Origin of the sequence: Hydrogenophaga taeniospiralis CCUG 15921, assembly GCF_001592305.1 — a bacterium.
In the GTDB taxonomy this organism is placed as follows: Bacteria; Pseudomonadota; Gammaproteobacteria; order Burkholderiales; family Burkholderiaceae_C; genus Hydrogenophaga; species Hydrogenophaga taeniospiralis.
In genome coordinates this window covers 1-57671 of record NZ_BCWR01000012.1, presented here as the reverse complement: position 1 = coordinate 57671, position 57671 = coordinate 1, and the positions used below count along the sequence as shown (strand labels likewise).

General features: G+C 66.3%; 43 protein-coding genes and 3 tRNA genes (1 of these 46 running past the window's edge). 23 read left to right on the top strand and 23 right to left on the bottom strand.

Annotated elements, in window-relative coordinates; all coding sequences use genetic code 11:
- The 6 genes from HTA01S_RS15820 to HTA01S_RS15795 all read right to left on the bottom strand — a co-directional run.
- Positions 1–274, bottom strand: the beginning of a protein-coding gene (locus HTA01S_RS15820) for a 50S ribosomal protein L25/general stress protein Ctc (protein WP_068173601.1). It extends 350 nt beyond the left edge of the window; only the first 274 of its 624 coding nucleotides appear in the window; its start codon is at positions 272–274; its stop codon lies beyond the left edge, outside the window.
- Positions 275–375: 101 nt separating this feature from the next.
- On the bottom strand, positions 376–1350 hold the full coding sequence (locus HTA01S_RS15815) for a ribose-phosphate pyrophosphokinase (protein WP_068173800.1): 975 nt from the start codon (positions 1348–1350) through the stop codon (positions 376–378).
- 103 nt (positions 1351–1453) lie between these two features.
- Positions 1454–1530 (bottom strand) — tRNA-Gln (locus HTA01S_RS15810).
- Positions 1531–1622: 92 nt separating this feature from the next.
- Complete coding sequence (ispE, locus tag HTA01S_RS15805) at positions 1623–2504, bottom strand: 4-(cytidine 5'-diphospho)-2-C-methyl-D-erythritol kinase (RefSeq protein ID WP_157572144.1); 882 nt, start codon at positions 2502–2504, stop codon at positions 1623–1625.
- Positions 2505–2527: 23 nt separating this feature from the next.
- On the bottom strand, positions 2528–2986 hold the full coding sequence (locus tag HTA01S_RS15800) for a lipoprotein insertase outer membrane protein LolB (RefSeq protein WP_068173597.1): 459 nt from the start codon (positions 2984–2986) through the stop codon (positions 2528–2530).
- A gap of 41 nt (positions 2987–3027) precedes the next feature.
- On the bottom strand, positions 3028–4662 hold the full coding sequence (locus tag HTA01S_RS15795) for a tetratricopeptide repeat protein (RefSeq protein WP_245638101.1): 1635 nt from the start codon (positions 4660–4662) through the stop codon (positions 3028–3030).
- 296 nt (positions 4663–4958) lie between these two features.
- On the opposite strand from HTA01S_RS15795, the gene mutM reads away from it, so the two are divergent.
- The 3 genes from mutM to mutY all read left to right on the top strand — a co-directional run bounded on the left by mutM (position 4959) and on the right by mutY (position 8930).
- Entirely contained in the window at positions 4959–5774 is an 816-nt protein-coding gene (mutM, locus tag HTA01S_RS15790; RefSeq protein ID WP_068173799.1) for a bifunctional DNA-formamidopyrimidine glycosylase/DNA-(apurinic or apyrimidinic site) lyase, read from the top strand.
- A gap of 46 nt (positions 5775–5820) precedes the next feature.
- Positions 5821–7764, top strand: a complete 1944-nt coding sequence (locus HTA01S_RS15785) for a dynamin family protein (protein ID WP_068173594.1) — start codon at positions 5821–5823, stop codon at positions 7762–7764.
- Between the two features lie 62 nt (positions 7765–7826).
- On the top strand, positions 7827–8930 hold the full coding sequence (mutY, locus tag HTA01S_RS15780; RefSeq protein WP_068173798.1) for an A/G-specific adenine glycosylase: 1104 nt from the start codon (positions 7827–7829) through the stop codon (positions 8928–8930).
- A gap of 24 nt (positions 8931–8954) precedes the next feature.
- Here mutY and rapZ read toward each other — a convergent pair whose 3' ends face one another.
- The 3 genes from rapZ to HTA01S_RS15765 are packed head-to-tail and all read right to left on the bottom strand — an operon-like array spanning position 8955 to position 12514.
- Complete coding sequence (gene rapZ / locus HTA01S_RS15775; RefSeq protein ID WP_068173592.1) at positions 8955–9881, bottom strand: RNase adapter RapZ; 927 nt, start codon at positions 9879–9881, stop codon at positions 8955–8957.
- Positions 9882–9894: 13 nt separating this feature from the next.
- Positions 9895–11538, bottom strand: a complete 1644-nt coding sequence (recN, locus tag HTA01S_RS15770) for a DNA repair protein RecN (protein WP_068173591.1) — start codon at positions 11536–11538, stop codon at positions 9895–9897.
- A 58-nt stretch (positions 11539–11596) separates the two neighbouring features.
- Positions 11597–12514, bottom strand: coding sequence for an NAD kinase (locus tag HTA01S_RS15765; protein ID WP_068173588.1), 918 nt, complete (start codon positions 12512–12514; stop codon positions 11597–11599).
- A gap of 97 nt (positions 12515–12611) precedes the next feature.
- On the opposite strand from HTA01S_RS15765, the gene hrcA reads away from it, so the two are divergent.
- From hrcA to greB, 4 genes are all read left to right on the top strand, one after another.
- Positions 12612–13631 (top strand): heat-inducible transcriptional repressor HrcA, encoded by a 1020-nt coding sequence (hrcA, locus tag HTA01S_RS15760; protein ID WP_068173586.1) that lies wholly within the window; start codon positions 12612–12614, stop codon positions 13629–13631.
- 48 nt (positions 13632–13679) lie between these two features.
- A tRNA-Ile gene (locus tag HTA01S_RS15755) sits at positions 13680–13756 on the top strand.
- A 29-nt stretch (positions 13757–13785) separates the two neighbouring features.
- Positions 13786–13862: transfer RNA gene (locus HTA01S_RS15750), tRNA-Arg, on the top strand.
- Between the two features lie 59 nt (positions 13863–13921).
- Positions 13922–14485: a transcription elongation factor GreB gene (gene greB / locus HTA01S_RS15745; protein WP_068173797.1), complete on the top strand. Its 564-nt coding sequence runs from the start codon at positions 13922–13924 to the stop codon at positions 14483–14485.
- On the opposite strand, the gene HTA01S_RS15740 is transcribed toward greB, so the two are convergent.
- The 4 genes from HTA01S_RS15740 to HTA01S_RS15725 form a co-directional block, all read right to left on the bottom strand.
- On the bottom strand, positions 14486–16735 hold the full coding sequence (locus HTA01S_RS15740; protein ID WP_068173584.1) for a RelA/SpoT family protein: 2250 nt from the start codon (positions 16733–16735) through the stop codon (positions 14486–14488). It lies immediately after the preceding gene.
- Between the two features lie 93 nt (positions 16736–16828).
- The gene (gene nadB / locus HTA01S_RS15735; RefSeq protein ID WP_068173582.1) at positions 16829–18433 is read right to left on the bottom strand and encodes an L-aspartate oxidase; all 1605 of its coding nucleotides are present in this window, start codon (positions 18431–18433) and stop codon (positions 16829–16831) included.
- A 68-nt stretch (positions 18434–18501) separates the two neighbouring features.
- Entirely contained in the window at positions 18502–19353 is an 852-nt protein-coding gene (locus tag HTA01S_RS15730) for a segregation and condensation protein A (protein WP_068173579.1), read from the bottom strand.
- 29 nt (positions 19354–19382) lie between these two features.
- Positions 19383–19595: a DUF3460 family protein gene (locus HTA01S_RS15725; RefSeq protein ID WP_068173577.1), complete on the bottom strand. Its 213-nt coding sequence runs from the start codon at positions 19593–19595 to the stop codon at positions 19383–19385.
- 197 nt (positions 19596–19792) lie between these two features.
- On the opposite strand from HTA01S_RS15725, the gene hyfB reads away from it, so the two are divergent.
- From hyfB to HTA01S_RS15680, 9 genes are all read left to right on the top strand, one after another.
- A complete protein-coding gene (hyfB, locus tag HTA01S_RS15720; RefSeq protein WP_068173796.1) occupies positions 19793–21817 on the top strand; it encodes a hydrogenase 4 subunit B in 2025 nt (674 codons plus the stop codon).
- The gene (locus tag HTA01S_RS15715; protein WP_068173574.1) at positions 21814–22764 is read left to right on the top strand and encodes a respiratory chain complex I subunit 1 family protein; all 951 of its coding nucleotides are present in this window, start codon (positions 21814–21816) and stop codon (positions 22762–22764) included. The genes hyfB and HTA01S_RS15715 overlap by 4 nt, the downstream gene beginning before the upstream one ends.
- Positions 22761–23420 (top strand): formate hydrogenlyase, encoded by a 660-nt coding sequence (locus HTA01S_RS15710; RefSeq protein WP_068173572.1) that lies wholly within the window; start codon positions 22761–22763, stop codon positions 23418–23420. Before HTA01S_RS15715 ends, HTA01S_RS15710 begins: the two co-directional genes overlap by 4 nt.
- A 3-nt stretch (positions 23421–23423) precedes the next feature.
- Positions 23424–24878 (top strand): hydrogenase 4 subunit F, encoded by a 1455-nt coding sequence (locus tag HTA01S_RS15705; RefSeq protein ID WP_068173570.1) that lies wholly within the window; start codon positions 23424–23426, stop codon positions 24876–24878.
- Positions 24879–24882: 4 nt separating this feature from the next.
- On the top strand, positions 24883–26460 hold the full coding sequence (locus tag HTA01S_RS15700) for a hydrogenase large subunit (protein WP_068173568.1): 1578 nt from the start codon (positions 24883–24885) through the stop codon (positions 26458–26460).
- Positions 26457–26975: an NADH-quinone oxidoreductase subunit B family protein gene (locus HTA01S_RS15695; protein ID WP_157572134.1), complete on the top strand. Its 519-nt coding sequence runs from the start codon at positions 26457–26459 to the stop codon at positions 26973–26975. Before HTA01S_RS15700 ends, HTA01S_RS15695 begins: the two co-directional genes overlap by 4 nt.
- Before the next feature lie 357 nt (positions 26976–27332).
- A complete protein-coding gene (locus HTA01S_RS15690; protein WP_068173567.1) occupies positions 27333–28295 on the top strand; it encodes a DNA adenine methylase in 963 nt (320 codons plus the stop codon).
- Between the two features lie 26 nt (positions 28296–28321).
- Positions 28322–30403 (top strand): ATP-binding protein, encoded by a 2082-nt coding sequence (locus tag HTA01S_RS15685; RefSeq protein ID WP_068173565.1) that lies wholly within the window; start codon positions 28322–28324, stop codon positions 30401–30403.
- Positions 30404–30419: 16 nt separating this feature from the next.
- On the top strand, positions 30420–31769 hold the full coding sequence (locus HTA01S_RS15680) for a hypothetical protein (RefSeq protein WP_068173563.1): 1350 nt from the start codon (positions 30420–30422) through the stop codon (positions 31767–31769).
- Positions 31770–32036: 267 nt separating this feature from the next.
- Here HTA01S_RS15680 and HTA01S_RS15675 read toward each other — a convergent pair whose 3' ends face one another.
- The 7 genes from HTA01S_RS15675 to metG all read right to left on the bottom strand — a co-directional run bounded on the left by HTA01S_RS15675 (position 32037) and on the right by metG (position 41832).
- Positions 32037–32786: an NADH-quinone oxidoreductase subunit B family protein gene (locus tag HTA01S_RS15675; protein ID WP_068173794.1), complete on the bottom strand. Its 750-nt coding sequence runs from the start codon at positions 32784–32786 to the stop codon at positions 32037–32039.
- Between the two features lie 8 nt (positions 32787–32794).
- Complete coding sequence (locus HTA01S_RS15670) at positions 32795–34306, bottom strand: hydrogenase large subunit (RefSeq protein ID WP_169804786.1); 1512 nt, start codon at positions 34304–34306, stop codon at positions 32795–32797.
- A 4-nt stretch (positions 34307–34310) separates the two neighbouring features.
- Positions 34311–35747 (bottom strand): complex I subunit 5 family protein, encoded by a 1437-nt coding sequence (locus HTA01S_RS15665; protein WP_068173560.1) that lies wholly within the window; start codon positions 35745–35747, stop codon positions 34311–34313.
- Positions 35748–35809: 62 nt separating this feature from the next.
- Positions 35810–36418: a hypothetical protein gene (locus HTA01S_RS15660; RefSeq protein WP_068173558.1), complete on the bottom strand. Its 609-nt coding sequence runs from the start codon at positions 36416–36418 to the stop codon at positions 35810–35812.
- Positions 36415–37344 (bottom strand): respiratory chain complex I subunit 1 family protein, encoded by a 930-nt coding sequence (locus tag HTA01S_RS15655; protein ID WP_068173556.1) that lies wholly within the window; start codon positions 37342–37344, stop codon positions 36415–36417. The genes HTA01S_RS15660 and HTA01S_RS15655 overlap by 4 nt, the downstream gene beginning before the upstream one ends.
- Positions 37341–39347: a proton-conducting transporter transmembrane domain-containing protein gene (locus HTA01S_RS15650; RefSeq protein WP_068173554.1), complete on the bottom strand. Its 2007-nt coding sequence runs from the start codon at positions 39345–39347 to the stop codon at positions 37341–37343. The genes HTA01S_RS15655 and HTA01S_RS15650 overlap by 4 nt, the downstream gene beginning before the upstream one ends.
- A 430-nt stretch (positions 39348–39777) precedes the next feature.
- Positions 39778–41832, bottom strand: a complete 2055-nt coding sequence (gene metG, locus HTA01S_RS15645; RefSeq protein ID WP_068173552.1) for a methionine--tRNA ligase — start codon at positions 41830–41832, stop codon at positions 39778–39780.
- 189 nt (positions 41833–42021) lie between these two features.
- Between metG and apbC the strand changes: the two genes are divergently transcribed.
- The 6 genes from apbC (at position 42022) to HTA01S_RS15615 (ending at position 51825) form a co-directional block, all read left to right on the top strand.
- Entirely contained in the window at positions 42022–43113 is a 1092-nt protein-coding gene (gene apbC, locus HTA01S_RS15640; RefSeq protein ID WP_068173550.1) for an iron-sulfur cluster carrier protein ApbC, read from the top strand.
- A gap of 365 nt (positions 43114–43478) precedes the next feature.
- A complete protein-coding gene (locus HTA01S_RS15635) occupies positions 43479–45422 on the top strand; it encodes a TonB-dependent receptor plug domain-containing protein (protein ID WP_068173549.1) in 1944 nt (647 codons plus the stop codon).
- Positions 45422–45994 carry a YfiR family protein gene (locus HTA01S_RS15630; RefSeq protein ID WP_068173547.1) on the top strand — a complete coding sequence of 191 codons (573 nt, stop codon included), beginning with the start codon at positions 45422–45424 and terminating at the stop codon, positions 45992–45994. Before HTA01S_RS15635 ends, HTA01S_RS15630 begins: the two co-directional genes overlap by 1 nt.
- Positions 45994–47880 (top strand): ATP-binding protein, encoded by a 1887-nt coding sequence (locus tag HTA01S_RS15625; RefSeq protein ID WP_068173545.1) that lies wholly within the window; start codon positions 45994–45996, stop codon positions 47878–47880. The genes HTA01S_RS15630 and HTA01S_RS15625 overlap by 1 nt, the downstream gene beginning before the upstream one ends.
- Positions 47877–48263 carry a response regulator gene (locus HTA01S_RS15620; RefSeq protein WP_068173542.1) on the top strand — a complete coding sequence of 129 codons (387 nt, stop codon included), beginning with the start codon at positions 47877–47879 and terminating at the stop codon, positions 48261–48263. The genes HTA01S_RS15625 and HTA01S_RS15620 overlap by 4 nt, the downstream gene beginning before the upstream one ends.
- Positions 48256–51825: a response regulator gene (locus HTA01S_RS15615; protein ID WP_068173540.1), complete on the top strand. Its 3570-nt coding sequence runs from the start codon at positions 48256–48258 to the stop codon at positions 51823–51825. Before HTA01S_RS15620 ends, HTA01S_RS15615 begins: the two co-directional genes overlap by 8 nt.
- On the opposite strand, the gene HTA01S_RS15610 is transcribed toward HTA01S_RS15615, so the two are convergent.
- The 3 genes from HTA01S_RS15610 to HTA01S_RS15600 all read right to left on the bottom strand — a co-directional run bounded on the left by HTA01S_RS15610 (position 51819) and on the right by HTA01S_RS15600 (position 56417).
- On the bottom strand, positions 51819–52949 hold the full coding sequence (locus HTA01S_RS15610; RefSeq protein WP_068173538.1) for an ABC transporter substrate-binding protein: 1131 nt from the start codon (positions 52947–52949) through the stop codon (positions 51819–51821). The genes HTA01S_RS15615 and HTA01S_RS15610 overlap by 7 nt on opposite strands.
- A 131-nt stretch (positions 52950–53080) precedes the next feature.
- Positions 53081–54673 (bottom strand): benzoate-CoA ligase family protein, encoded by a 1593-nt coding sequence (locus HTA01S_RS15605; RefSeq protein ID WP_068173536.1) that lies wholly within the window; start codon positions 54671–54673, stop codon positions 53081–53083.
- 166 nt (positions 54674–54839) lie between these two features.
- Positions 54840–56417, bottom strand: a complete 1578-nt coding sequence (locus HTA01S_RS15600) for a 3,4-dehydroadipyl-CoA semialdehyde dehydrogenase (protein WP_068173533.1) — start codon at positions 56415–56417, stop codon at positions 54840–54842.
- 149 nt (positions 56418–56566) lie between these two features.
- Between HTA01S_RS15600 and HTA01S_RS15595 the strand changes: the two genes are divergently transcribed.
- The gene (locus tag HTA01S_RS15595; protein WP_068173531.1) at positions 56567–57511 is read left to right on the top strand and encodes a helix-turn-helix transcriptional regulator; all 945 of its coding nucleotides are present in this window, start codon (positions 56567–56569) and stop codon (positions 57509–57511) included.
- Positions 57512–57671: the final 160 nt, after the last annotated feature.

The following is a 57671-nucleotide window of genomic DNA, read 5'->3' as shown; positions in this document are numbered from 1 at the left end:
GCTGGAAGTCCACGTGCAGCACCTGGGGCTTGTAGGGGTGGTACTGCACATCGCGCAGCAGCACTTTCTGCACTTGACCACCGAGTTCCATGTCGAGAATGGAGGCGTGGAACGCTTCCTTCTTCAAGGCATGCCACAGGGCGTTGTGATCGAGTTCGATCGTGGCGGCGGGTGCTTCACCGCCAAAAACGATACCGGGCGCGCGACCGGTGTTGCGCAGACGGCGGCTCGCACCCGTACCCTGCTTGGCGCGCTCAAAAGCGACAAATTGCATAACGTTCTCCAATGGAGGGGTTCCGCGACCAGAACGCCTCTGTTTCAAAAGAGCCACCCCCACCATGGAGGTCGCCCACTTTTTGCTGCCTTCAGCGCCTCTTAGAAGAGGTTGTCCTGATCGGCAAACAAACTCATGACCGACTCACCCGAGGCGATGCGCGCGATGGTTTCGGCCATCAGCGGCGCCACGGAGAGCTGGCGGATCTTGGAGCAGGCCTGGGCGGCCTGCGACAGCGGAATGGTGTTGGTCACCACCACCTCGTCCAGGGCGGTGCCCTTGGCGATGCGCTCGATGGCCGGACCCGAGAAGATCGGGTGGGTACAGTACGAGTACACGTGCTTGGCGCCGCGCTCCTTGAGCACTTCGGCGGCTTTGACCAGCGTGCCGGCGGTGTCGATCATGTCGTCCATGATCACGCAGTTGCGCCCGTCGATGTCGCCGATCACATGCATGACTTCCGACACGTTGGCCTTGGGCCGGCGCTTGTCGATGATGGCCATGTCGCAGTTGAGCTGCTTGGCCAGGGCACGCGCACGCACCACACCGCCCACGTCGGGTGAAACCACCAGCAGGTCGGAATAATTCTTTTGACGCAGATCGCCCAGCAGCACGGGCGAGGCGTAGATGTTGTCCACCGGGATATCGAAAAAGCCCTGGATCTGGTCGGCGTGCAGGTCCATGGTCAGCACGCGGTTCACGCCCACGGCCTGCAGCATGTTGGCCACCACCTTGGCACTGATGGGCACGCGGCTCGAACGCGGACGGCGGTCCTGGCGGGCATAACCGAAGTAGGGGATGACGGCCGAAATGCTCACGGCCGACGCACGCTTGAGCGCGTCAACCATGATGATGAGTTCCATCAGGTTTTCGTTGGTCGGGGCGCAGGTGGACTGGATCACGAACACGTGGCGAGCACGCACGTTCTGGGTGATTTCCACCGTGACTTCACCATCCGAGAAGCGGCCCACGTTGGCCGCGCCAAGTTGCGTGCCCAGATTCTGGGCGATCTCGGACGCCAATACAGGATTGGCGTTGCCGGTGAAAATCATGAAATCCGGGGGTTGAACTTGCATGGTGTTCCCAGCTGGATCGGCGGTCATCGGGGTCGGGCGGCACATGGCCGGGTGCTTGGCCATGCGGCATCAAGCCGCTGTGTGGTGTGTTGCAGAAAAACGGTGGCAGGGGAGGAAGGATTCGAACCTTCGCATGCTGGAATCAAAATCCAGTGCCTTAACCAACTTGGCGACTCCCCTACGCAGGACGCCTGTTTGACCGTGAGGCCGGACAGGCGACCAAATGTGTCGCAGGCTGCGCATCAACTGCCTGGGCTGCGTGCCGGCCGATTCTAATCGGTGCACCAGTCGAGCAATGGATGTGCATCCATGTTGCTGCATTCTCGAACCGTCCAGCCGCTGGGGGCGTCCGACAGGTCTTGCGACTGCAGCATTTGCGCAAATACAGCGGTGCCCGAGCCGGTCATGCGTCCCTGCAATCCATGGCCTTGAAGCCACCGAATGCAATGCCCCACATCGGGGCATAACGCCTGCGCCACGGGTTGCAGGTCGTTGTGCCCAAAATCCAGAAGACTCTGGATCTCACACGTCAACCGCTCACACGAATCGTTTGCAGCAAAGCCTTGGATTGTAGCAGTCTTTGTGTCCCGTTTCAAATCTGGCGAACTGAAAATGCGTTGTGTTGATGCCCCCCCCGGTGGTTTGACCACCACAAACCGGGCGGGCGGCAACGACAGCGGGCTCAGCTGTTCACCCACGCCTTCGACCCAGGCGTTGCGCCCGTCCAGGAAAAAAGGCACATCGGCACCGAGTTGCAAGCCAATGGCGGCGAGCTGAGCACGGTTCAGGCCCAGCCCCCAAAGCCGGTTGAGTGCCAGCAGGCAGGTGGCGGCGTCGGAAGAGCCTCCACCCAGGCCGGCCTCGGCCGGCAGGCGTTTCTCCAGTCCGATGTGCACGCCTTGTGTGCAGCCGGTGGCCTGTTGCAGGGCGCGAGCGGCGCGCACGCAGAGGTCTTCGGCGGGCAGAGGCGCGCCAGGTGTCAGGTCTTCGCGGCTGACGCCTGCATCGCGCCGCCACTCGAAGTGCAGACGGTCACACCAGTCGATCAGCATGAAGACCGACTGCAGCAGGTGGTAGCCGTCGGGTCGCCGCCCGGTGATGTGCAGGAACAGGTTGAGTTTGGCGGGGGCGGGAACGTCGTACAGCCGCAGCAGCGGCGTCCGGGACAAGGAAACGCTCATGGCTCGAAGACGATGCGCAGTTCGGCGGTGGGAGGAGGGCTGGTGCGCCGCGCAGTGATGCGGCCTTCGGCATGGCGAGCCAGGTCGACCTGCCAGCCGCTGGCGCTGCCGGCCTGGCCTTGCAGCCATTCGAACAAGGCGCCCACCGGCAGTGTGGTGCCGCCGAGCTCGGTGGTGAGTTCGTCCAGGCTGCTGCGCTGGGTGATCTGTCCACCCTGACGCAGCTCGGCCCCTTGAGGAGACCAGAGCACCGTGGCCAGCGTGGTGCCCAGCGGCGACGTGAGCTGGAGTTCACCGGTTTGCGCCGAACCCCGCAAGTCGAACCCCGCCGAGAAGGACTGTGGTGGATCGTTGTCGACCCGTAGTGCCAGCCGGCCGTTCCAGGCCGCCTCGCCGGGCGCCGCGGCTCTGGGTGTGGCGCAGGCGGTCAGCCATGCGGTGAGCAGCAGGACCATCCATCGCCCTGCGAGCACCAACGCTGGATGCGCTGCGCGCCTCATGGGTTGACGCGCAGTCGCTTGAGGGTTTCCTGCAGGGTCTCGTTGTCTCTGGCCAGCAGCAGACCTTCACGCCAGATTTTCAGCGCCTGTTCGCGCTGGCCCTGACTCCAGAGCACCTCGCCCAGATGGGCCGCGATTTCCGCGTCGGGGCGTTTGCCGTACGCGGCCTGAAGGATTTGCAGCGAGCGCTGGACATTGCCCAACCGGAACTCGACCCAGCCCAGGCTGTCCTGGATATAGGCATCGGTGGGTGCGAGTTCGACCGCTTTTTCGATCAATTGCTTGGCTTCGGGCAGGCGCAGTTTGCGGTCGGCCAGCGAATACCCCAGGGCGTTGTAGGCGTGGTGGTAGTCCGGCTTGGTCGCCATCAACTCACGCAGCAACTGCTCCATGACCTCGGGTTTGCCAGCCTTTTCAGCCATCATGGCCTGGTCGTACAGCAGCTCCACATCCTGTGGAAAACGCTTCACGGCTTCTCCGTACACCTCATAGGCCTGCTCCCAGGCCTTGAAGTCGCGCAGCAGTTGGCCTTCGGCCACCAGCTTGAGGCGCGCGTCTTCCGGCCGCCGCTCGGGCTGGTTGCGCAGCAGTGCTCGGGCCTGGGCCATCTGTCCCTGGCGGGCCAGCAGCGAGGCACGGCGCATCTGCGCGGCCATGATGTCGTCCGCGTTCTCGATGCGGTCCAGCCAGGCATTGGCGGCGGCGAAGTCGTTCCGCTTTTCGGCGATCTGGGCCATCAACAGATAGGCCTGGGTGAGGCCACGGGCCGAGCGCTCGTCGTTCGCCTGGCGTGCCAGGCCCATGTACTTTTCCAGCGACGCGGTGGCCTGAGGCAGTGCGTCGTCCTGTATTTGCAGGGTGGCCAGCAGCAGCCAGGGTTCGGGCAACTCGGGCTGGCGACCGGTGAGCAGGTTCAGCTGGTCGCGCGCTTCGGCGTTGCGCTGGAGGTCCAGCAGGATGCGCGCGTAGGTCAGCGAAACCGCGGGTCCGTTGGGCTCGGCGGGTGCAGCCACACGCAGGTGATCTCGCACCAGGGCCTCGGCCTCTGGTTGACCCAGTTCGAACAGTTCGAGCGCCAGCAGCGCGGGAAAGGGCGATGCCGGGTCGGCCGCATGTCCTTTCTGTGCCGACGCAAGGGCCTGGGGTTTTTGATCGAGCGCGAGTTCCATGCGACCCAATGTGGTCCATGCGGCGGCGGCATGCGCGCGCTGCTTGAGCGACGGACCCAGCGCTTCGCGAACCACGGTCAGCGCCTGGGATTTGTCGGCAACCCTGGCATAGGCCTGGGGAATCGCGTTGATGGCGTCGTTGCGCTCGGTCGGGCTGCTCTGCGCCAGGATGTCGCGCAAGACCGGGCCGGTTTCAGTGACCTGGTTGAGCGCCAGCAGGATCTGCCACACAAACCGGTTGGCTTCGACATCCTTGGGCAGATCCTTGGCCCAGGTGCGGGCAGCGGTCAGGGCGGCTTCGCCGGAGCGGGCCTGCAGGGCCACTTCGACCGCTCGGCGGTAGAGTTGGGCGTTGCGCTGCTGGCGCGCCGCATCCAGTATCAGGGAATAGCCCGCGCCGGGTTCCCCTGCAAGGACATTGAGTTCTCCGAGCAGCAATTGGTAGAACTGCGGCGCGTTCAAGGTGGAGTTGACCACCGGTTCAGACGGCTCCTCGGCGCCGACCACTGGTACGGGTTGCGGTGGGCTTTGTGCCCATGTGCCCAGACCTGAGCCGAGGAGGGCCGCCGCCAGCAACCACCGCGCTGGCCTGGCATGGGGCCGCAGCGGGAGTGCCGGATCCATGTGACTGGGAGCCTGGTTGACGCTGTGGTGCAGGGTATTCATTGGGTCATGATAATGGAAGGGTTCAGGGCGCCTTCTGTGTGATTCCTGTAACCCGCCCGGTGTTCCGGTCCCTCCAGAAAAAGCGCCTGCCCATGCCCGAACTTCCAGAAGTTGAAGTGACCCGCCGCAGTTTTGCCGACCGCATCGCGGGCGCGCAGGTGCGGAGCCTGCATCTGGGCAAGCCCCTGCGCTGGCCGCTGGGATGCGAGCCGTCCGAGTTGCAGGGACGCACGGTGCTGCAAGTGGCGCGGCGCGGCAAATACCTTCTGGTGCACCTGGACCGTGGGGTGCTGTTGTTGCACCTGGGCATGTCGGGCAGCCTGCTGTTCGCTCCTCGCCTGCCGCCGCCTGGGGTGCACGACCATTTCGAACTGGACACCAGCCGGGGATGTTTGCGTCTGCACGACCCCCGCCGGTTTGGCGCCGTGGTGTACGTGGCGTCGCTGGACGACCCGCGTGCGCGCAAGTTGCTGGCGGGACTGGGGCAGGAGCCGCTGGAGGCGGGCTTTGAACCGCTGTCCTTTCACCAGGCTTTGAGCCAGCGTCGCTCCAGCATCAAACAGGTGCTGCTGGCGGGCGATATCGTGGTGGGTGTGGGGAATATCTATGCTTCCGAAGCGCTGTTCATGGCGGGCATCCGTCCCACGCTGCGAGCCGATCGACTGAGCAAACCCAGGGCGGTGCGCCTGCACGCGGCCATCGTGGCGGTGCTGCAACGGGCGTTAGCCCTGGGCGGGAGCACCTTGCGCGACTTCTCCAGTGCGCAAGGCCAGAGCGGTTACTTCCAGCTCGATGCCATGGTCTACGGCCGCGAGGGGATGCCGTGCCGGGTCTGCGCCACGCCCATCCGGGCGATCCGGCAGGGGCAGCGGTCCACGTATTACTGCCCGATCTGCCAGAAGCCCTGAAAACCGCTCCGATGCTATATTGCCCTCACTCCAGAGAACACGGCACATGAGCTTCAACCAGGAATTTGACGACCACGGCGCATGGCGCAGGCAGTTTGCTTTGCGGCTCAAGTTGTTGTCCGAATGGCTGACCGATCACGACTTGATGGAAGCCGGCGTGAACGAGCGGCTTGACCAGTTGCACGCCCAGGTCAAGAACGACAAGATCATGGTGGCCTTCGTGGCCGAGTTCTCGCGCGGCAAGTCCGAGCTGATCAATGCGGTGTTTTTTGCCGGTTATGGCCGGCGCATCATGCCCGCGAGCGCCGGGCGCACCACGATGTGTCCGACCGAGCTCGGGTACGACGCGGAAGTGCCACCCTGCCTGCGGCTGTTGCCCATCGAGACGCGGCTGCAGCCCAAGTCCTTGCTGGACTGGCGCAATGCCCCGAACAAATGGGAACGTGTTGACCTGGACGTCAACGATCCCCAGCAGCTCGCGCGTGCGATCCAGAAAGTGGCCGAGGTGCGCCGCGTCAGCAAGTCCGAAGCGGCTGCGCTGGGCTTCTGGAATGAAGAGCTGCCGGACGACAACCCGTTGGTCGGGCCGGACGGCCTGATCGAGGTGCCGAAATGGCGCCACGCGCTGATCAACATGGCGCACCCGCTGCTCAAACAGGGCTTGGTGATCCTGGACACCCCGGGCCTCAACGCCATCGGCGCCGAACCCGAACTCACGGTCAGTCTGCTGCCGCAGGCCCATGCGGTGGTGTTCATCCTGGCGGCCGACACCGGTGTGACCAAGTCCGACCTGACGATCTGGCGCCAGCACCTGGCGGTGCAGGGCCAGGGCCAGGAGTCGCGTCTGGTGGTGCTCAACAAGATCGACACCATGTGGGACGCCCTCAGTTCGCCCGAACAGGTGCAACTGCAGATCGCCTCGCAACGCACCGATTCGGCCGACATCCTGGGGCTGTCGCCCAAGCAGGTGCTGGCGGTGTCGGCCCAGAAGGGCTTGCTGGCCAAGGTCAGTGGCGATGACAAGCTGCTCGAAGCGAGCAACCTGATGGAGCTGGAGTCGGCACTGGGCGTGGACCTGCTCGGTCAGCGCCGCAGGATTCTGAGCGCCGCAGTGGCGTCGGGCATCCAGGCGTTGCGGCAGGAGACCGGGCGTCTCGTCCACATCCGGGCGCGTGACCTGGTCGAGCAGATACAGGAGCTCGATGGTCTGCGCGGCAAGAACGCGGGGGTCATCAAACAGATGCGCCTGCGCATCGAGCAGGAGCAGGCCGATTTTGATGCCAGCGGTGCCAAGATCCACGCCGTGCGGTCGGTGCATCTGCGCCTGCTCAAGAACCTCTTTGCGCTGCTTGGCAGCACCCACCTGAAGGCTGAGGTGTCCGAGCTGTCGCGTGCGCTGAAACAGCCCGGTATCAAGCTCGGCGTGCGGCGCGCCTATGGCCATACCTTTGACCGCCTGCGCGCCGATCTGGCGCGCGCCGATACCTTGGCCGCCGAAATCCAGTCGATGCTGGAAGGCAGCTTCAAGGGTCTGAACGCCGAATACGGCTTTTCGCTCCAGCCGCCTTCTCCGCCCCAACTGGCCCACTATGCCAGGGACTTGGTGGCCATTGAAAAGAGCCACCTGCAGTACCTGAGCCTGGGCAATGCGCTGCGGCTGGCCCAGCCGGAGTTTGCCGAACGGCTGACGCGCGCGCTCATGAGCCGCCTGCGCGTGGTGTACGACACCGCCATGAATGAGGTGGAGCTGTGGAACAAGTCGGCCTCGGCCCAGCTTGACACCCAGCTGCGCGAACGCCGGCGCAATTTCGTCCGCCGCATTGAAGCCGTTTCGCGCATCCAGCAGGCCGCAGGCGGTCTGGATGGGCGCATTCGAGAACTCCAGTCCCACCAGACCGAACTCAATCTGCTGGACGCCAAGCTGGCGGAGCTGACCGACCACCTGCTGTCCGTTCCCGAAGAAGACCCCGCCGAAGCTGTTGCGGTATGAGCGCGGCGCTGGGCCGCTCCCAGGCCAGCTCGCACCGCGGCCTGCAGGGCGAAGGGACTCCCATGAACCCGTGCACGACTGCGGCTGAGGCGTTTCGGGCGCCGGACCTGCCACTCACTTTTGCCCGGCGCCTCATCGACTGGCAGCGCCAGTCCGGGCGCAGCGGCCTGCCCTGGCAGGGCACCCGCGACCCGTACCGGGTCTGGTTGTCCGAGGTCATGTTGCAGCAGACCCAGGTGAGCACGGTGCTGAGTTATTACCCGCGCTTTCTGGCGCGGTTCCCCGATGTGTTCGCCCTGGCCGAGGCGCAGGCCGATGACGTGATGGCCTTGTGGAGTGGCCTGGGCTACTACAGCCGGGCGCGCAACCTGCACCGCTGCGCCCAGGTGGTGGTGGCGCAGCACGGCGGGCTGTTTCCGGACTCGGCGCAGGGTCTGGAGGCGCTGCCCGGCATCGGTGCTTCCACCGCCGCGGCGATTGCCGCGTTTTGCCACGGCGAACGCATCTCGATTGTGGACGGCAATGTCCGGCGCGTGCTCACGCGCTTGATGGCCATGGACGCGGATCTGGCCCTGGCGTCGGCCCAGCACGAACTTTGGCAGCGGGCCCAGGCACTGTTGCCCGAGACCCCTTCAACCGAGGACATGACGGCCTACACGCAAGGCTTGATGGACCTGGGTGCCACGGTGTGCCTGCGGAGCCGGCCGCTGTGTGGGCGCTGCCCGGTGCAAGACCTCTGCGTGGCCCATGCCCAGGGGGTTCCGCAGAACTACCCGGTCAAGACCCGGTTGCTCAAACGGCGGCACGAGTCCTGGTGGCTGCTGTGGCTGCGCGGCCCGGCCACGGACGCGTCGGATCGGGTGTGGCTCGAGCGCCGGCCCGCGCGGGGTATCTGGGCCGGTTTGTATTGCCTGCCGGTGTTCGACAGCGAGGCTTCCCTGTTGGAGGCCCTGCCGCCGCACCTGCGCAGTGGCGTGCGCGCGCTGGAGCCGGTGTCGCACAGCCTGACGCACCGTGAGCTGCGTCTGCACCCGTTGTTGCTTGAGACCTCGGAGGCCATGGCCTTCGCCGCCGATCTGGGCGGGCAATGGGTGGATGAAGCGGCGCTGGCGCAATACGGACTGCCGGCGCCGGTGCGCCTGTTGCTCTCCCGCGATCTGCCCTGAGGCGACCGGAGAGCACAAGCGCGCTCAGGAGCCCGTGGCCACCGGGCGTGCCGCAGATGCCGGCCAACCGTCGACTTCGCGGTGCCGCACCTGGGTGGCCCAGTCGGTGGCGAAGGTCTGCGCCAGCTGTTCGGCCAGGTACACCGAGCGGTGCTGGCCCCCGGTGCAGCCGATGGCCACGGTCACGTAGCTGCGGTGGTCGCGCAGCATCTGCGGCAGCCAGTGCCGCAGGAAGTCGCCGATCTGCTGCCGCATCTGGTCCACCTCGGGCTGGGCGGCGAGGTAGGCCGCCACCGGCGCATCGCGTCCGGTCAGGGGCTTGAGTTCGGGTTCGTAGTGCGGGTTGGGCAACATGCGCACGTCGAACACGAAATCCGCGTCCATCGGAATGCCTCGCTTGAAGGCAAACGATTCGAACACCAGCGTCAGGGGCGCCTGGACCGCCCCCAGCAAATCCTTGATGTGGCTGCGCAATTGCGCCGGCCGGATCAGGCTGGTGTCGAGCACCAGCGCCTGCTCTCGCAGTTCGGCCAGCAACTCGCGTTCGTGTTCGATGGCGTCGGTCAGTGCCCGGTGCTGATCGTTGGCCTGCTTGAGCGAGAGCGGGTGCAGCCGGCGCGTTTCGGAAAAACGGCGCACCAGGGTGTCGGTGGTGGCGTCCAGGAACACGGTGGTGAGGTGCACCGGCCGGTCGGCCTGGGCCTGCAGCCGCTCCAGCCGGCGGGGCAGACCCGGTAGCGAAGCGGCGCTGCGCACATCCATGGCGATGGCGACCCGGTGGGCCTGGTGGCTTTGTTCAAGCGCGATGAAGGATTCCAGCAGCTCGGGCGGCAGGTTGTCCACGCAGTAGAAGCCGAGGTCTTCCAGCGCGGTCAGGGCCACCGACTTGCCCGAGCCGGACATGCCGGTGATCAGGACCAGTTCGATGGGGCTTGGCAGGGTGTCTGACATGGGTGTTGCAGGGTCAGGCGGCAAGCAACTCGCGGGCGTGGGCCAGCGACACCTCGGACTGTTCGTTGCCGCCCAGCATGCGGGCAAGCTCGCGGATGCGCTGTTCGTGCGCGATCGCCTCGACCGTGCTCACGGTCTGTTGGCCGGATTGCTGTTTGCTCACCAGCAGGTGGTGGTCGGCGCAGGCGGCCACCTGCGCCAGGTGGGTCACCGACAGCACCTGCCGGTCCTGGCCCAGCTGGCGCAGCAGGCGGCCCACGGTGTGGGCCACGGCGCCGCCGATGCCCGAATCCACCTCGTCAAAAATCAGTGTGGGTGCCTGACCGAGCCGGCTGGTGACGACCGAAATCGCCAGCGCGATGCGGGAGAGCTCACCGCCGGAGGCGACTTTGCCGACCGGGCGCGGCGTGACGCCCGCATGACCAGCCACCAGGAACTCCACCTGTTCCCTGCCATGGGCCTGGGGTTCTTCGAGGCGCTGCAGTGCCACCTCGAATCGGCCCCCCTGCAGTCCCAGCGTCTGCATGGTTTCGGTGACCGCCTGGGACAGTCGGGGGGCGGCCTGCTGGCGTTTTTTTGTCAGGGCCTGCAAAGCACTGTCAAAGGTCTTCCAGGCCTGGCGTTCGGCTTGTTGCAGGGCGGCCAGATCCAGCGCCTGGTCCACCTGGGCCAGTTCGGCCTTCCACTGCGCGTGCAGTTCGGCCAATTCTTCGGGTGGGCGGCGGTAGCGGCGTGCCAGCGACAGCCACAGCGAAAGCCGCTGGTCCAGCGCCTCCAGGCGGGACGGGTCCTGTTCGGCGTGGCGGGTGTACTGGTGCAGGCTGTGCACGCTGTCCTGCACCTGGGCCAGCGCCGCTTCCAGCGCTTCCACGGGGCCGGCAAAGTCGGGCTCGATGTGGGCTTGGGCCTGCAGGGCCGCCAGCGCGCGGTGGATCAGGTCGCCCGCGCTCGGTTCGGTGGCGTCCAGCGCCGCCACGGCGGCCTGGGCCGCGTCCTGCAGCGCCTGGGCGTTGGCCAGACGGCCATGCTGACCGTTGAGTTCGTCCCACTCGCCGGCTTGCGGCGCGAGCTTGTCCAGCTCGCCGATCTGCCAGGCCAGCCGTTCGCTTTCCTGTTGCAGGCTGTTCTGGCGCTCGGTTGCGCTCTCCAGCGCCTTGCGGCACTGGCGCCACTGCGCCCAGCCCTGTGCCGCGGCGGAGGTGTCGATGCCGGCATAGCCGTCGAGCAGGGCACGCACGGCGTCGGCGCGGGTGAGGCTTTGCCAGGCGTGTTGGCCGTGAATGTCCACCAGCTCGCTGGCCAGTACCTTGAGCTGGGCCACGGTGGCCGCGCTGCCGTTGATCCAGGCACGGCTGCGGCCTTCGGTGTCGACCGTGCGGCGCAGCAGCAGGCTGTCCTCCAGCGGGAAACCCTGCTCCTCCAGCCAGGTGGCCAAGCCGGGCGGGGCATCGAACTCGGCGGCGATTTCGCAGCGCGACGCACCCTCGCGCACCACGCCGCTGTCGGCGCGTGCGCCCAGGGCGAGTTGCAGCGCGTCGATCAGGATGGACTTGCCGGCGCCGGTTTCACCGGTGAGCACGCAAAAGCCCTGGTCCAGTTCCAGGTCCAGTGACTGCACGATGACGAAGTCGCGCAAAACAATGCGTCGGAGGCTCATGAACGTGGGGTGAGGTGGAACGTGTGAAGGGCAGACCGGTCGTATTTTGACCGGGATTTCAACCGCCCTCGTTCCAGTGCAGCTTTTTGCGCAAGGTGTCGAAATAGCTCCAGCCCACCGGGTGCAACAGGCGCAGCGTGTGCTCGGAGCGCCTCACCACGATGCGGTCACCATGCAGCAGGCTGGTGAGGGATTGCATGTCGAAGTTGGCGCTGGCGTCGCGCCCCGAGACGATCTCCACCGCGATCTCGCAGTGCGCGGGCAATACGATGGGGCGGTTGGACAGGGTGTGGGGTGCGATCGGCACCATCACCCAGCCACCAATGGCCGGGTGCAGCAGCGGGCCGCCGGCCGAGAGCGAATACGCGGTGGAGCCGGTGGACGAAGCGATGATCAGGCCGTCGGCGCGCTGGTTGGCCACGAAATGGCCGTCCACCTCCACGCGCAGCTCGATCATGCTGGCCACGCCGCCGCGGTTGACCACCACATCGTTGAGCGCGGTGGCTTCGAACACGCACCGGCCATCGCGCCACACACTGGCGGCCATGAGCGCGCGTGGGTCTTCCTCGAACTCGCCGTACAGCATGGGCCGCAACTTTTCGCGGTAGCTGTCGAAGGGAATGTCGGTGATGAAGCCCAGCCGGCCCTGGTTGATGCCGGCCAGTGGCACGCCGTAGCGGGCGAGCTGGCGGCCGATGCCCAGCATGGTGCCGTCACCCCCCACCACCAGCGCCAGGTCGCAGGCACTGCCCATGGCGGGCACGTCCAGCGCGGGGTATTGCAGCAGGCCGGTGTTGAGCGCGGTGTCCTGCTCCAGCGACACCTCGCAGCCCACGTCGTGCAGGAAATGGGCCACTTCCTCCACCGCATCGCGCGAGCCCGGCGCCTGGTATTTGCCGATGATGGCGACGTGCGCGAAGCGCAGTGGCTGGCCCTTTTTTCGGGCTATCGGCAAGGGTTCAGAAGGCAGGCTCATGCGCAAATTACAACATAGCCCGCACCACCCGCCCGACACGGAAAACCCTTGTCGCCCGCGGGCTCCCGTGGGGCGCATACCTCCGTAAAATGAAACCATGTTGGATGACCGCGCCAAGTTGCTGCTCAAGGCCCTCGTCGAGCGATATATCGCCGACGGGCAGCCCGTGGGCTCGCGCACGCTGGCCAAGGCCGCCGGTCTGGACCTCTCGCCCGCGACCATCCGCAATGTGATGAGCGATCTTGAAGAGCTGGGTCTGATCGCGAGCCCCCACACCTCGGCCGGACGGATTCCCACCGCGCGTGGCTACCGCCTGTTTGTCGACACCATGCTCACCGTGCGGCGCGACGGGTTGCAGGGCGTGGGCGAGATGGGCGCACCGGGCATCGAGGCGGGCCAGCCCCAGCGCGTCATCAGCCATGCCGCGCAAATGCTCTCCAGCCTGTCGCACTTCGTGGGCGTGGTGATGGCGCCGCGCCGTGCTTCGGTGTTTCGCCACATTGAATTCCTCAGCCTGTCCGAGCGACGGGTGCTGGTGATCCTGGTGTCACCCGATGGCGATGTGCAGAACCGCATCATCCACACCCAGGTGCATTTCACCCAGTCGCAGTTGCTGGAGGCGGCCAATTTCCTCAACGCCCACTACTCGGGCCTGACCATGGAAGAGGTGCGCTCGCGCCTGAAGACCGAGGTCGACGTGTTGCGCGGCGAGATCGCGACCCTGATGAAGGCCGCGGTGGAGATCGGCGCCGACGACAACGCGGGGCAGGAGGAGGTGGTGGTCTCTGGCGAGCGCAACCTGCTCTCGGTCAGCGAGTTTTCCAGCGACATGGGCAACCTGCGTCGCCTGTTCGATCTGTTCGAGCAGAAGACACAACTGATTCGTCTGCTCGACGTGTCGGCCCAGGCCGATGGCGTGCGCATCTACATCGGCGGCGAAAGCCAGGTGGTGCCTTTCGAAGACCTGTCGGTTGTGACGGCCCCGTACGAAGTCGACGGGCAGGTGGTGGGCACGCTGGGCGTCATCGGGCCCCAGCGCATGTCCTACGAACGCATGATCCAGATCGTGGACGTCACGGCCAAGCTGGTGAGCAACGCGCTGAGCCACAGCAAATAGCCGGCTTCGGCTGGCGCGCGTTGGCGCCTCTACAATCCACCCCTTCGCGGGCCGTTAGCTCAGTTGGTTAGAGCAGAGGACTCATAATCCTTTGGTCGTTGGTTCAAGTCCAACACGGCCTACCAAAAAAGTCGTGCTACAATGCGTGGCTTACGCGGCTGTAGCTCAGCTGGATAGAGTACTTGGCTACGAACCAAGGGGTCGTGGGTTCGATTCCTGCCAGCCGCACCAAAATGAAAGCCTGCAGCCAAAAGCTGCAGGCTTTTTCATTTCTGCTGTACACCGTACCCATGAGCAAGGCCTTCACCCGCGAGTCCGATCAGGACGAAGACGACGAACTGCCCGTCGCCGCGCCCGTGCCCAGCGGCAAAAACTACATCACGCGCGCCGGCTACGACCGCCTGCGCGCCGAGCTGTTCACGTTGATGGACGAGGAGCGTCCGAAGATGGTGGAAATCGTTCACTGGGCGGCCAGCAACGGCGACCGCTCGGAGAACGGGGACTATCTGTACGGCAAAAAGCGGTTGCGCGAGATCGACCGCCGCATCCGTTTCCTGACCCAGCGGCTGGAGATCGCCGAGGTGGTGGACGCATCGATGCACCACGGTGGCGACCAGGTGTTTTTCGGCGCCACCGTGACCTACTCGGACGAGTCGGGGCTGGAAACGACGGTGACCATCCTGGGTGTGGACGAGGCCGACAGTGCCCAGGGGCAGATCAGCTGGGTGTCACCCGTGGCGCGTGCGCTGCTCAAGGCCCGCGTGGGCGAGGTGGTGCGGCTGGTGGTGCCCGGTGGGGTGCAGGAACTGGAGATCGTGTCGGTGGCGTATCCGGCACCCGCGGCGAAGACCTGATCAGGGCTTGAAGCGCTGGGCCTTGATGACCGAGGTCGTGCGCTTGAGGCTGCGCAACACGTCCGCCAGGTGCTGGCGGTCGCGCACCGAAACCGAGAAGCGGATGTCGGTGGCCGTCTGAGCCGGTTCGTCGCCCATGTCCACATGGGTGATGTCGGCCTCCGCCGAGGCGATGGCCGACGCCACGCGGGCCAGCACCCCCTTGCCATTGGCCACCGTGACCACCACGGTGGTGTCGAACGGGCGCACGGGCTCGTCGGCCCACTCCACTTGCAGAAAGCGCTCGCTGTCGCGCAGCAACAGGCGTTTGCCCGTGGGGCAGTCTTCGGCGTGCACCACCAGACCCTCCCCGCGCCCCAGATAACCCACGATGCGGTCGCCAGGGATCGGCTGGCAGCACGGGGCGTACTGCACCGACAGGCCCTCGCTGCCGTCCAGACTGACCACGCCCTGCGACACCGACTCGTCCTGGCCACTGGCGTAGCGTTCGGTGCTGATGAGCAGCGCGTCGGGTTTGAGGCCGGTCTCCGACAGCAGCACGGCGAGCTTCTTGCCCACCATGCTGGCGATGCGTTTGCCCATCCCGATGTCGGTCATCAGTTCGTGGCGAGATTTGTTGCCGCTGAAGCGCAGCAGCTTTTCCCAGGTGCTCTTGTAGTCGCCTTCCTCGTCCGGCAGGGTGGCGATGCCCTCGGAGCGCAGGGCCTGGGTGAGCATGCGCTCGCCCAGCTCGTTGGCTTTTTCCTGCGCCAGGGTCTTGAGGTGATGGCGGATCTTGGAGCGGGCACGCCCGGTCTTCACGAAGGACAGCCAGGCCGGATTGGGTTCGGCGGCGTCGCCGGTGACGATTTCAACCACGTCTCCATTGGCCAGCTCGGTGCGCAGCGGTCTTTGCTCGCCATTGATCCTGGCGGCCACCGCCCGGTTGCCCACGCCGCTGTGGATGGCGTAGGCGAAATCCATCACGGTGGCGCCGCGTGGCAGCGCGAGGATCTTGCTCTTGGGCGTGAACACATAGACCGCGTCGGGGAACAGGTCGATCTTGACGTGGTCCCAGAACTCGCCCGCGTCATGGGTTTCCTGCTGAATGTCCAGCAGGGACTGCAGCCACTGTGTGCCCAGGCGTTGCGAGGTGTCGCTGCCCGGTTCGCTGGCCTTGTAGAGCCAGTGCGCGGCCACGCCCGACTCGGCCACCACGTCCATGGCGTGGGTGCGCAGCTGGAATTCGATGTTGGTGCCAAACGGGCCGATCAGGGTGGTGTGCAGCGACTGGTAGCCGTTGACCTTGGGGATGGCCACATAGTCACGGAATTTGCCCGGCACCGGCTTGTAGAGCTGGTGCAGGATGCCCATGCCGGTGTAGCAGTCGGTCAGCTCGGGGACGATGATGCGAAAGCCATAGATGTCGGTCACCTGCGAAAACGACAGGTGTTTGCTGTCCATCTTTCGGTAGACCGAATTCAGCGTCTTTTCACGGCCCAGGATGCGCACCCCCATGCCCTGGCGCGCGAAGGCGGTCTCCACCTCCCGCTGGACCCGGGCAATGAGGTCGTGGCGCCGGGTGCGCGACTTGTTCAGGGCCTTGGACAGCACCTCATAGCGCCAGGGGTGGAGAAAGCGGAAGGCCAGGTCCTGCAATTCGCGGTAGGTGAAATTCAGCCCCAGGCGGTGCGCGATGGGGGCGTAGATCTCCAGGGTTTCGCTGCTGATGCGCTGCCACTTGCTGCGCGGCATGTCGCCCATGGTGCGCATGTTGTGGGTGCGGTCGGCCAGCTTGATCAGGATGACCCGCACATCCTTGGCCATGGCCAGCAGCATCTTGCGGAACGACTCGGCCTGGTTCTGTTCCCGGGTGTCGAACTCCAGCCGTTCCAGCTTGGTGAGCCCGTCCACGAGGTCGGCCACCGGCGCACCAAAGCGCTGGACCAGCTCTTCCTTGGTGACGCCGCAGTCTTCAATGGCGTCGTGCATGAGCGCCGCCATCAGGGCCTGGGCATCGAGTTTCCATTCGGCACATTGGGCCGCCACCGCGATGGGGTGGGTGATGTAGGGGTCGCCGTTCTTGCGCAACTGACCCAGGTGGGCCTCGTCGGCAAAGCGGTAGGCCTGGCGCACGCTTTCGATCTCGGCCGGGCTCAGATAGTCCAGCTTGCCCACCAGTGCCGCGAAGCTGGCCGCGGCGGCACTCGCCGCCGGGTGCGCCTGGGCAGCGGAGGATCTCGTATTGCCGGTTTCAGCCACGGTGGTCATCCCCGTACTTTAGCCTGAGACGGGTGGGCCTGCAGGGGCGGCCCCTGGCGGCGCGGCGCGCAGCGCCTATGTGTTGGCACCGCGCCAGCCGGTTCAGCGCGAGGGTGGCACCAGAATCGTCGGCTTGGCCTCGGGCAGCAGGTCGGGGTAGTCGCGGCTGTAGTGCAGGCCCCGGCTCTCATGCCGCATCATGGCCGACATCACGATCAGGTCGGCCACCTGCACCAGGTTGCGCAGCTCCAGCAGGTCGCGGGTGACATGGAACTGCGAATAGAACTCCTGGATTTCGCGCTGCAGCAGGGTGATGCGGTGGGCGGCGCGCTCCAGGCGCTTGTTGGTGCGCACGATGCCCACGTAGTCCCACATGAAGCGGCGCAGCTCGTCCCAGTTGTGCGAGATCACCACCTGTTCGTCCGCATCGGTCACGCGGCTGTCGTCCCACAGCGGGATCTCCGGGTGCGGGGTCAGCGCGGCGGTGCCGATGGCCTTCACCGCGGCTTGCGCGAACACCATGCATTCGACCAGCGAGTTGCTGGCCAGGCGGTTGGCGCCGTGCAGGCCGGTGCAGGTGGTTTCGCCCACGGCGTACAGGCCGTCGATGTCGGTGTGGCCTTCCAGGTCAGTCACCAGGCCCCCGCAGGTGTAGTGCGCGGCCGGCACCACAGGGATCGGCTCTTTGGTGATGTCGATGCCCAGTTCGGCGCAGCGCGCGAGGATGTTGGGGAAATGCTCGTTCAGGAACTCGGGGCTCTGGTGCGAGATGTCCAGGTGCACGCAGTCCAGGCCGTGGCGCTTCATTTCGTAGTCGATGGCGCGGGCCACGATGTCGCGAGGCGCGAGTTCGGCACGCGGATCGTGGTCGGGCATGAACCGGTGGCTGCCCAGGTGTGGTGGCAGCTTCAATTGCCCGCCTTCGCCCCGCACGGCCTCGGTGATGAGGAAGTTCTTGACGTTGGGGTGGTACAGGCAGGTCGGATGGAACTGGATGAATTCCATGTTGCCGACGCGGCACCCCGCGCGCCAGCCGGCGGCAATGCCGTCGCCGGTGGCGGTGTCCGGGTTGGTGGTGTAGAGGTAGACCTTGCCCGCGCCGCCGGTGGCCAGGATGGTGTGCTGTGCGCTGAAGGTCTCGACCTCGTCGCGGTCCACATCGAGCACATAGGCGCCGTAGCAGCGGGTGGACCCCACGCCGGCCTTGTGGTCGGGCAACTGGCGGTCCGTGACCAGGTCGACCAGCATGTGGTTCTCGAAGAAGGTGATGCCGGGCGTGGCCCGGGCCAGCTGGCTCAGAGTTGCCTGCACGGCCGCGCCGGTGGCGTCGGTGGCGTGCACGATGCGCCGGTGGGAGTGGCCGCCTTCGCGCGTGAGGTGCAGTTCACCGTTTTCGGTGGAGAAGGGCACACCCAGCTCCTGCAACCAGGCAATGGCCGCCGGCGCGTTCTCCACCGTGAACCGCGTGGCCTCCAGGTCGCACAGGCCGGCGCCGGCGACCAGCGTGTCGTCCACATGCGAGGCGTAGCTGTCGCCCTCGGCCAGCACGGCGGCGATGCCGCCCTGGGCCCAGTTGCTGGAGCCGTCGGAGATGCCGCGTTTGGTCACCACGGCCACACGGTGGGTGGGCGCGAGCTTCAACGCGGCCGTGAGGCCGGCCAGGCCGCTGCCGATGATGAGGACGTCAAAGGAATGGTGGGCGCTCATGGCTCTCTGGTGTGAAGGGGTGTGGTGCTGGGCGCGCCCGGATGGCGGGGCGCGGTGTCCAGTTCAGGTCAGTTGGGAGAGTAGGCCAGCCGCACGTAGATGGGGGCAAAGGCCTCGGCCTGCGTGAGCTCGATCAGCGTTTCCTTGGCCAGCTCCAGCATGGCGATGAAGGTCACCACCAGCACCTGCGAACCCCGGGTGGGGTCGAACAGATCGCCGAATTCCACGAAGCGCTGGCCTTGCAGCTTGCGCAGCACGATGCTCATGTGTTCGCGCACCGAGAGTTCCTCGCGGCTGATCTTGTGGTGCTGGACCAGCTTGGCGCGCTTGAGGATGTCGCGCCAGGCGCTCTGCAGGTCGAGCACATGCACGTCGGGGAAGCGCGGCACCAGGGCTTGCTCCACATAGACCTGCGCGCGCAGGAAGTCGCGGCCGTACTGCGGCATCTCGGCCAGACGCTGCCCGGCCAGCTTCATCTGTTCGTATTCGAGCAGACGGCGCACCAGCTCGGCGCGCGGGTCTTCGGCTTCTTCGCCTTCGGCCACCTTCTTGGGCGGCAGCAGCATGCGCGACTTGATCTCGATCAACATCGCCGCCATCAGCAGGTATTCGGCCGCGAGTTCCAGGTTGCTGGCGCGGATCTCGTCCACGTAGCTCAGGTACTGGCGCGTCACCGCCGCCATCGGGATGTCGAGGATGTTGAAGTTCTGCTTGCGGATCAGGTAGAGCAGCAGGTCCAGCGGCCCTTCAAAGGCCTCCAGGAAGATCTGCAGCGCATCGGGCGGGATGTACAGGTCCCGCGGCATGGTGAACAGCGGCTCGCCATACAGCCGCGCCAGCGCGACATGGTCGACCACGGTGGGCAGCACATCGTCCAGCCCCTGCGGGGCCTCGTCGAGAGCCGGCGAATCGTGGCTCATGGCATGCGCCTGGACGGGGGGGGCCGGAATCAGTGTTGATCGGCCTTGGTCTGGTACACGTACGGCTGCTGGGGCACGGTGGTCGCTTCGGCCTTGGCCTGGAAATCGCGGTCGATCTGCTTGTCCCACAGCAGGGCGCGTCCCTGGCGTTGTTCCTGCTCCAGCGTGGGCTTGTCGGCCTTGAGCTTGTCGATGAACTGCGTCGCGTCAGACGTGTAGTGCGGGCGGGCGAAGAAAGACATGGTCGGTGGCGCGGGCGGCGCTGGATGGGGAAAACGCCGATTTTACCGGTCGGACCCACCGACCCGATCCGGGGCTGCGTGGCGGCACCGGTCTGTGTCCTTTCGGCATCAGGCCGAGGCCCGTGAGCGGCTTGCCGACTGGAGTCGGTCCGCTTCGGGCGTACCATTTGGGCGTCCGCAACACGCGCGAAAGGTCCATGAACAGCTTTTCTCAACCTGCCTCGTGGCTCCATCTGGACTGGGTTCTGGTGGTCGTCGTGGCGTGGTTGCTGGTCGGCGTTGCAGGCGTTGCGGCGCTGCGCCGGTTTCGGTTCGTGGCCGTGGTGCTGTTCCCCGTGGGCGCCCTTTTTTCGGTGGTCCTGATGGCGGTGGGCATCGGTGCCGCTTTCGCCACGCCGGAGGTGGCGGTGCTGCCGCTGGGCCTGCCTCAGCTGCCATTTCATTTGCGGCTCGACAGCCTGTCCGCTTTCTTCCTGATCCTGATCGGCGGCGTTTCGGCCGGCGTGTCCACGTTTGCGGCAGGCTACTTCCGGCGTGGCGAAGGCACGCCTCCGGGGCTCATCTGTCTCGAATACCACGTCTTTCTGGCCAGCATCGCCATGCTGGTGATGGCCGACGATGCCTATGTGTTCATGGTGATGTGGGAGACCATGGCGTTCTCGTCGTTCTTTCTCGTGCTGGCCAACCACCGCATGCCGGAGATTCGACAGGCCGCTTACCTCTACGTGCTGGTGGCGCACATCGGCGCGCTGGGCATCCTGCTGTGTTTCGGGGTGCTGCAGGCCGGCACCGGGGACTACACCTTTGCCAACATGCGCGCCCAGCAGCTGTCGCCGTTCTGGGGGTCGGCCGCCTTCGTGCTGGCGCTGTTCGGATTCGGCGCGAAGGCCGGCGTGCTTCCCTTGCACGCCTGGCTGCCCGAGGCACACCCCGCCGCCCCGTCCCCGTTTTCAGCGCTGATGAGCGGGGTGATGCTGAAGATCGCGCTGTACGGCATCCTGCGGGTGTCCTTCGATCTGCTCCAGACCCGCATCTGGTGGTGGGGCGTCCTGCTGATGGCCGTGGGTCTGGCCAGTGCGCTCTTCGGGGTGGTGTTTTCCACCGTGCAGGTGGAGATGAAGCGCTTGCTGGCCTATTCGTCGATCGAGAACATCGGGCTGATCTGCACGGGTTTTGGCTTGTCGCTGCTGTTCTCCGCCTACGGCATGCAGGCCTTGTCGGCCCTGGCCCTGACGGCGGCGATGTACCACATGATCGGTCACGCGTTTTTCAAGAGCCTGCTGTTCTGCAGCACCGGCGCGGTGATGCACGCCACCGGCGAACGCAGCCTGGGCAAGCTCGGCGGCCTGATGCGCACCATGCCCTGGGTGGCCTGGCCCACGCTGGTCGGGGTGCTGGCCTGTGCCGGTCTGCCGCCCTTCGGGGGTTTCGTGGCCGAGTGGCTGTTGCTTCAGAGCTTTTTGTTCACCACGGGGCTGCCCAGTCCGTCGCTCGACATGCTGCTGCCGGTCATGGCGGCGCTGGTCGCGCTGATCGCCGCCCTCTCGGCGTACACCATGGTCAAGTACTTCGGCGTGGTGTTTCTGGGCCAGCCGCGCGAGGAAAAGCTGAAAGACGCCCACGATGCCGGGCCCTGGGAGCGCGGAGGCATGCTCTGGCTGGTGGGCGGTTGCGTGGTGTTGGGGCTGTTGCCGAACCAGGTGATTGCGCTGATCAGCCCGGTCACCCAGCGGCTGGTGCAGGCGGGGATGTCCCAGAACGCTGCGGCCAGCGGCTGGCTGCTGGTTCCGGTGGGCGTGGAGCGGGCCAGCTATGCCCCCGTGATCTTCCTGCTGGGCGTGCTGGTCAGCATGGGCCTGGCGTTCGTGATGGTGCGCAAGCTCTACCATGGCCGCCTGCGCCGGGTGCCGCCGTGGGACTGCGGCCACCCGTGGCAGACCGCCCGCATGCAGGACACGGCCGAAGGCTTCGGGCAACCCATCCGCCAGATCTTCGAGCCCATCTTCCGCATGCAGCGGCAACTGCCCACGGCGTTTGACGAGCGGCCCACCTACGCGGTCACGGTCGAAGATCCGCTGTGGCACTGGCTGTACCTGCCGGTGGCGCGACTGGTCGACAAAGTGTCCAAGCTTGTCGGGCTGCTCCAGCAGGGCCGGATTGCGGTGTACCTGATGTACAGCTTCGCGACGCTGATCGTGTTGCTGCTGCTGGTGAAGCGATGAGTGCCCTGGGCGTTTTTTCACAACTGCTGGCGCTGGTGACGGCCTTGCTGCTGGCGCCCCTGCTCACGGGCTGGGTCAATCAGTGGCGCCATTGGTTGCAGAACAAATCGGCGCCGGGTTTGCTGCAGCCGTACCGCATGTTGCACAAGCTGTTTCACAAAGAGTCCGTCATGGCCGAGCATGCCTCGCCGCTGTACCGGATCGCGCCCTACGTGGTGTTCGGCTGCATGCTGCTGGCCAGCGCCATCATTCCCACCTTGTCCACGGACCTGCCACTCTCGCCCGCGGCCGATGCGATAGCGCTGGTGGGGCTGTTCGCCCTGGCCCGCGTGTTCATTTCGCTGGCGGCGATGGACGTGGGCACGGCCTTCGGCTCGCTCGGTGCCCGACGGGAAATGCTGGTGGGCTTTCTGGCCGAGCCCGCCTTGCTGATGGTGCTGTTCTGCGCCTCGATGATCTCCGGCTCAACCTCGCTGACCACCATGGTGGAGACGCTGGCCCACCGCGAACTGACGATCTACCCCAGTCTGCTGCTCGCGGGCGTGGCCTTCACCATGGTGTCGCTGGCGGAAAACGCGCGCGTGCCAGTGGACAACCCCGACACCCACCTGGAACTCACCATGATCCACGAGGCCCTGGTGCTCGAATATTCCGCCCGCCACCTCGCACTGATGGAGTGGGCCGCCAGCCTGAAGTTGTTTGCCTACTCCTGTGCCGGCCTGGCGCTGTTTTTCCCCTGGGGCGTGGCGCAGGCCCATGCCCCCATGGCCTTGCTGCTGGCCCTGCCCATGCTGGTGTTCAAGCTGGCGGTGGGCGGCATTGCGCTGGCGATGATCGAGACGGCCAGCGCCAAGATGCGGATCTTCCGGGTGCCGGAGTTCCTGGGCACCGCTTTTTTGCTCGCGGTGATCGGCCTGTTGGTGAACGTGCTGCTGGGGGTGGGATGATCCAATACGCGCCGCAACTGATCAATCTGTTCGCCACCCTGATCCTGCTGCTCTCCTTCGCCATGATCTCCCAGCGGCGCGTTGTGTCGCTGGTGCATCTGTTCATGATCCAGGGCGCCGCGCTGGTGGCGGCGTCGTTCCTGCTGGGCTATGTCACCCGGCAACCGGACCTGTACGTGTCTGGCGCGATCACCTTCGTGCTGAAGGTGCTGTTCATTCCCTGGATGCTGCACCGGCTGATCCGGCGCCTCAATGTGCGCTGGGACGTGGAGACGCTGCTGAACATCCCGACGACCATGCTCGTGGGCATCGCGCTGGTGATCTTCTCCTTCAGCCTGGCCCTGCCGATGTCGCGCCTGTCGGACTCCATCGCGAGCGATGCGCTGGGCATCGCGCTGGCCTGTGTGCTGCTGTCGTTCATGATGATGATCATCCGCTCCAAGGCCATTCCCCAGGTGATCGGATTCCTGTCGATGGAGAACGGGCTGATCTTCGCGGCCACCACCGTGACCAACGGCATGCCCATGATCGTGGAGTTCGGCATCGCGCTGGACGTGCTGGTGGGGGTGTTGATCCTGGGCGTGTTCATGTTCCAGATCCGGGAAAAGTTCGACAGCCTGGACATCCACAACCTTGAGTCGCTCAAGGAAGACTGAGCCATGAGCGCGTTGTACTTCGTGTTGGGTTTGCCGCTGGCGGGGGGCCTGGCGCTGGCCTTCATCGGGCACTGGTCGCGCGCGCGCGATGTGAACGTGGTCTTCAGCCTGGGGACCTTTGTGGCGGCCTGTTTCCTGACGGCTCAGGTCATCAACGAGGGGCCGCAGTACGTCTGGGACAGGCAGTTCTTCATCGACCCGCTGAACGTTTTCCTGGTCACGCTCACGGCGTTCGTGGGGCTGACCACGGCCATCTTTTCCAGGCCCTACATGCGCATCGAGCAGGACCACGGCAAGATGACGCCGCGGCGCATGCAGCTCTACCACAGCATGTACCAGCTGTTCAGCTTCACCATGTTGCTGGGCTTCACCACCAACAACCTCGGGATCATCTGGGTGGCGATGGAAGCAGCCACGCTCACCACCGTGCTGCTGGTCAGCGTGTACCGCACCTCGGCCAGCCTGGAAGCTGCCTGGAAGTATTTCATTCTGTGCGGCGTGGGGATCGCGCAGGCCCTGTTCGGCACCATCCTGGTCTACATGGCGGCCGACAAGGCCATGGGGCTGGACCACGCATCGCTGCTGTGGAGCGACCTCAACGGCATCAAGGACCAGCTCGACCCGGCCATCATGACGCTGGCCTTCGTCTTCCTGCTGGTGGGGTACGGCACCAAGATCGGTCTGGTGCCGCTGCACAGCTGGCTACCCGATGCGCATGCCGAAGGCCCCACGCCGGTGTCCGCGGTGCTCTCGGGGCTGCTGCTCAACGTGGCGATGTACGCCGTGCTGCGCTTCAAGGTGCTGACCGACGGCGCGCTGGACAGCAACATGGCCGGGCAGCTCATGATGGGTTTTGGCCTGCTCTCGGTGGTGGTGGCCGCGTTCTTCCTGTCGCGTCAGAAAGACGTGAAACGCATGTTCTCGTACTCGTCCATCGAGCACATGGGCCTGATCACCTTCGCCTTCGGCATGGGCGGGCCGGTGGCCAACTTTGCCGGCCTGCTGCACATGACGGTGCACTCGCTGGTCAAGTCCGCCATCTTCTTCACCGTGGGCCACGCCACGCAGAAAGCGGGCACCCAGGTCATGAGCGAGATCCGTGGCCTCATCAAGGTCAACCCCACGGTGGGCTGGGGCCTGATCCTGGGTGTGATGGCGATTCTGGGCATGCCGCCCTTTGGCGTGTTCGCCAGCGAGTTCCTGATCCTGACCACGGCCATGCGCGACCAGCCGTGGGCCACGCCCTTCCTGTTCCTGGCGCTCGGGGTCGCGTTCGCTTCCATGCTGGTTCGCGTGCTGCCCATGGTGTTTGGCGACACCACGCTCAAGGCGCTGGCGCACCCGCCGGCCCTGATCCCCGTGTTTCTGCACCTGACGCTGGGCCTGGTGCTGGGCTTGTACATCCCGCCCTACCTGAACGCCTGGTACGTGCAGGCAGCGCGTTTGCTGGGAGGTTGAACCGATGAAGATACCCGGCCTCGACCTGGCGTTCACGCCGCTGCCGGCCCCGGTGCCGATGGCGCACGCGCAGGTCACCGAAGCGCAATGGATGGCCGCGGCCACCGCGGTGCGCGAGGCCGGGGGGCGTCTGCTGGCGCTCTGGGCGGGCCAGGCGGTGCCGGGGGCCGAAGGGTCGCTGCGCGCCGAAGCGGTGTGCGCCGCCTACGCCACGCCCGAAGGTCTTTTCTGGCTCAGCCTGCCCTTGGTGGCGGGGAACGGCTTCACGCCGTACCCGGACCTCGCCACGGTGTTCCCGGCCGCGGGCCGGATGCAGCGCGCGGCCGCCGATCTCTCGGGTGTGCACGCCGAAGGCGCGCAGGACCAGCGGGCGTGGCTGAACCATGGCGCCTGGGCCAGGGAACAGCCGCCCTTGCTGCAGAACCCGCTGGCCCTGCCCGAACCCGCGCCGGGGCCCTTGACCGACTACCCGTTCGTGCAGGTGGCTGGCGACGGGGTGCACGAGATCGCGGTGGGCCCGGTGCACGCCGGCATCATCGAGCCCGGCCATTTCCGGTTTTCCGTGGTGGGCGAAAAGGTGCTGCGGCTGGAGCAACGCCTGGGCTACACCCACAAAGGCGTGGAGCAGCGCATGACCCAGCTCGCGCCGCTGCAGGCGCACCGGCTGGCGGGCCGGGTGTCGGGCGACAGCACCGTGGCCTTTGCGTGGGCCTACTGCATGGCGCTGGAGTCGGCCACCCGGACCGTGGTGCCACCGCGTGCCGCCTGGCTGCGGGCGTTGCTGCTGGAGCGGGAACGCATTGCCAACCACCTGGGCGACCTGGGTGCGCTGGGCAACGATGCTGCTTTTGCGTTCGCGCTGGCCCAGTTCTCGCGCCTGCGCGAAGACTGGCTGCGCGACGCCCACGCGGCATTTGGCCACCGGCTGATGATGGACTGCGTCCAGCCCGGCGGCGTCCAGGGCGATGTGGCGCACGACCAGATCGACCGGATGCTGCAGACCTGTGAACGGCTGGAGAACGAGGTGCGCGGCCTGTACACCGTCTTCGAGTCGCATGCGGGGCTGCAGGACCGGCTGATGCGCTGCGGCTCGGTCCCGCCCGCGCTGGCCGCCCGGTTGGGCTTGACCGGGCTGGCCGGTCGCGCCAGCGGCCAGGCCAGGGACCTGCGCTGCGACCACCCCTGGGCGCCCTATGACCAGCTGGCGGTGGCGATGGCAACCCACCGGGGCGGCGATGTGGCGGCGCGCGTGGCGCTGCGTTTTGACGAGGTGTTCGAGTCCATCCGCCTGGTGCGCGACCTGCTGCGCGGACTCCCGCCAGGGCCGGTGCGCTGCGAGCTGGCGCTGCCCGATCTGCCCTGCCGGGGCGCGGGCTGGGTGGAGGGCTGGCGCGGCGAGGTGTTCGTGGCGCTGGAGCTCTCGGGGGGCGGGGCGGGCGCGCGCATCGCGCGCTGCCATTTGCACGACCCGTCGTGGCAGAACTGGCCGGTGCTGGAGCACGCCATCATGGGCGACATCGTGGCCGACTTCCCCCTGATCAACAAGTCGTTCAACCTCAGCTATTCGGGGCACGATCTATGATTTGGAAAGTCGCGTGGCAGATCGTCAAGACGGGCATCCGCAGCGAGCCCGCGCCCGACATTGGCGAGGCGGCGCAGGCCGAGGCCTCCCGAATCCAGGCCGAGCTGTTGAGCATCCTGGGGCAGGCGCTGGCGATCCGGGAAGTGGATGCCGGCTCGTGCAACGGCTGTGAGCTGGAGATCAACGCCCTGACCAACCCGTACTACAACCTGGAGGGGCTGGGCATCCGTTTCGTGGCCAGCCCGCGCCATGCCGACCTGCTGCTGGTCACCGGCCCGGTGTCGCGCAACATGGAAACCGCGCTGCGGCGCACCTACGACGCCACGCCCGAACCCAAACTGGTGGTGGCGGTGGGGGACTGCGCCTGCGACGGTGGAATCTTCGGCGAAAGCTACGCCAGCTGCGGGCGGGTGGCCAACGTGATCCCGGTGGATGTGGTGGTGCCCGGTTGTCCACCACCGCCGGTGGACATCCTGCGCGGCATCCTCACGGCGGTGCGGCGGCGGGTGGCGTAGTTGTCGCGCCAACCCACCCCTTTCTGGCATGCGCAATCTGGATTCGAACAAAGCAACAGATATTCAGTGGGTTGTTCCTGCGAGGAATTTGGGGCGGTAGCAGTCGTTGGATTTGACGCTGCGGATGAGTCTTGCGGGCTGTTTGCAGTCATTCCAGGTCTTTGGTCATTTGCAGCAATCCATTGCCCTGATCAACTGAGGGAAGTCTTCTGGAGGCTGAATTCATCCGATACATTGATGCAAAGCCAAGCGGTCGTTGTTTCGGCATGTTTGGTGTCTACTTCGCTGCCCCCAACGAATATCATCCTAAGATGGGCATGGACACCTCGTCGCTAGATCAAAAAATGAGTCATTCGCATGGGCACCAGTACAAGAAGCGTCCTCAGGTATCCCGGGAGCAAGGCCCGTTTCAGTGGCTTCATCGCTAGGGCGATCTCACTCAACGTCTCCCGTCCTCGACTGTTTGTCGAGCCTTTTTGCGGCGGGGCGAGCGTTTCGATCGCTCTGCTCGAAGATGGCGTTGTCGATGAGATCGCGATTAATGATGTCGACCCGCTGATCGCACAGTTTTGGACAACTGTTTTTTCGAAGGCAGGCGCGGAGTGGTTGGCTGCCCGAGTTGCCGAGGTACCTCTGTCTGTGGAAGAGTGGAAGCGACAGAAGGCCCTCGAACCAGCCAGCCAGCGCGAGGCTGCGTTGAAATGCCTATATCTCAACCGCACATCATTCAATGGAATCATCCATCAGTCGGGCCCACTCGGCGGCTGGGGGCAGAAGAACATCAAGATCGACGTGCGCTTTAACCGCCAGCGAATCGCTAATCGCATCCTTGCGCTCTCGGAACTGCGTTCCAAAGTCACTGTAGCGAACGAAGGTTGGCGCACGTTCTGCGAGCGTTTCGCCGAAAGCGAACGCGCGGTCCTATACCTTGATCCTCCCTATTATCACAAGGCAGAGCAGCTCTACGGGCATGTGTTTGACGAGGGCGAGCACGAGGCCTTGAGGGACTTCCTGCGAACGATGAACCGACCATGGCTGCTGTCGTATGACGATGCCCAAGAAGTGCGCGACCTCTACGGAGACGTGACGAGCAAGGCCCGCGTTATCGACAACACTTATTCGACCCATCCGCTGGGTGGGTGCGCCTTTGTGGGGCGCGAGCTGGTGTTCACGAACATGAAGCGGTTGCCGGCGGCGGCCAAGTCGGCCAAGGGCCATGTCGGGCTAAGTGTCAAAAAACCCCGCAAATCCCGAGCTGGCAACGCCGACGCTCTGCGCTTCCCGATCTCCGCCGCGGCAGCGGCTTATTACGCACAGTAAATTCAAAACGACTCAGAGGAGTGAGCATGTCCAGTGTCTTTGACAACGTGGTTCTTCCCAACAAGCTCATGCTGCTGCTGGGCGACTTCGACACCAACCACGTTGGATACGTGTTCGGCATCGACTTCCAGCGGGCAACTGTATTGACGAACGACAACTGGAAGGCACGGGTCGCTGGCATCCCGCACAACAGTTTTCTGGTGGCCACCGCGATCAATCCGCAGAGCCCTGCGACTGCAACAGCCTTCGACAATGAGCTGGTTTTGCTGAGAGTGCTCGGGCCGGCACGATTGCCCTCAGACAGCGAGATGGTGCAGACACGCATCGAGCACAACCAGCGTCGTGAGGCCCATGAGCGCTATCCGAGCAGCGAAGCCGACGGATTCGACCCCATGACGCAGAGCGAACTCCAGTATGCGGGCCTCGAATGCCGAATATTGGGAACGTTCTTCCTCGACGACGACGGCGAGATCAGGCTGGGCAGCGATGTGGAGAACTACTTCGCTTCAACACGCCTGCGGGTATACAAACCGCGAGCAGAAGCGCTTGAGAAGATCGTTAATCACATCAACGCCGACCGCCGCAGGACGATGTTGGCCGATGCGCTGGCTGCAGGGTTCAAGTCGGCCCCGAGCTCGATCCCCATCGGCACGGTGCGCTACACGTCGACCTCCCGCCTGCATCGCGGCAAGGACGAGCCCAAGGTGCCTGTCCTGATCCAGCCCTCCGACTTCCTGGCTCGGCGCACGGCGGTCTTGGGCATGACCCGCACAGGCAAGTCGAACACCGTCAAGACCACCGTGGCCTCCGTGGCCACGGCCGGCCGCCGCGACGGCATCAAGATCGGCCAGATCATCTTCGACATCAACGGCGAGTATTCGAACGCGAACCACCAAGACGACGGAAGCTCCATTGCTGCCGTCTTCGGCGACGACTGCATCCGCTATCGGGCCATCGAGACGGACGGCTTCCTCGACCTTCGGACGAACTTCTACGAGCAGCCAGCAGAAGCGCTCAACTTGATCTCGAAGCTGCTGGTCAATGATCCGTTCCGCAACCAAACCGACTTGCAACAGTTCCTCGACTCGGGCCTTGAGGAGCCCGAGGCAACCGACATGTCGAACCACAAGCGTTGGCAGCAGCGCGTTGCGGTCTTCCAAGCAATTCTCTTCGCTGCCGGCTTCCCCGCGCCAACTGGCTTGGTCGTGAAGTTCCCCGCGAACAAGGACGTCTTAGAGGCGGTGAAGAACGCGGATGGCCCGACGCCCACTCCGGTCGGCAAGGGATCGTGCAGCCTTTCCCCGCAGCAGGCGGTGGATTTCTTCACCACCGTCCGCAGCCTCAACTATGAGCTGCGCGAACAGCAGAAGGCGGACAACAAGCCGCAGAAGGGCTTCACGAACTCGTCGGGCAACGCTTGGGTTGATCCCATGATGGAGTCCTACCTTAATGTGCTCGCAAGGGCCAATGCCACCGGCACCTCGATCCGTGGCTTTCGGGCCCTGATCGGAACCAAGGAATATCACTCGCCCAAGCGTCAAGGCGACGTCGTCAAGGAAGTCGTCGGCCACCTGTGGGCTGGCAAGATCGTGATCCTGGACTTGTCGGCGGGGCCGGTCGAAGTGCGCTCCGTCCTCTCCAAACGCATTGCGCAGCAGATTTTCGACACATCCTTCCGCGAATACAACTCGGGCAGGACGCCGCAGAACATCGTGATCTACGTCGAGGAGGCGCACAACCTTATCGGCAAGAAGGAGGAGCTCACAACGACCTGGCCGCGGATCGCCAAGGAAGGCGCCAAGGCCAAGATCGCCTTCGTCTACGCCACGCAGGAGCCGTCATCGATCCATCCGAACATCCTCGCTAACACCGAGAACTGGTTCGTCACGCACCTTAACAACGACGATGAGTTGAAGGCTCTGGCCAAGTTCTACGATTTTGGGGACTTTTCCGCCTCGCTGAAATCGGCGCAGGACGTTGGTTTCGCACGTATCAAGACCTTGTCGTCTCCTTTCGTGGTACCGGTTCAGATAGACCGGTTTACTCCAGCCGAGTTGAAGAAGCAGCTCGCGGAGATCGACGCGGCCAACGCCGTCAAGGCAAGTTGAGTATCGAGGAGCGCGCATGCCCTACGAAGGACAGCAGGCCAGTAAAAGGGGCCACATCGACATCGTTAAAAACGACGATGTCAAGAAGTTCCTCTCCGAGTGTGCATACCTAACGCAGCCCGGGGACCAAGCCGCAGTATCCATTGCGGCGCATTACAAGCCGGCGCCGAAATGCGATGTGCTGCCGCAACTGGTCGTAGCTTCGGACGGGAGCGCCTACTCTGAACCTATCGACAAGAAGTTCCCCTCGACGCAGGTCGGCTACGTTAAGACCAGTTTCATGGCGTTCGACATGGGTGACTACAACGGGCTTGTGACTCCGGGTAGCCCGTTTGTTGACCCGTATGCGGCGGCGAGCCTGCACAACAAGGCTCGTGCCGTTGCGTTCACCCTCCCGGGATCGAACGTTCGCTACAAAGGGCTACGTGTTCAAGATGGATTTCGGCGGGCGGTCTACGAGCAACTATCGGACGAGCGCACGCAAATCCCCCGAGGCGGCTTCTCCGTGAAAGACATGCTCTATCACCTGGAAGGCGGACAAATTGCCATTGAGAAGTGTCCGTCGTGCGGCCAGGGGGGGCCTCACCTGTTCAAGAGGGGTAAAGATGAGAGCGCCTGTTCCGGCTGTGGCGCAACGGTCTACGTCACAGACTCGCTACGCATCCACGAGCAGATCTCCGACCAAGGCGACAACTCCTCGGCGATCACGCGCTTCATGAACGCGGTGGAGCACCTCCAATTGGCGACGCTCCTGAAGGCCATGGCGGACAACAACCTGTCCACTGTTTCTGGGACTGCCATCATGGTGGACGGTCCGCTGGCTCTCTTTGGTCAGCCCGCGAGGTATCACGCGTCAATTCAAGCCTTTTACTACGGCCTGTTCGAACGGTGCGAGTCGGCAGGTCTACCGCCCCCGTTGATCATGGGCATGCAAAAGGACGGCATGGTTATGGAGCACGCCCGCGCGCTGTCGCCGCACTTGAAGAATGGCACGTTCTGCGCGATCTCGGATCAGTACCGAGCAGAGTTCATAAACGGTATTGCTCCGCTTACCGACAACTTCGGCCACGAAACCTACTACGGGCAAGACTTCATCTACAAGACCGACAGCGGCAGGATCTTCGACGTCTGCCTCGCCTATCCGTTCGCCAACAAGCGGAACCGCAAGGAGTTTTCGGGCCAGAAGGCTGATCCCAAGAACTATGACCGCTGGCTCGCGCGGGCGTTCGCGCTAATTCGGCACTTAGAGTTCGACCTATATGAGAACTCAGTGGTACCAGTCGCACTAGCCCATCGTCATGCTTCGATCAGCCTTTCGCCGGGTGGCACGCTGTTGGATGTATTGACGAAAAAGCACCTGAGCTAGTAGTCGAAATTCGGTCTACACCGTTCGGATGGCAAGAACCCGCAAGAGCGATCCGAGTTGGGCTGATCCTAGGGTAGCCGCCTCCTGATCGGCAATGTGCTGCTCATTCTGTGCGCTGCTCATTGGTCTCAACAGTGAGGCAGTTCGTTGCAAGCAACAATCTCCTCTCGCTGCCTACTTGACTCGCGCATGCACCGCGTGACCGATCGCAATGCGCCTAAACCGAACTTGGCACCGTCGCCTGAAGCCCCTCAACCCGAATAAACACTATCCCGCAATCCCCAGCAAATCCATGATGCCGGAGATGAAGGTCAGGGGATGCGTTGGGCAGCCTGGCAGGTAGAGCGAGGGGGTCACTTTTTCCAGGAAGCTGCGGTCCAGCGCATCGCTGTCGGCGAAGACGCCGCCCGAGATCGCGCAGGCGCCCATGGCGATCACCAGTTTCGGCTCGGGGATCGCGTCCCAGCAGATCTCCAGCGCCTGCGCCATGTTGCGGGTGATGGGGCCCGTGAGCACGAGGCCGTCGGCGTGGCGCGGTGAGGCCACGATGTCGATGCCGTAACGGCCCAGGTCAAAGTTCACGTTGCCGGTGGCATTGAGTTCCATCTCGCAGCCATTGCAGCCGCCGGCGGACACCGAGCGCAACTTGAGCGAGCGGCCGAAGCGCTGGTGCAGCGCGGCCGACACCTGCACCGGGTCGATGTGGGCGCGCGCCGCCGTGACCACCAGCCCCTCGCGCCGGGTGCTGGCGAGCTTCACGTCGTTGTTGAAACCCAGCTTGCCGCTGGGGCAGACCGGTTCGCAGTCGCCGCACAGCACGCAGCGGCCCAGGTCGATGCGCATGGGCACGAGCTCGATGGCGCGGCTGGGGCAGACGCTCTGGCAGGCCTGGCAGCTGTCGGCGCAGGCGGTGTCGGCAATGAGGGGCTTGCCCCGGAATCCGGCCGGCACGGCGCGGCGCAGGTCGGCGATGTACTGCGTGCCCTGGGAGCGGCGCACGGCGATGGTTTTCAGCATGGTGGGGCTCACAGATCGTTGCCGCAGTACGAGAGGTCAAAGCTCTTGTTGCAGATGGGGAAGTCCGAGATGCCGTTGTCGCGCACGGCCAGCGCCAGGCCAAACCAGTTGGCCGGCGACGGGTCTTGCACGTGGTAGTGCAGCAGGCCGCCCGTGTCCGTGGTTTCAATCGCTTGCAGAACCGGGCCGCGGGTGCCTTCGACCAGGCTCACGCACAGGGTCTGGGCGGCCAGCGCGGCGCTCGCCCCTTCGGGCGCTGCGGGCGCGAGCGCTGTGGCTGGCTCGCCGGGAGCGCGGGCCAGTGCCTCCAGCAGCCAGGCCACCGACGCGTCGATTTCCTGCATGCGCAGGTCCATGCGCGCCCAGCAGTCGCCCGTGGGGGCGGTCACGGTTGTGATGGGGGCGTGTTCGTAAACGCCCGGCAGCCGTTCGCGCAGGTCCAGCGCCACGCCGCTGGCGCGCGCCACCACGCCGGTGAGGCCCATGTCCAGCGCCGCCTGCGGGCTGAGCACGCCGGTCCCGACAAACCGGGCCTTGACGCTGCGTGCGCTGCGCATCAGCCCATTGACTTCGTGGATGTCGCGGGCGAAGCCTTGCAGGGTCTTGCGCAGGTCGTCGCGCAGTTCGGCTGACAGCGCGCGGGCCCAGCCGGGGCGCAGCCAGCCGCGCCCGAAGCGGTTGCCGCAGACGCGCTGGCTGGCGTTGATGACGGCGGTGCGCAGGCGGCCATAAGTGGCCGCGGCCTGCAGGTAGGCGATGTCGGTGGCCAGGCCGTTGAGCGTGGCCACGTGCATGGCGATGCGTTCCATTTCGAGCCCGACCGCGCGCGACAGCGCGGTGTCGGCACTCACTGGCCGGCCCGACAGGGCTTCCATGGCCTGGCAGTAGGCCCAGGCGTAGGCCACCGCGGAGTCGCCGGCGATCGACTCGACGAGGGGCGTGAGGCCCCAGGCCGGGCGGCGCAGCAGCAGCGCCTGGGCGCCGCGGTGCTGGTAGCCGAGCTGGATTTCGAGGTGGATCACACGTTCGCCGTGGCACATGAAGCGAAAGTGCCCGGGTTCGATCACGCTGGCGTGGATCGGGCCAACGCCCACTTCATGGACCTCGTTGCCGCGCACCGTGAAGAAGGGGTAGTCGGCCATGTGCTGCTGGCGCTCGCCTTCGAAGCGCACCGGCTTGAGCCAGGGGTGGCCCTCGGGCACCACGCCGGTCTGTTCCCACAGCTCGCGCTCGTGGATCTGCGCGGCCGGGTGGCTGGCGCTCAGGCTGGGGTAGTGCTCGCCCCGGCGGGCCTGGCCGCGCAGCACGCCCAGCGCGCCTTCGGGGGGCAGGAACACGGCGGTGAGCACCCAGTCGCCCGCATCGGCCGGGGTCGCCGCACGGCCGAACAGGCTCAGCAGGCGCTCGCCTTGTTGCAGGCGCTGCAGGCACCGGTCGGCGAACTCGTTCAGCGGCAGGGGCTGCAGGGCCCGGCCGGAAAACAGCGCGCAGGGCGAGGGTTTGGGAATGGGGAGGGACACGTTCTCAGCCTTCAATGGATTGAGCCACCGCCTGCAGCAGCTGCGTGAACACGTCGGGGGTGTAGGTGCCCAGCATGATCAGCACGGTCACGAAGCCGATCTTGGGCAGGGCGGTGATCCACGACTCCTGAACGCTCGGCCGCTCGCCGTGGGAGGCGCCCCACAGCATGGGAAACACGGCGCGGCCGGTGGCCACGAAGATGATGGTCAGCATCACGCACATCAGGGAAAAAGCCATCAGGTTGCCGGCCTGCACGATGCCCGAGAGGATCAGCATTTCGGCCAGGAAGCTGGCGAAAGGCGGGAAGCCCAGCAGCACGAAAATGCCCACGCCGAACAGCGCGCCCGAGAACGGCATGACGCGGATCACGCCGCTCAGGGGCGCCACGTCGTTCGTGCCGTACACCGAGCGCAGGCGCCCGGCGGTCAGGAACAGCAGGCATTTCACGAACGCGTTGCTGACCACGTACAGCACCACGCCGTAGGCGGCCGCTTTGCCCACCGACAGCCCGAGCGCGATCACGCCCGAGGAACTCACGCAGGCGTAGGCGATCAGGCGCTTGTAGTTGCGCGCGGCCATGACCTGGACGGCCGCCACGACCAGCGACAGATAGCCCATCACCAGCAGCTCCTGCGAGACGAAGCCGGACTCGAAGCCCTGAAAGATCTGCAGGATCCGGAACACGGCCACCACGCTCACGTTGAACTGCACCGCCGCGAGCAGGGCGCTGGTGCTGGTGGGGGCGCCCTCGTAGGTCTCCGGCAGCCAGCTGTACAAAGGCGCCAGCCCGAGCTTGCCACCCAGCCCGAACAGCATCAGGGCCAGACCCAGGCGCTGCCAGCCGTCGGGCTGGTGCGTGAGCGCCAGGGCGAGCTGGTCGACGGCAAAGCTGATCTCCACGCCGCGCAGATGTGCCGACTGCGCCAGGCACATGAAGCCGATGAAGGTGATGGCCAGCGTCATGGCCGAGTACAGCAAGTAGCGCCACGCCACGCCTTTGGGCGAGGGCGCGTCGCCCCGGGCCACCAGCGGGGCCGCGCACAGGGTGCTGACCTCGATCAGGACCCACATCAGCACAAGGTGGTTGGACAGCACCCCCAGGTTGACCACCAACATGAACAGCAGCATCAGCCCTGCGCGGGATCGGATGTCGCGTTGCAGGGCCGGCGTGGTGCGCTCGCGCGAGTACAGGTAGACGCTGATGCCCAGGAACACGGTGTTGACCACCAGCACGAACAGCATCGAGGTCGCGTCCAGCACGAGATGGCGCTCGGCCAGGTGCAGCGGCAGCTCGGTCAGCGGAACGGCGATGAACACGCCCACGCTGGCAAACCACATGAGCGCGGCCACCAGCACCAGGGTCGGGGCCACCCAGCGGGTGCGGGCCCGTTCGCCGGGGGCGGCGCGGTCGGGGTTTTCGGTCAGCGGAGCGGCAGTCATTGGAGTTCCTTCGCCCTGCGGGCTGCGGTGCGAGCTTGCTTGGGAACGGCCCGGCGCGGCGCTCATGCAATCTCCTTGTCCGTCACGGGCAGCGCCGTGGGGCTGGCCTGGCCGCGCACGAGCCAGCTGCCCACCGCCACCGTGAGCACATACAGGCCGCTGACGGCCAGGTGCACCGTCAGGGGCCAGGGTTCGGCCATCAGCGACTCGAACAGCGCCATGGCGTTTTCCATGAACAGCAGGGCCACCAGTTGCGCGGCCGGTTCGCGGTTGGTGCCCAGCACCAGAAAGGCCATCATGGCGGTGGCGGCCACGGTGCCCAGCGTCATGGCGCGCAGATCGGCATGCGCACCGTCGCCGAACTTGAACGCCAATATGACCAGGGTGATGGCCACGCCCCAGGTGAACAGGTTGGACGGCATGACGTCGCTTTGTGCGGCGCGCGGGTCCGTCAAGGCGCGGCGCAGCAGGGTCGGCACCAGCCAGGCGCGCACCAGCAGGATCTCCAGGCCCGCGGCCAGCGTGTGGGCCGAGAGCTCGTGGTGCTGGGTCAGCGTGATCCAGCCCAGTGCCAGGGCCTGCAGGCTCAGCCACAGGGGGGCCGCGCCGACTTTGCCAAAGAAGACCGGAATCACGGTCGCCACCAGACACAGCATCAGCGGCAGATTCATGGCAGAAGCCCTCCCAGGCCCACGGCCAGCATGCTCAGCAGCGCCGCGCCCGAGGCCAGCAGGGCGTAGCGCGGCACCGCGCGCATGGGCAGGCGGGCCATCAGCGATTCAAAACACCCCACCACCACCGCCACCGCCAGCATCAGCAGCACGGCCACCCCGGTCGCCAGCCAGGGCTGCGTCAACGGGTTGAAGGGGTTGAGCAGGGCGGCGATCAGGCCGGCGTACAGCGTCATCTTGAGCGCCGCGGCGTACTGCATGGCGGCCAGGTCGGGGCCGCTGTGGTCCAGCACCATCACTTCGTGGATCATGGTCAGCTCAAGATGGGTCAGCGGGTCGTCCACCGGCACCCGGGCCGCCTCCAGCTGCAGCAGGATCATCAGCGCCACCACCAGGGGCAGGACCATCCACAGGTAGTGCGGGGTGGTGTGCAGGTGGCCCATCAGGTCGGCGAAGCTGCTCATGCCGGTGGCCGCGCCGACGCTGCCGATCAGCAGGAACAGCGCGGGCTCGGCCAGCGTCGAGAACGAGGCCTCGCGCGCCGCGCCCATGCCTTCGAAGGAGCTGCCCACGTCCATGGCCGACACCATGAGGGCGATGCGCGCCAGCCCCAGCGTGTAGGCCAGCGCCACGAAATCGTGAGAAAACTGCAGCGGCGCGAACGCGCCGAGCAAGGGCGCCATGCTCATGGCCAGCAGGCTGCACACCAGCACCACATAGGGACCGACCCGGAACAGCGGGCTGGCCACGGTACTGACCACCGGGCGTTTGCCCAGCAGGCGCCGGAGGTCGTGGGCCGACTGCAGCAGGCGCGGCCCCTTGCGGCCCGCCCACCACGACTTGGTGCGGTTGACCACGCCCACCAGCGCGATCGGCAGCGTCAGCGCGAGCACGGCGTGTACCAGCGTCAGGGTGGTGGGGTTCATGGCAAGCCTCCTTCGGCCAGCACCACCAGCGAAGCGATCACCAGCAGCGCCACCAGCGCGGCCGCGAACGCCAGCCGCGGGTCGTCTTCGTGCATCAGGCGGGAGATCTCCGACGCCGACTCGTCGCCGTGCCCGATCACGTTGTAAAGGCGGTGCTCCACCGCGTCCACGCAATTGGTGATGACGTAGCTGTCGGTGGGGAAGTAGGTGGTGGGGGGCTTCTCCCGCTTGAGCAGCAGCATGACGCTGTGGAACGGCTGGGCGAAGTCGGTCGAAAAGCCGTTGCCGGTGTATTGCATGCGGGTGTTGGGCGCCCCATAGCCGCAGCCCCAGGTGCTGCCCAGGCGCGGGCCGGGGCGCAGCAGCAGCCAGCGCAGGGCCAGCACCAACAGGATCGCGCCGAGCAGGGCCACGGAGACCAGGCCCACCCGGTCGAGCGTGTGCGCCACGTCCCGCAGCGCCTGCGCGGCCTCGGGTGTGGGAAGGGCATTCAGGAACAGGGCCGTGGGCGCGGCCACCATGGCAAAACCCCAGGCCGGCACCAGCCCCAGCAACACCGTGCCGGCCGCGTGCACGCCCATGGGCGCGAGCATCCAGGCGCTGGGCTCGTGCGCGGGGGGCAGGCTGTGATCGCGCGCCTGGCCCAGGAAGATGACGCCGAACGCCCGCGTGATGCTCAGCGCGGAGACCGCGCCCACAAAGGCCAGCGCGGCGGCCACCAGCGCCAGGGCCAGCTTGGCCCACAGCGACACATCGGTCTGGGTGAACAGGCCCGAGTAGATGGCGAACTCGCTGACGAATCCGTTGAATGGCGGCAAGGCCGAGATGGCGATGCCGCCCACCAGGAAACACAGCGCGGTGATCGGCATCAGGCGAAACAGGCCACCGAGCCGCTCGATGTCCACCACATGCTTGATCTGGTACACGCAGCCCGCGGCGTAGAACAGCTGGCACTTGAAGAACGCGTGGTTGAGCACATGCAGCAGGCCGCCGCCAAAACCGAGCGCCACCAGCATCGGCTGCTCCCAGCTCAGCCCGAGGCAGCCCAGGCCGAAGCCGATGCCGGCGATGCCCACGTTCTCGGTGGACGAATAGCCCAGCAGGCGCTTGAGGTCCCGTTGCCCCACGGTGTACAGGCCGCCGATGACGGCCGAGGTGATGGAGAAGGCGATCAGGAACCAGCCCATCCATTCATCGGGCTTGCCCGAGATCATCAGAAAATGCACCAGCGCGTACAGGCCGGCCTTGTGGATCACGCCGGACATCAGTGCGGACACATGGGCCGGCGCCGCGGCGTGCGCGCGCGGCAGCCAGGAGTGAAACGGGAAAAATGCCGACTTCAGGCCGAAGCTGATGACGAGCAGGACGAACACCAGGTTGCGCACGGTGCCGGGGTTCCCGCTCATCCAGCGGCCGAAGTCGTCGAGAAACCAGGAGTGGGTGTGGGTGTAGAGGATCATCACCGCGGCCACCAGGAAGATCAGGCCGATGTGGGTGGAGACCAGGTAGTTGAAACCGGCGAAGCGCACCTTCTGGTTGCCGTAGTCCCAGATCACCAGCAACCAGGCCGACAGTGCCGCGATCTCCCAGCCCATCAGGAACGTGACCGCGTGTTCGCCCGTGTAGACCAGGATGAACGAGAGCGAGATCATGTTCAGCAGGCCGAAGTGCACCCCCATGTGGCGCGGGCTGTCGAAGTACTGGCGCAGGTAGCCAACGGCGTAGACGCTGCCCAGCAGCGTCATGGGCAGGGACCAGCTGAGAAAGAAGGCGCCCAGCGCGTCGAGTCGGAAGTGCAGGGAACCCAGCGGGTAGCTCCAGGGCATCTCCGTGGTGATGGGGGGGCCGCCCAGCAGAATGGGCACCACCGTCATCAGTACCAGCACGGTGGCGACCAGCTGCGAACCCAGGCCCAGGCCCACGCGCAGCCGATTGCTCGCGGGCAGCAGGCACAGCACACCCCCCAGCATCAGTGTCAGTACCGCTGCGATCAGGTGGTTCATGACGGGACCTTTGGTCGTTGAACAGGAGAGGAGAGGGGGCCGAACGGTTCAAGCACGCCGCATGCCCGGGCAGCGTACCAGGGGTTGGGTGCGGCCAGCGGTGGGGCATCGGGCCTGGGTCTGCCAGCGGCTGCCGGGCAGAAGGGCATGCCCCCGTGTTCGCTGCGCGCAGCAACCCGGTGGGGTCGCGCCGCTTCAAGTGCGGCGCTGTGGAAGGTGGGGGACGGGTGTTCGGGCCGCGGGCCGCGGGCCGTGGGAGGGGGCGACCGCGCCCGTCAGCGAGCCGTGGGTGGGCCGCAGTGGTGCAGGCGCATGCCGAACCGCTTGCGGCGCGAAGGCGCGCCGTGGGTGAGCGTGATGCTGTGCGGCCTGTGCATGGGCGAGCTGGGTGGGTGGGTTGGGTGGGTTGGGCGTGTGCTGGCGCGGGGGGTCAGCGCACCCGCATGCCCGGCGTGGCGCCCGGCCAGGGGTTGAGGATGTGGATGCCGGGCTCGGCGTTTTCGTCGGCGTGGCTGGCGGCCAGCACCATGCCTTCGCTCACGCCGAACTTCATCTTGCGCGGCGCCAGATTGGCCACCATCACGGTGAGCTTGCCCACCAGGTCTTCGGGCTGGTAGGCGCTGGCGATGCCGCTGAAGACGTTGCGGGTCTTGCCTTCGCCCACGTCGAGCGTGAGGCGCAGCAGCTTGGTCGAGCCTTCCACCGCTTCGCAGTTCACGATCTGCGCGATGCGCAGGTCGATCTTGGTGAAGTCGTCGATGGAAATGGTGTCGGCGATGGGCTCGCCGCCGGGCACCACTCGTTCCACCGCGGGTGCGGGCGGCGGCTCGAACAGGGCGTCGAGCTGCTTCACGTCCACGCGCTGCATCAGGTGCTGGTAGATGCCGATGGCGTGGCCCGCGCCCAGCAGGCGCCGTGCGTCGGCGAAGCCCATGGGCGTGGTGTTCAGGAAGGCCTCCACGTTGACGGCCAGCGCCGGCAGCACCGGCTTGAGGTAGAGCGTGAGCAGGCGGAAGGCTTCGATGCAGGTGGTGCACACGTCGTGCAGGCGGCCATCCATGCCTTCCTTTTTCGCCAGTTCCCAGGGCTTGTTCTGGTCCACGTAGGCGTTCACCCGGTCGGCCAGCAGCATGATCTCTCGCAGCGCCTTGCCGTATTCGCGCTCGGCGTAGAGCTCGGTGATGGAGGGGGCCGCGGTTTGCAGGTGGTCGAGCAGGTTGTCGCCGTCGGCCGAGATCGCGCCGAGCTGGCCGCCGAAGCGTTTGGTGATGAAGCCGGCCGCCCGCGAGGCGATGTTGATGTATTTGCCGATCAGGTCGCTGTTGACCCGGGCCATGAAGTCTTCGGGGTTGAAGTCCACGTCCTCGTTCTTGCCGCTGAGCTTGGCCGCCAGGTAATAACGCAGCCACTCGGGGTTCATGCCGAGTTCCAGGTATTTGAGCGGGTTCAGTCCGGTGCCCCGGCTCTTGCTCATCTTCTCGCCGTTGTTGATGGTGAGGAAACCGTGCACGAACACCGCGTTGGGCACCTTGCGACCGCTGAACTTCAGCATCGCGGGCCAGAACAGGGTGTGGAAGGTGATGATGTCCTTGCCGATGAAGTGGTACTGCTCCGTGGTCGGGTCGGCCATGAAGGCGTCGTAGTCGCGCCCGGTCTTGCCGAAGTAGTTCTTGAGCGAGGCCAGGTAGCCGATGGGCGCGTCCAGCCACACATAGAAGTACTTGCCCGGCGCGTCCGGGATCTGAATGCCGAAGTAGGGCGCGTCACGGCTGATGTCCCAGTCGCCCATCTTGGGCTTGCCGTCTTCACCGGGTTCGATCCACTCGGCGATCTTGTTCAGCACCTCGGGCTGCACCGCGCCGCTCTGCGTCCACTGGTCCAGGAAGGCCAGGCAGCGCGGGTCGGACAGCTTGAAGAAGAAGTGTTCCGAGTGCTTCAGCACCGGTGTGGCGCCCGACAGCGCGGAATACGGGTCCTTCAGCTCGGTGGGCGCGTAGACGGCACCACAGTTTTCACAGTTGTCGCCGTACTGGTCTTTGGTGCCGCATTTCGGGCACTCGCCCTTGATGAAGCGGTCGGGCAGGAACATGTTCTTCTCGGGGTCGAAGAACTGTTCGATGGTGCGGGTGTCGATCAGGTCGTTGGCCTTGAGCGCACGGTAGATGTCCTGCGCCAGTTCGTGGTTTTCTGGCGCGTCGGTGCTGTGCCAGTTGTCGAAACCGATGTGGAAACCGTCCAGGTAGGGCTTGCGGCCGGCGGCGATGTCGGCCACGAACTGCTGCGGCGTCTTGCCCGCCTTGTCGGCCGCGATCATGATGGGCGCGCCGTGCGCGTCGTCGGCGCAGACGAAATGCACCTCGTGGCCCTGCATGCGCTGGTACCGCACCCAGATGTCCGCCTGGATGTATTCCATGATGTGGCCGATGTGGAAATGGCCGTTGGCGTAGGGCAGGGCGGTGGTGACGAACAGGCGTCGCTGGCTCATGGGAGGTACTTTCTGTCGGGGAACCCGTGATTTTAGGCCGCGCGACCGCCCCGCGTGGCGCTGGGCGCCAGGGGCGCTGGCGCAAGCCCTCATGGCCCCTGTGTGTATCGGCCCCGGCCGGGTGGGCGGGTAGACTTGCCGCCACGCATCCGCACCCCACAAAACCGTTCCCCACTGGAGATTTTCCGAATGGCTGTTGACCAACAAGCGCTGCTGGCTGCCCTGCAGGCTGTGACCGACCCGAACACCGGCAAGGACTTCGTGTCCACCAAGGCGCTGAAAAACCTGAACGAGCAGTACGGCGACGTGTCGTTCGACGTCGAGCTGGCCTACCCCGCCAAGAGCCAGATGCCGGCGCTGCGCCGTGCGCTGATCGTTGCGGCCAAGGAAGTGCCCGGCGTGGAGAACGTTTCGGTCAACATGAGCATGAAGATCACCGCGCACGCCGTGCAGCGTGGTGTGCAGCTCCTGCCCAATGTGAAGAACATCATCGCCGTGGCCTCCGGCAAGGGCGGCGTGGGCAAGAGCACCACCGCGGTGAACCTGGCGCTGGCGCTGGCCGCCGAGGGCGCCCAGGTCGGCATCCTCGACGCCGACATCTACGGCCCGAGCCAGCCCATGATGATGGGGCTGGAAGGCCGGCCCGAGAGTGTGGACGGCCAGACCATGGAGCCGCTGGAGAACTACGGCGTGCAGGTGATCTCGATCGGGTTCCTGATCGACCGCGACGAGGCCATGATCTGGCGCGGCCCCATGGCCACCCAGGCGCTGGAGCAGTTGCTGCGCCAGACCAACTGGAAGGAACTGGACTACCTCATCGTCGACATGCCGCCCGGCACCGGCGACATCCAGCTCACCCTCTCCCAGCGCGTGCCGCTCACCGGCGCCGTGATCGTCACCACCCCGCAGGACATCGCCCTGCTGGACGCGCGCAAGGGCATCAAGATGTTCGAGAAGGTGGGGGTGCCCATCCTGGGCATCGTGGAGAACATGGCGGTGTACTGCTGCCCCGCCTGCGGCCACGTCGAGCACATCTTTGGCGCCGACGGCGGCAAGAATATGGCGGCCGAGTACGGCATGGACTACCTGGGCGCCCTGCCGCTGAACATGTCGATCCGGGTGCATGCCGACAGCGGCAAGCCCTCGGTGGTGGCCGAGCCCGATGGCGAGATCGCCACGCTCTACAAGACCGTGGCGCGCCAGGTGGCGATCAAGATCGCGGCCAAGGCCAAGGACTTTTCCTCGAAGTTCCCGAGCATCAAGATTTCCAAGGAAACCTGAGCGGCAGAGCGCCCGCCAGGGCCCCCGCCGTGGGCTTCCAGATCGACACCCGGCGCTGACGCGGAGCGACGCGCGCCGACCCGGTGCCCTGGGGCGCCCGCTGCGTTGCAAAGCCGCTGCACTTGGTTGGTTGGGCCATGGTTATCGAGATCATGTGTGACTTTTGTCACGCATCGAAGTCTCCTGCTTCAGAATTCCTCCCCGTGACCGATAACCTAAGGAATCGATTGCATAACCACGTCGAAAATGCGGTTATCTGCTTCTCAACCATGCATGCCCATTCCACATTTCCCGCTGGCGGTCTGTTGAATACCCGGTGGCCCGGCGGAGGGTGGCGTGGTGTCAGGCCCACCCGGCTGCTGGCCTTGGGCCTGGCCCTGGCGGCGGCCTTTCCGGTCCGGGCCGCCACCGACATGGCGGCGCTGAGCCTGGAACAGCTGATGGAGATCACCGTGGTCGGTGCCTCCAAGTACGAGCAAAAGCAGAGCGAGGTGGCGGCCGCGGTCAGCGTCATCACCCGCGAGGAGATCCGGACCTTTGGCTGGCGCACCCTGGCCGAGGCCCTGACCAGCCTGCCCGGCGTGCACAGCACCTACGACCGCCAGTACACCTACCTGGGCACCCGGGGGCTGAGCCAGCCGGGCGATCTCAACCTGCGCGTGCTCGTCACCATCAACGGCAACCGTGTCAACGAGGCGTCCTATGACAGCGCCACCCTGGGGCGCGAGTTCCTGCTGGATCTGGATCTGATCGAGCGCATCGAGTACATCCCGGGTCCGGGCGGCGCGGTGTATGGCCAGAACGCCCTTTTCGGCGTGGTCAACGTGGTCACCCGCGACGGCGCGGACATCGACGGGACGGAGATGGTCGCGGCGGTGCAAAGCCCGCAGCGTCTGCGGGAGGGCCGGGTCAGCGTGGGCCGGCGGCTCGACAGCGGGCTGGATCTGCTGGTGTCAGCTTCCGGTCTGCGCGCCCGCGGAGAGAACCGCTTCTACGACTTTGGCGACGTCGATGACCTGGGCGTCAACGTCGCGGGCGTGGCCACCGACATGGACGGCGAGCGCGACAAAGAGTTCTTCACCCGCATGACCAAAGGTCCCTGGTCGTTCGAACTGATCCACGGCGACCGCCGGAAAGATGACCCCACGGCCCTGGCCGGCAGCGATCCGTTGGTGCCGAACCAGTTCATTCGTGACCGCTACCTGCTCACGCAGGCGCAGTACCAGGGCCAACTGGCGGACCCCTCTCTGGAGTTGCTGGCGCGGGTGTTCTGGTCCGAGTACCGGTACCACAGCGAGGCGCCCTACTGGGGAAACTGGTACCTGTTCACCGGCGCGACCTCCTCCCGTGGCGGCGAGCTGCGCCTGTTGTCCACCGCGCTGCCGGCGCACAAGCTGATGGTGGGGGTGGAGTTGCAGGACAACCAGCGTCAGGATATGGGGCGGGAGTGGTTGGGCTACGAGGACGAGCGGTATCTTTTCCCGAACTCGGGTTGGCGCGCAGGGGTGTACGTCCAGGACGAATGGCGCATGTCGCCCACGCTGGCGGCCACCCTGGGGCTGCGCGTCGACCGCAACAGCGTCAACGGAACCCAGTCGAGCCCGCGGGCGGCGCTGATCTGGCAGGCCACACCGGCCTCCACGCTCAAGGCGATGGTCGGGCGCGCCCATAGGGCTCCGAACGCGGCCGAGCGCAGTTGGGACTTCTCGAACGAGGACGTGCCGACGCTGCTACCCGCCGTCGACAGCGAGGTCATCGACACCCGGGAACTGGTGTTTGATCACCGCATGGCGCCCGACTTGAGCCTTCGCGGCGCGCTGTACCAGTGGACGCTGAAGGACTTGATCGTCTGGGACAAGAACACCTGGCAATGGGTATCGGGGCCGCGCATGAAGGCCAGCGGACTGGAGCTCTCGGCCAACAAGACCTGGGACTGGGGAGGGCGGCTGCGCGCCAGCCTCTCGCGCCAGCAGGCGCGCTTCGCGCATGGCGTGGGCTTGGCCAACTCGCCGAACTGGCTGGGCAAGCTGCATTTTTCAACCCCGCTGCCCGCGGCCGGGCTGCGCCTGGGCTACGAGTGGCAGCTTGAAAGCGCACGGCGCGCCGCCAGTGGTGAGCGTGTGTCGGGGCACGGCCTGTCCAACCTTCACCTCGTGGCCGAGCGGTGGGCGCCGGGGGTGTCGGTGTCCCTGGGCATCCACAACCTGTTCGACAAGGCCTACAGTCAGCCGGTTTCCGATGGGGGCTGGGTCCCGATCCAGTCGCAGGATGGTCGCAGCGTACGTCTCAAGATGGAACTTCGCTTCTGATGGACCGCGCCCGGCCCTGGCGCACCGTGCTTGCCGCGTGCATGCGCTGCGCCCGGCGGGTGCTGTGCGCGCTGCTGCTTCTGGGCGGTCTTGCTGCGGCGGCCCTGGCGCAGGCGGTCAGCGAGCACGCGGTCAAGGCCGGCTTTGTGTTCAATTTCATCAAGTTCACCCAATGGCCTTCGGCTGGCGAGGCCGCCAAGGCGCCGCTGCGGCTGTGCAGCACCGGGTCGCAGCCCCTGCAGGGCCAGCTTGCGCTGCTGCAGGGTCGGGCGGTGGGCAGCCGGGTGCTGGAGATCGTTCCCGGCACCTTGGCGGCCAACGCCCGGCAGTGCGACGTGCTGTTCCTCGCCGAGGGCGATGCGGAGCGTCTGGGCGCGCTGCTGAGCGGCCTGGGCAACGCGCCGGTGCTCACCGTGGGAGACCTGCCCGGGTTCGTGCAGGCGGGGGGCATGATCGGCCTGCGGATCGAGGCCAGCCGGGTGCGCTTCGACGTCAATCTGGCGGCGGCACAGCGCTCCGGCCTGATGCTCAACAGCCAGATGCTCAAACTCGCGGGCAAGGTCTTGCAATGATGACGTGGCGCAACCTCTCCATCGTGCGCAAGCTGGGCTTGCTGCTGGCGTTCAACACCCTGCTCGCCGTGCTGGCGATCGCCCTGGTGTTCAGCGTCGGCAGCGCCTATTCGCGTTACCACGACACCCGGGCCCAACTGCTCGCGCTGGCGGCGGTGGTGGGCGAAAACAGCCGGGCCGCACTCGCTTTCGACGATCCCGAGAGCGCGCGGCAGACCTTGTCGGCACTGGCGGCCAAGGAGGAAATCGACACCGTGCGCCTGCTCGACGCGCAAGGCGCGCTGTTCGCGCAGGTCGAGTTCCCCCGGCTGGACCACGACGGGGATCTGCTCGAGCGCCTGGTGCAGGCCGCGTTGCCCGCCACGCTGGCGGTCCAGCAGGTGATGACCGACGGCGGGCAGATCGTGGGGCGGATCGAGCTTTCCGCGCATCTGCTGCACATCTGGCTCGACGTGCTCGCGGGGCAGGCGGCGATGGTGCTGCTGGGGGTCGTGCTCGCGGCGCTGGCGGTGCATTTCGGGATGCGCCTGCGCCGCATCGTCACCGACCCGATCCTGGCGCTGGCCCAGGTGACCCACCGGGTGTCCCGCGAGCAGGACTATGCGATCCGCGCGACCAAGGCCCACAACGACGAGATTGGCACCCTGGTGGACCACTTCAACCACATGCTCGCTGAAATCCAGACACGCGACAACGCCCTGCGGCGCGAACGCCTGTTTCTGGAGCAGCGCACGGTGGACATGCAACTGGCGAGGGACGAAGCCGAGCGCGCCAGCCGGGTGAAGTCCGAGTTCATCAGCACCGTGAGCCATGAGCTGCGCACGCCCTTGACGGCCATCAGCGGGGCGCTGGGTCTGATCGCCGGTGGGGCCGTGGGCCCGCTGTCGCCGCAGGCCCTGGAGATGGTGGCCATCGCCAAGAAGAACGGTCAGCGGCTGTCCTACCTGATCAACGACCTGCTGGACATGGAAGGGCTCATGGCGGGCAAGCTGCACTTCGACATGCGCGCGCTGGAGCTGATGCCCCTGCTGGAGCAGTCTCTGGTGGAGAACCAGGCCTACGCAGAACAACACAAGGTGCGCTACGCGATCGGTCCACGGATCGACGGCGTGAGGGTCTGGGTGGACGCCCAGCGTCTGCAGCAGGTGTTGGCCAACCTGCTGTCCAATGCCGCAAAGTTCTCGCCCGAGGGCTCATCGGTGGAGGTGGCCGTGCGGCGTCGCGGTGAGATGGTGCGGGTGGAGGTGCGAGACCAAGGCCCCGGCATCCCCGCCAGTTTCCAGGACCGCATCTTCCAGAAGTTTTCGCAGGCCGACGCGTCGGACACACGGCAAAAGGGCGGCACCGGGTTGGGCCTGGCGATTTCCCGCGGACTGATTGAACGCATGGGCGGCAGCATCGGATTCGAGTCGCAGGAAGGCCAGGGTTCTTGCTTCTTCTTCGAGCTTCCGGTGTGGCACCCGCAGCTGCAGTCCCACCTGCTCGAACAGCGGGTGTCCGCGGTCCGGCCATCGACTCCCCGGGTGCTGCACGTGGAGGACGACGAAGACACACACCAGGTGGTGTGCGCCATGGCGGGCGACCGCATCGACCTCGAACACGCCACCAACCTGCGCGAGGCCCGCGCCCGGGTGGCGCGGGAACACTTCGATGCGGTGATTCTCGACCTCACCCTGCCGAACGAATCGGGCTGGAGCCTCTTGCCCGCGATCCATGAACACCAGCCCGGCGCGCGCGTGGTGGTGCTGACCGGAGGCGACGAAGTGCCCGGCGATGGGCAATGGGTGGACGCGGTGCTGCGCAAATCCAGCGTCTCGCCGCGCCAGCTGCTCGACGCCATCACGCCTCCGGACACCCGCAGCGCGCCAGAAGGACACACCCCATGAGCGCGCTGCAACGCATCCTGTACGTCGAAGACGAGCCCGACATCCAGGCCGTGGCGCGCATCGCGCTGGAGATGGTGGGCGGTTTCCAGGTGTTGGTGTGTTCGTCCGGTGAACAGGCCGTGCGCGAGGCGCCGGCCTTCGGCCCCGATCTGGTGCTGCTCGACGTGATGATGCCGGGCATGGACGGCCCGAGCACTTTCATGGCCTTGCGAGCGCTGCCGGCGCTGGACCGCGTGCCGGTGATCTTCATGACCGCCAAGGTGCAACCGCAGGAGGTGCTGCACTACAAGGCGCTGGGTGCGCTGGCCGTGATTCCCAAACCATTTGACCCGATGACCCTGGCGGCGCAGGTGCGCGGCCTGTGGGGGGAGCCCCATGACTGACGCAGGCGCCCAGGCCGGCCACGACGCGGCTGCCGCGGCGCTGGCCGAACTGCAGCGGCGGTTCGTCGCGCAGTTGCCCTCCCGGCTGGGCAGCATCGAAACCCTGTTCGGGCAGCTCTCTCCCCAGCGCTGGAACCCGGCCGATGCCGAGGCATTGCACCGTGTGGTGCACAGCCTGAGCGGGACGGCGGGCATTTTCGGCATGCCGACCTTGTCCGACGCTGCGCGTCTGGCGGAGCAACCGCTGACCGAGCTGGTCCGTGGCCCGGGTGCGGGTGGTGTGCCCAGCGAGAGCGCATGGCAACACGTGGGCGAAGGGCTGCGGCGGCTGGTGACCCTGGCCCGGACGCTGCTGGGGCAGGTGACGCCCGACATCACGCCGGTGGAGGCGCCGCTGGGCTCCGATGCCAGGCCCTGCATCCTTCTGGTGGAAACCGATGTGGCACAGGCGGACCGGTTGCGCCAGGGCCTGTCGGACGCGGGCTACCGGGTCCGCGTGTTGTCCGACGTGGCCGGCCTGCGCGAGGCCCTGGCGGCCCCCGGCGCGGTGCCGCCGGCTGCGGTGGTGCTGGACACCGTGTTCCCGGAGAACGATCCGGTGGGCGCCGCGCTGGTCCAGGAATTGAGACTGGGCCTGCACGGCCGCATTCCCGTGGTGCTTGCGCTGACGGACGACAACCTGCCGGTGCGCCTGGCGGCTTCGCGCGCCGGCATCAGCCGCACGCTGACCCGTCCCCTGGACGCCGGCCGTCTGGCGAATCTGCTGGACGCGCTCACCGGACGCCAGCCGGTGCAGCCCTACCGGGTGCTGCTGGTGGACGACGACCCCCTGCTGCTGCAGGCGCAGGCCAGCGTGTTGCGCGCGGCCGGCATGGAGGTGCATTCGCTGTCGCAGCCCTTGCAGACCCTGCACGAGCTCGACCGGTTCAAACCCGACGTGTTGCTGCTCGACGTGTACATGCCCGATGCCAGCGGGCCCGAGCTGGCCGCGGCGCTGCGCGAGCGCGACGCCTACCTGCACCTGCCGGTGCTGTTTCTCTCGGCCGAGACCGACCCGACCCAGCAACTGCTGGCCCTCAATCTGGGGGGAGACGACTTCCTCGTCAAGCCGGTGCGGCCAGACCACCTGGTGGCGGCGGTGAGCGCGCGCGCGCGGCGTGCGCGGCAGAACAGCGCCTTGCGCGAACGCCTGCAGACCACGCTCTACGAACGCGAGCGCGAGCACCTGGCGCTGGACCATCACGCCATCGTCAGCATCGCCGACCGCAGGGGGACGCTGATCTACGCCAACGACCTGTTCTGCCAGGTCAGCGGCTACAGCCGCGAAGAGCTGCTGGGGCAGCACTGCCGCATCCTGCGCACGCACCAGCAGCCCGGTGGCTTTGCGCGCGACATCTGGCGCGAGGTCACCTCGGGGCGGGTGTGGCACGGCGAAATCTGCTGCCAACGCAAGTGCGGCAGCCCCTACTGGGTGAAAACCACGATCACGCCGTTCCTGAACGCCGAGGGCGTTCCGTACCAGTACATCGTGATCCAGACCGACATCAGCCACATGAAGGCGGCCGAGGCGGTGCTGCGCGCCAGCGAATCGCGCCTGAACTTCCTGGTGTCGTCCAGCCCGGTGGCGATCTATACCCGCAAGGCCACGGCGCCCTACGCGGCGGTGTACGTGAGCCCGAACGTCACGCAGCTGATGGGCCTGCGGCCCGAGGATCTGACCGGCGATGGCCAGCTGGGCGCGAGCCAGGTGCACCCCGAGGACCGGGCGCGGGTCGCTGCCGAACTGCCCTGGGTGGTGGAGCAGGGCTCGCACCTCAGCGAATACCGCCTGCGCCGTGGCGATGGCAGCTACCGCTGGGTGCACGACCAGCGCCGGCTGGTGCGCGACGCCGCGGGCGAGCCGGTCGAGATCATCGGCTACTGGCTCGACATCACCGAGCGCAAGAACGTCGAGCACGAGTTGTCGCTCCTGAACCAGGAGCTGGAGCAGCGCGTGGCCCAGCAGACGCAGACCGTGATCGAGAGCGAGCGCTTTGCCCGCGCCACGCTCGACGCCCTGAGCGCGCGCGTGGTGATCCTCGACGGGCAGGGCGTTGTCCTGGCCGCCAACCGCGCATGGACCGAGTTCGGCGACCCCGCGCTGGTCCGCGAGGGGGCGAACTACCTTGCGTCGTGCGACCACGCCTGCGGCACCCTGAGCGGCGATTGCCATCCCGTCGCCACCGGCATCCGCGCGGTCATCCGGGGTGATCAGAAGGAATTTCTCCACGAATACAGCGTGCGTCAGGAGGCCGACCAGCACTGGTTCCTGTGCCGCGTGGAGCGCTTTCCCGGCGAGGGCGAGGTGCGCGTCGTGGTCTCGCACGAGAACATCACGCAGATGAAGCTCATCGAGCGCCAGCACCTGCGCTCGCAGCGGCTCGAAAGCCTGGGTACGCTGGCCGGCGGTGTGGCGCACGACCTGAACAACGCGCTCGCGCCCGTGCTCATGGGCATGGGCATGCTGAAGGAGCAGTACCCCGAAGAGGCCCGGCTGTTCGAGATGATCCAGGGCAGCGCCCAGCGCGGCGCCAACATGGTGCGGCAGTTGCTCACCTTCGCCAAGGGCGCGGAAGGGGAGCGAGCCTCGCTGTCGCCCGAGCGCATGCTCCGGGAGCTGGAGAGCCTGATGAACGGCAGCTTCCCCAAGAACATCCGCCTGGTGGTCGAGTGCGCGCCCGACCTGCCGACGGTGTCGGGAGACGCCACGCAGCTGCACCAGGTGCTGTTGAACCTGTGCGTCAATTCGCGCGACGCGATGCCCGAGGGCGGAACCCTCACCCTCACGGCCGCGCCCGTGGAGCTCGACGCGGCCTACGCCCGCTCCATCGCCGATGCGCGACCCGGCCGCTACGTGGCCCTGCGCGTGCGCGACACGGGCGAGGGCATTCCCCACGAGTTGCTCGACCGGATCTTCGACCCCTTCTTCACCACCAAGAGCCCGGACAAGGGCACCGGCCTGGGGCTGTCCACCGTGCTGGGCATCGTCAAGAGCCATGCGGGCTTCGTGCAGGTCTATTCACAGCCCGGCCAGGGCACGACCTTCGTGGTCTATCTGCCGGCCGAAGACGTGCGTTCGGGTGAGGCCGCCGTTCCGGTGGCGCCCAGCGAATTCCGTGGGCAGGGCGAAACGGTGCTGTTCGTCGACGACGAGGCCGCCGTGCGCGAGGTCGGGCGGGCGGTTCTGGAGCGTTTGAACTTCCACGTGGTCACCGCCACCGATGGTGCCGACGGCCTGCTGCAGGTGGCGCAGCACCGGGCCCATCTGCGGGCCATCGTGACCGATCTGCACATGCCCCGCATGGACGGTCTGGCCTTCGTGCGCGCGCTGCGCCCCATGCTGCCCGAGGTCGCGGTGGTGGTGGCCAGCGGGCGCATGGACGAGGCCATGGCGGACGAGTTCCGCCGCCTGGGGGTGATGAGACGCCTGGACAAGCCCTACACCGAGGCCCTGCTGATCCGGGAGCTGAACCTGCTGCTGGCGCCCGCGCCGGTCGGCGGCGCCGGGGCGCCCGGTCAGTAGCGCAACTGTCCGTCGGCGTCCACGATGGCCAGCTCCACGTAGCTCGATCCGTTGTGGGCGTTGGGCGAGTAGCGTGCGGTGAAGCGGCCGAAGGCGATCTCGCCGGCACCCTCCATGGTCTTGATGAAGGCCTCGGTGCTCAGATCGCGGCCGGTGCGCCTGAGGCCCTCGACCAGCAAGCGCGCGTGCACGAAGCCTTCGAACTGCGACGTCGAGGGGGCGGCGTCGGGCGACTTTTCGCGCAGCAGCTTGAGGTATTCCGCCACCACCGGAATGGTGGTGTTGCGCAGCGACGGCATGATCTGCGCCAGGATGGTGCCGCGCGCCTTGTCCTTGAGCTCGCGGTTGATCACGTCCAGGCTGGCCACGGAAAACCCGTAGAAGCCGGGCTTGACGGGGGTCTGCTGCACCGCCTTGATGTAGCTCGTGAAGGTGCTGCCGGCGGTGCCCATGACCACCGCCTGGGGCTGTGCCTGGGCCGTGGCGGCGGCGGCCGCGGTGAAGTCGGGCTGCTTGGGGTCCACCACGATTTCTGCCACGAAGGGCAGCTGTTCGGCCTCGGAGGCCTTTTTCAGTTCCGCCAGCAGGGCCTTGCCGAACCCGTCGTCCTGGTAGAACACGGCCACGCGGCCGATACCGCTCTGCTTGAGCTGGGACAGGATGCGCCGGGCCTCCTGGCCGTAGCTGGCCCGCACATGGAACACCAGGGGGTTGAAGTTGTCGCGGAAGACCGAGGCGCCCGTCACCGGGCCGAACAGGATGGTCCGCGACTCCTTGAGCAGCGGCAACACGGCCGCCGTCTGGGCGGTGCCGGTGTTGTTGAAGATCATGAAGACCTTGTGATCCTTGAGCAGCTTCTGGGTGTTGTCGACCGCCCGTTTGGGGTCGAACCCGTCGTCCATCGTGACGTAGCTGATCTTGCGGCCGTGGATGCCGCCACTGGCGTTGACCGCATCGAACAGCAGGCGCGAGCCCTCGCCGTACTGCACGGTCTGCGGGCCCAGCGGGCCCGAGAGCACCGCCGAGGCGCCGAGCCGTATTTCGGTGGGCGTGACGCCCGCGTCGTTCGCGTGAGCGCACGCTGCCAACAGCCAGCCACAGGCCAGCCATGCCGATCGAACCATGGTGTCTTCCTCTTGCTTGTTGTCTCCGGGGTGGCGAGTATGGTTATGTTTGGTAATCAAAACAAGGTGGTCCGGGTCGGGGTATTCCCGGGCCTTTGTGCCTGCCCTGACAGGCGGGTACCTTGCCGGGCTCAGCGGCGCACGTACAGGCGCTGGTTCTCCAGCTCGCGCAGCTTGAAGCGCTGTATCTTGCCGGTGGCGGTCTTGGGCAGTTCGTCCATGAACTCGATGAAGCGTGGGTACTTGTAGGGCGCGAGCTTTTCCTTCACGAAGGCCTGCAGTTCGGCTTCGGTGGCCTGGGCGCCGGCCTTGAGCACCACATAGGCCTTGGTCTTGACCAGGCCGTCGTCGTCGGTCTTGCCGATCACCGCGGCTTCTAGCACGGCCGGGTGCTGCACCAGCGTGGCCTCCACCTCGAACGGGCTCACGTAGATGCCGCTGACCTTGAGCATGTCGTCGTTGCGGCCGGCGTAGGTGTAGTAGCCGTCGGGGTCGCGGGTGTACTTGTCGCCGCTCTTGGTCCAGGCGCCCTGGAAAGTGTCGCGCGACTTGGCGCGGTTGTTCCAGTACAGCAGCGCGCTGCTCGGCCCCTGGATGTAGAGGTCGCCGATCATGTTGTGGCCGGTGATGACGCTGCCGTCTTCGTCGCGCAGCTGCACCTCGTAGCCCGGCACGGGCTTGCCGGTGGTGCCGTAGCGCACGTCACCCGGGCGGTTGGAGAGAAAGATGTGCAGCATCTCGGTGGAGCCGATGCCGTCGATGATTTCGCAGCCGAAGCGGGCGGTCCAGCGCTCGCCGATGTCGCGCGGCAAGGCCTCGCCGGCCGACGAACACAGGCGCAGCGCCACCTGCTCGCGCGTGGGCAGCTCGGGGCTGGCGAGCATGCCGCTGTAGCCGGTGGGCGCGCCATAGAACACGGTGGGTTGGTGGTCGACCATCCGTTTGAACGTGGCCTGCGGCGTGGGCCGCTCGGCCATCAGCACCACGCTGGCGCCCGCGCTCAGCGGGAACGACAGGCCGTTGCCCAGGCCGTAGGCGAAGAACAGTTTGGCGGCGGAGAACACGGTGTCGCTCTCCTTCAGACCCAGCACCGCCTTGCCGTAGAGCTCGGCCGTCCAGTACAGGCTGGCCTGACTGTGCACCGTGCCCTTGGGCGCACCGGTGGAGCCCGAGGAATAGAGCCAGAAAGCGGGTTCGTCGCCGTGCGTGTCGGCGCCCTTGGCGTCGGGTTCAGCCGGGGCATGCGCCGCGACGAGCGCCGCCAGATCGTGGGCTCCCGCGGGCAGCGGGTCTTTCGTGCGCGAGACGATCAGGTGCTGCACCTCGTGGCCACCGGCGTCCAGCGCGGTCTGCAGCGTGGGTAGCAGCGCGGCCGAGACGAAGGCCGCCTGGGCGCGGCTGTCGGCCAGCATGTAGGCGTAGTCCTTGGCGGTCAGCAGGGTGTTCACGCACACCGGGACCACGCCCGCGTGCAGCGCGCCCAGAAAGCTCACCACCCAGTCGCTGCAGTCGTGCATGAGCAGCAGCACGCGCTCTTCGCGCTTCAAGCCCAGCGCCCGCAGCGCGGCCGAGAAGCGCTGCACCTGGTCGGCCAGCTGGCCGTAGGAGAGCGTGCCAGCGTCGTCGATCAGCGCGGTCTTGCCGGCGCGGCCGGCGTTGAGCGCGATCAGGTGGCGCGCGAAGTTGAAGCGCTCGGGTGGGGTGGGGGTTTCGGTGGGGCTCATGGTGTGTCTCCTGCTTTTATCGGGAATGATTCGGTGTCCGGAGCATGGTGTCTCAGCTTCAGAACGCCGCGGAACCGGCTTTGCCGGGCCGCTGGTGTTGCCCCCTTTCAAGGGGGTGACGCCGAAGGCGGCGCGGGGGTAATCTCGCCCTTTGCGGCGCGGGGGGTCAGCATTTCAGTGGGGTGGCCGTCGCGGCGAGTACATCGAGCGCCGCCGTGCTGCCCTGCACCGCCGAACGCCGGTGGTAGAAGCCCAGCGCGCGCAAACCACCCAGCTCTTCGCCGCCACCGGCGCGGCCCGGGCCGCCGTGCAGGCTCATGGGCATCACGTTGCCGTGGCCGCTCTGCACGGCGGCCACGTCGGGCGAAATGGCGTGCACGCGGCCGTGGCTGGAGCCCAGCTCGGCGGCGGCGTGAGCGATGAAGGCCGGGTCGCTGCTGTAGACCGAACTCACCAGTGAACCTTCGCCGCGGCGGATCAGCTCCAGCGCCTGCTCCGGGCTGTCGTAGGCCATGAGGGTGGCGACGGGGCCGAACACCTCCACCTCGTGCAGCACCTTGGCCTGCGCCGGCTGGCGATGGCCGAGCAGCACGGGCGCCACGCAGGCGGCCACGGTCGGGTCGGCGTCCACCAGCGCGGCGGCGCTGCCGTCGAACAAGACTTCGGCTTCGGTCTTCAGGTGGGCGATGCCGGCCATCACGCTGTCGAACTGCTCGCGACTCACCAGTGCGCCCATGCGGGTGGCTTCATTGCGTGGGTTGCCCACGGTGGTCTTGGCGAGCTTGGCGCCGATGGCCTGGGCGATGGTGTCGAACAGCGCGCGCGGCACGAAGATACGTCGGATGGCGGTGCACTTCTGGCCGCTCTTGACCGTCATTTCGCGCACCACCTCGCTCACCAGCAGGTTGAAGGCTTCGTCGCCCGCGGTGGCGGCCGGGTCGAGCAGGGCGCTGTTGAGGCTGTCGGCCTCAATGTTGCAGCGCACCGAGCGCTGCGCCACGGCGGGGTGGCTGCGGATGATGCGAGCGGTTTCGGCCGAGCCGGTGAAGCTCACCACGTCGAACGGGCCGAGCTGGTCCATCAGCCCGGCGGACGAGCCGCAGACCACCGAGAGTGCGCCCGCGGGCAGGATGCCGGCGTCCACCACGTCTTTCACCATGCGCTGGGTCAGCCAGGCGGTGGCGGTGGCCGGTTTGACGATCACCGGCACGCCCGAGAGCAGGGCCGGCGCGGCCTTTTCCCACAGGCCCCAGCTCGGGAAGTTGAAGGCGTTGATGAACAGCGCCACGCCGCGCGTGGGGCTCAGGATGTGCTGCGTCTGGAACACCGGGTCCTTGGCCATGCGGATGCGCTCGCCGTCGAGCAGCAGCTTCGCGTCGCCCAAGGCCTCGCCCTGCTTGGCGTAGTAGCCCAGGGTGAAGATGCCGCCGTCGATGTCCACCGCCGAGTCCTTGGTGGTGGTGCCGCAGTTGGCGGTGGCGATCTCGTAGTAGGCGTCGCGGTTGGCTTGCAACACCTTGACGATCTCGCCCAGCAGCGCGGCGCGCTGTTGGTAAGTGAGTGCCCGCAGGGCAGCGCCGCCCTGTTCGCGGGCGAAGGCAAACCCTTCGGCCAGGTCCAGCCCGGCGCTGCTCACGCGCACCAGCGGCGTGCCCAGCACCGGGTCCAGCAGGGTCGCACCGTGGCCGGTGCCGTCTTGCCAGCGGCCGGCGAGGAAGTTGGGGAGCAGGGGGGTGGAGTTCATGTCGGGAGGAAGGTTGATCAACAGGGCTGGTCGCCGGGCGGGATTGCCGCTATAAATGCACTATCTTGCGTCTGGCATGTCATGCATTAAAGTGCATGTTTCTACGGAATGCAAGTCCCATCAGGGTTAACCCTTAAACATCGAACCCCATGAAAGACCTGGCAACCTTGGAAGCGGTCCCCGGCACCCCCGCCACGGGCGAAGCGGCCCCCGACGACAGTCCACGCCACCCGTTCCTGGTGGCGCTGGGCGAGCGGGTGCGCACCCTGCGCTCGCGCCGTGGCATGACGCGCAAGGCCGTGGCGGTGGCGGCGGACGTGTCCGAGCGCCACCTGGCCAACCTCGAATACGGCACCGGCAACGCCTCCATCCTGGTGCTGCTGCAGGTGGCGCAGGCACTGCAGTGTTCGCTCACCGAGCTGCTGGGCGATGTGACCACCTCGTCGCCCGAATGGCTGCTGATCCGCGAGCTGCTGGAGAAGCGCAACGAGGCCGATCTGCGCCGCGTGCGCGTGGCCATCGGCGGCCTGCTGGACGGGCATGCCGCGCCGGTGAACGACGCCGGGCGCCAGGCCCGCATCGCCTTGATCGGCCTGCGCGGTGCGGGCAAGTCCACCCTCGGGCAACGACTCGCCGACGACCTGGGTTATGCCTTCATCGAGCTCAGCCGCGAGATCGAAAAATTCGCTGGCTGCAGCATCAACGAGATTCACGCGCTCTACGGCACGCCGGCCTACCGCCGCTACGAGCGCCGCGCGCTGGAAGAGGCGATCCAGATCTACCCCGAGGTGGTGATCGCCACGCCGGGTGGCCTGGTGTCCGACGCGGCCAACTTCAACCTGCTGCTCACGCACTGCACCACCGTCTGGTTGCAGGCCGATCCGGCAGACCACATGGGCCGCGTGGCGGCCCAGGGTGACATGCGGCCCATGGCCGCGAGTCGCGAGGCCATGGAAGATCTGAAGCGCATCCTGGCCGGGCGCTCGGCCTTTTATTCCAAGGCCGACCTGCATTTCAATACCAGTGGCCGCAGCGTGGACGACGCCTTTGACGCGCTGCGCACCCAGGTGCGGGAGGTGCTGGGGGTGACGTAAAGTGCATAAAAATGCATTGACGGTGTTGAAAATATGCAATATTATTCATGTCACGCGGTGCCCACCGATGATGTGAACGACGGTCGGCGCCCCCAGTCCATACCAACAGGAGACCGCCATGAACCCGAACGCCGTCGATTACCGCACCGCCCCCAGCGAG

Coding starts and splice junctions, on each gene's coding strand:
- HTA01S_RS15675 (WP_068173794.1), bottom strand. CDS start 32,786: ATGCTGAAAACCATCGCCGTGCGCCGCTCCCAGGGCACGCAGTACATC.
- HTA01S_RS15740 (WP_068173584.1), bottom strand. CDS start 16,735: ATGACCACCGTGGCTGAAACCGGCAATACGAGATCCTCCGCTGCCCAG.
- HTA01S_RS15725 (WP_068173577.1), bottom strand. CDS start 19,595: ATGTCTTTCTTCGCCCGCCCGCACTACACGTCTGACGCGACGCAGTTC.
- HTA01S_RS15605 (WP_068173536.1), bottom strand. CDS start 54,673: ATGAGCCCCACCGAAACCCCCACCCCACCCGAGCGCTTCAACTTCGCG.
- HTA01S_RS15610 (WP_068173538.1), bottom strand. CDS start 52,949: ATGGTTCGATCGGCATGGCTGGCCTGTGGCTGGCTGTTGGCAGCGTGC.
- HTA01S_RS15600 (WP_068173533.1), bottom strand. CDS start 56,417: ATGAACTCCACCCCCCTGCTCCCCAACTTCCTCGCCGGCCGCTGGCAA.
- HTA01S_RS15765 (WP_068173588.1), bottom strand. CDS start 12,514: ATGAGCCTGCCTTCTGAACCCTTGCCGATAGCCCGAAAAAAGGGCCAG.
- HTA01S_RS15625 (WP_068173545.1), top strand. CDS start 45,994: ATGACGTGGCGCAACCTCTCCATCGTGCGCAAGCTGGGCTTGCTGCTG.
- greB (WP_068173797.1), top strand. CDS start 13,922: ATGAGCAAGGCCTTCACCCGCGAGTCCGATCAGGACGAAGACGACGAA.
- HTA01S_RS15680 (WP_068173563.1), top strand. CDS start 30,420: ATGCCCTACGAAGGACAGCAGGCCAGTAAAAGGGGCCACATCGACATC.
- apbC (WP_068173550.1), top strand. CDS start 42,022: ATGGCTGTTGACCAACAAGCGCTGCTGGCTGCCCTGCAGGCTGTGACC.
- HTA01S_RS15665 (WP_068173560.1), bottom strand. CDS start 35,747: ATGACTGCCGCTCCGCTGACCGAAAACCCCGACCGCGCCGCCCCCGGC.
- HTA01S_RS15630 (WP_068173547.1), top strand. CDS start 45,422: ATGGACCGCGCCCGGCCCTGGCGCACCGTGCTTGCCGCGTGCATGCGC.
- HTA01S_RS15620 (WP_068173542.1), top strand. CDS start 47,877: ATGAGCGCGCTGCAACGCATCCTGTACGTCGAAGACGAGCCCGACATC.
- nadB (WP_068173582.1), bottom strand. CDS start 18,433: ATGAGCGCCCACCATTCCTTTGACGTCCTCATCATCGGCAGCGGCCTG.
- HTA01S_RS15660 (WP_068173558.1), bottom strand. CDS start 36,418: ATGAATCTGCCGCTGATGCTGTGTCTGGTGGCGACCGTGATTCCGGTC.
- HTA01S_RS15595 (WP_068173531.1), top strand. CDS start 56,567: ATGAAAGACCTGGCAACCTTGGAAGCGGTCCCCGGCACCCCCGCCACG.
- metG (WP_068173552.1), bottom strand. CDS start 41,832: ATGAGCCAGCGACGCCTGTTCGTCACCACCGCCCTGCCCTACGCCAAC.
- HTA01S_RS15815 (WP_068173800.1), bottom strand. CDS start 1,350: ATGCAAGTTCAACCCCCGGATTTCATGATTTTCACCGGCAACGCCAAT.
- HTA01S_RS15655 (WP_068173556.1), bottom strand. CDS start 37,344: ATGAACCCCACCACCCTGACGCTGGTACACGCCGTGCTCGCGCTGACG.
- HTA01S_RS15650 (WP_068173554.1), bottom strand. CDS start 39,347: ATGAACCACCTGATCGCAGCGGTACTGACACTGATGCTGGGGGGTGTG.
- HTA01S_RS15785 (WP_068173594.1), top strand. CDS start 5,821: ATGAGCTTCAACCAGGAATTTGACGACCACGGCGCATGGCGCAGGCAG.
- hyfB (WP_068173796.1), top strand. CDS start 19,793: ATGAACAGCTTTTCTCAACCTGCCTCGTGGCTCCATCTGGACTGGGTT.
- HTA01S_RS15685 (WP_068173565.1), top strand. CDS start 28,322: ATGTCCAGTGTCTTTGACAACGTGGTTCTTCCCAACAAGCTCATGCTG.
- HTA01S_RS15695 (WP_157572134.1), top strand. CDS start 26,457: ATGATTTGGAAAGTCGCGTGGCAGATCGTCAAGACGGGCATCCGCAGC.
- mutY (WP_068173798.1), top strand. CDS start 7,827: ATGAACCCGTGCACGACTGCGGCTGAGGCGTTTCGGGCGCCGGACCTG.
- recN (WP_068173591.1), bottom strand. CDS start 11,538: ATGAGCCTCCGACGCATTGTTTTGCGCGACTTCGTCATCGTGCAGTCA.
- HTA01S_RS15700 (WP_068173568.1), top strand. CDS start 24,883: ATGAAGATACCCGGCCTCGACCTGGCGTTCACGCCGCTGCCGGCCCCG.
- HTA01S_RS15800 (WP_068173597.1), bottom strand. CDS start 2,986: ATGGTCCTGCTGCTCACCGCATGGCTGACCGCCTGCGCCACACCCAGA.
- HTA01S_RS15730 (WP_068173579.1), bottom strand. CDS start 19,353: ATGAGCCACGATTCGCCGGCTCTCGACGAGGCCCCGCAGGGGCTGGAC.
- hrcA (WP_068173586.1), top strand. CDS start 12,612: ATGTTGGATGACCGCGCCAAGTTGCTGCTCAAGGCCCTCGTCGAGCGA.
- HTA01S_RS15690 (WP_068173567.1), top strand. CDS start 27,333: ATGGGCACCAGTACAAGAAGCGTCCTCAGGTATCCCGGGAGCAAGGCC.
- mutM (WP_068173799.1), top strand. CDS start 4,959: ATGCCCGAACTTCCAGAAGTTGAAGTGACCCGCCGCAGTTTTGCCGAC.
- HTA01S_RS15615 (WP_068173540.1), top strand. CDS start 48,256: ATGACTGACGCAGGCGCCCAGGCCGGCCACGACGCGGCTGCCGCGGCG.
- rapZ (WP_068173592.1), bottom strand. CDS start 9,881: ATGTCAGACACCCTGCCAAGCCCCATCGAACTGGTCCTGATCACCGGC.
- HTA01S_RS15710 (WP_068173572.1), top strand. CDS start 22,761: ATGATCCAATACGCGCCGCAACTGATCAATCTGTTCGCCACCCTGATC.
- HTA01S_RS15705 (WP_068173570.1), top strand. CDS start 23,424: ATGAGCGCGTTGTACTTCGTGTTGGGTTTGCCGCTGGCGGGGGGCCTG.
- HTA01S_RS15715 (WP_068173574.1), top strand. CDS start 21,814: ATGAGTGCCCTGGGCGTTTTTTCACAACTGCTGGCGCTGGTGACGGCC.